At 47.4% G+C, this 57,671-nt stretch carries 56 protein-coding genes and 2 pseudogenes (2 of these 58 cut by a window edge); 40 read left to right on the top strand and 18 right to left on the bottom strand.

What is annotated here, in order from left to right:
- The 12 genes from rhaB to A4V09_RS15480 form a co-directional block, all read left to right on the top strand.
- On the top strand, positions 1–331 hold the end of the coding sequence (gene rhaB, locus A4V09_RS15535) for a rhamnulokinase (protein ID WP_065543154.1). The gene continues 1,070 nt to the left of window position 1, outside the view; only the last 331 of its 1,401 coding nucleotides appear in the window; its start codon lies off the left edge, out of view; it ends in the stop codon at positions 329–331.
- A 46-nt stretch (positions 332–377) separates the two neighbouring features.
- Positions 378–1,631, top strand: a complete 1,254-nt coding sequence (locus A4V09_RS15530; protein ID WP_065543153.1) for an L-rhamnose isomerase — start codon at positions 378–380, stop codon at positions 1,629–1,631.
- Between the two features lie 42 nt (positions 1,632–1,673).
- Positions 1,674–2,501: a rhamnulose-1-phosphate aldolase gene (gene rhaD, locus A4V09_RS15525; protein WP_065543152.1), complete on the top strand. Its 828-nt coding sequence runs from the start codon at positions 1,674–1,676 to the stop codon at positions 2,499–2,501.
- Positions 2,502–2,665: 164 nt separating this feature from the next.
- Entirely contained in the window at positions 2,666–3,577 is a 912-nt protein-coding gene (locus A4V09_RS15520; protein WP_242963853.1) for an AraC family transcriptional regulator, read from the top strand.
- A gap of 352 nt (positions 3,578–3,929) precedes the next feature.
- Entirely contained in the window at positions 3,930–4,856 is a 927-nt protein-coding gene (locus A4V09_RS15515; RefSeq protein WP_065544811.1) for a sugar phosphate isomerase/epimerase family protein, read from the top strand.
- A 92-nt stretch (positions 4,857–4,948) separates the two neighbouring features.
- Positions 4,949–6,112 (top strand): Gfo/Idh/MocA family protein, encoded by a 1,164-nt coding sequence (locus tag A4V09_RS15510; RefSeq protein WP_065543151.1) that lies wholly within the window; start codon positions 4,949–4,951, stop codon positions 6,110–6,112.
- Between the two features lie 17 nt (positions 6,113–6,129).
- Positions 6,130–7,050 (top strand): sugar phosphate isomerase/epimerase family protein, encoded by a 921-nt coding sequence (locus A4V09_RS15505; RefSeq protein WP_065543150.1) that lies wholly within the window; start codon positions 6,130–6,132, stop codon positions 7,048–7,050.
- 32 nt (positions 7,051–7,082) lie between these two features.
- On the top strand, positions 7,083–8,486 hold the full coding sequence (locus tag A4V09_RS15500; RefSeq protein WP_330396448.1) for an MFS transporter: 1,404 nt from the start codon (positions 7,083–7,085) through the stop codon (positions 8,484–8,486).
- A 150-nt stretch (positions 8,487–8,636) separates the two neighbouring features.
- A complete protein-coding gene (locus tag A4V09_RS15495) occupies positions 8,637–11,915 on the top strand; it encodes a hybrid sensor histidine kinase/response regulator (protein WP_065543149.1) in 3,279 nt (1,092 codons plus the stop codon).
- A gap of 37 nt (positions 11,916–11,952) precedes the next feature.
- Positions 11,953–12,987, top strand: coding sequence for a Gfo/Idh/MocA family protein (locus A4V09_RS15490; RefSeq protein ID WP_065543148.1), 1,035 nt, complete (start codon positions 11,953–11,955; stop codon positions 12,985–12,987).
- A 219-nt stretch (positions 12,988–13,206) separates the two neighbouring features.
- On the top strand, positions 13,207–14,136 hold the full coding sequence (locus A4V09_RS15485) for a DUF2156 domain-containing protein (protein WP_065543147.1): 930 nt from the start codon (positions 13,207–13,209) through the stop codon (positions 14,134–14,136).
- An 8-nt stretch (positions 14,137–14,144) separates the two neighbouring features.
- Positions 14,145–15,209, top strand: a complete 1,065-nt coding sequence (locus A4V09_RS15480; protein ID WP_065543146.1) for a GNAT family N-acetyltransferase — start codon at positions 14,145–14,147, stop codon at positions 15,207–15,209.
- Positions 15,210–15,299: 90 nt separating this feature from the next.
- Here A4V09_RS15480 and A4V09_RS15475 read toward each other — a convergent pair whose 3' ends face one another.
- On the bottom strand, positions 15,300–15,689 hold the full coding sequence (locus A4V09_RS15475) for a desulfoferrodoxin family protein (protein WP_084043624.1): 390 nt from the start codon (positions 15,687–15,689) through the stop codon (positions 15,300–15,302).
- Between the two features lie 136 nt (positions 15,690–15,825).
- Between A4V09_RS15475 and A4V09_RS15470 the strand changes: the two genes are divergently transcribed.
- The 5 genes from A4V09_RS15470 (at position 15,826) to A4V09_RS15450 (ending at position 23,023) form a co-directional block, all read left to right on the top strand.
- Positions 15,826–16,920, top strand: a complete 1,095-nt coding sequence (locus A4V09_RS15470; protein WP_065543144.1) for a 2-oxoacid:acceptor oxidoreductase family protein — start codon at positions 15,826–15,828, stop codon at positions 16,918–16,920.
- Positions 16,920–19,145, top strand: coding sequence for a thiamine pyrophosphate-dependent enzyme (locus A4V09_RS15465; protein WP_065543143.1), 2,226 nt, complete (start codon positions 16,920–16,922; stop codon positions 19,143–19,145). The genes A4V09_RS15470 and A4V09_RS15465 overlap by 1 nt, the downstream gene beginning before the upstream one ends.
- A 202-nt stretch (positions 19,146–19,347) precedes the next feature.
- On the top strand, positions 19,348–20,301 hold the full coding sequence (locus A4V09_RS15460) for a calcium/sodium antiporter (RefSeq protein ID WP_065543142.1): 954 nt from the start codon (positions 19,348–19,350) through the stop codon (positions 20,299–20,301).
- Between the two features lie 185 nt (positions 20,302–20,486).
- Entirely contained in the window at positions 20,487–22,319 is a 1,833-nt protein-coding gene (locus tag A4V09_RS15455) for a DUF975 family protein (RefSeq protein WP_065544809.1), read from the top strand.
- A gap of 179 nt (positions 22,320–22,498) precedes the next feature.
- A complete protein-coding gene (locus A4V09_RS15450; RefSeq protein ID WP_084043622.1) occupies positions 22,499–23,023 on the top strand; it encodes an MFS transporter in 525 nt (174 codons plus the stop codon).
- On the opposite strand, the gene A4V09_RS15445 is transcribed toward A4V09_RS15450, so the two are convergent.
- From A4V09_RS15445 to A4V09_RS15430, 4 genes are all read right to left on the bottom strand, one after another.
- On the bottom strand, positions 22,946–23,413 hold the full coding sequence (locus A4V09_RS15445; protein WP_065543140.1) for a helix-turn-helix domain-containing protein: 468 nt from the start codon (positions 23,411–23,413) through the stop codon (positions 22,946–22,948). The two genes, A4V09_RS15450 and A4V09_RS15445, sit on opposite strands and share 78 nt — an antisense overlap.
- Positions 23,414–23,707: 294 nt before the next feature.
- Positions 23,708–24,052 carry an MFS transporter gene (locus tag A4V09_RS15440; protein WP_157123510.1) on the bottom strand — a complete coding sequence of 115 codons (345 nt, stop codon included), beginning with the start codon at positions 24,050–24,052 and terminating at the stop codon, positions 23,708–23,710.
- A 458-nt stretch (positions 24,053–24,510) separates the two neighbouring features.
- Complete coding sequence (locus A4V09_RS15435; protein WP_065543138.1) at positions 24,511–24,822, bottom strand: helix-turn-helix domain-containing protein; 312 nt, start codon at positions 24,820–24,822, stop codon at positions 24,511–24,513.
- 100 nt (positions 24,823–24,922) lie between these two features.
- Entirely contained in the window at positions 24,923–25,243 is a 321-nt protein-coding gene (locus A4V09_RS15430; protein WP_065543137.1) for a helix-turn-helix domain-containing protein, read from the bottom strand.
- A gap of 219 nt (positions 25,244–25,462) precedes the next feature.
- On the opposite strand from A4V09_RS15430, the gene A4V09_RS15425 reads away from it, so the two are divergent.
- From A4V09_RS15425 to A4V09_RS15410, 4 genes are all read left to right on the top strand, one after another.
- Positions 25,463–25,675, top strand: a complete 213-nt coding sequence (locus tag A4V09_RS15425) for an RNA polymerase sigma factor (RefSeq protein ID WP_065543136.1) — start codon at positions 25,463–25,465, stop codon at positions 25,673–25,675.
- Between the two features lie 109 nt (positions 25,676–25,784).
- Positions 25,785–26,204, top strand: coding sequence for a hypothetical protein (locus A4V09_RS15420; RefSeq protein ID WP_065543135.1), 420 nt, complete (start codon positions 25,785–25,787; stop codon positions 26,202–26,204).
- Positions 26,205–26,217: 13 nt separating this feature from the next.
- Positions 26,218–26,859 (top strand): hypothetical protein, encoded by a 642-nt coding sequence (locus A4V09_RS15415; protein ID WP_065543134.1) that lies wholly within the window; start codon positions 26,218–26,220, stop codon positions 26,857–26,859.
- 372 nt (positions 26,860–27,231) lie between these two features.
- Entirely contained in the window at positions 27,232–27,399 is a 168-nt protein-coding gene (locus A4V09_RS15410; protein WP_157123509.1) for a hypothetical protein, read from the top strand.
- Between the two features lie 289 nt (positions 27,400–27,688).
- On the opposite strand, the gene A4V09_RS26135 is transcribed toward A4V09_RS15410, so the two are convergent.
- From A4V09_RS26135 to A4V09_RS25495, 9 genes are all read right to left on the bottom strand, one after another.
- Entirely contained in the window at positions 27,689–28,330 is a 642-nt protein-coding gene (locus tag A4V09_RS26135) for a hypothetical protein (protein ID WP_330396447.1), read from the bottom strand.
- Complete coding sequence (locus A4V09_RS26130) at positions 28,236–29,510, bottom strand: glycoside hydrolase family 2 protein (protein WP_330396446.1); 1,275 nt, start codon at positions 29,508–29,510, stop codon at positions 28,236–28,238. Before A4V09_RS26130 ends, A4V09_RS26135 begins: the two co-directional genes overlap by 95 nt.
- 68 nt (positions 29,511–29,578) lie before the next feature.
- Complete coding sequence (locus A4V09_RS26125) at positions 29,579–29,839, bottom strand: hypothetical protein (RefSeq protein ID WP_330396445.1); 261 nt, start codon at positions 29,837–29,839, stop codon at positions 29,579–29,581.
- 2 nt (positions 29,840–29,841) lie between these two features.
- On the bottom strand, positions 29,842–30,174 hold the full coding sequence (locus A4V09_RS26120; RefSeq protein WP_330396444.1) for a hypothetical protein: 333 nt from the start codon (positions 30,172–30,174) through the stop codon (positions 29,842–29,844).
- Positions 30,110–30,325 (bottom strand): hypothetical protein, encoded by a 216-nt coding sequence (locus A4V09_RS26115; RefSeq protein ID WP_330396443.1) that lies wholly within the window; start codon positions 30,323–30,325, stop codon positions 30,110–30,112. Before A4V09_RS26115 ends, A4V09_RS26120 begins: the two co-directional genes overlap by 65 nt.
- 2 nt (positions 30,326–30,327) lie before the next feature.
- Complete coding sequence (locus A4V09_RS26110; protein ID WP_330396442.1) at positions 30,328–30,840, bottom strand: hypothetical protein; 513 nt, start codon at positions 30,838–30,840, stop codon at positions 30,328–30,330.
- A 35-nt stretch (positions 30,841–30,875) separates the two neighbouring features.
- On the bottom strand, positions 30,876–31,214 hold the full coding sequence (locus A4V09_RS26105) for an MFS transporter (protein ID WP_330396441.1): 339 nt from the start codon (positions 31,212–31,214) through the stop codon (positions 30,876–30,878).
- Positions 31,215–31,524: 310 nt separating this feature from the next.
- Complete coding sequence (locus A4V09_RS26515; RefSeq protein ID WP_242963852.1) at positions 31,525–31,782, bottom strand: helix-turn-helix transcriptional regulator; 258 nt, start codon at positions 31,780–31,782, stop codon at positions 31,525–31,527.
- A 20-nt stretch (positions 31,783–31,802) separates the two neighbouring features.
- Positions 31,803–32,252: a hypothetical protein gene (locus A4V09_RS25495; RefSeq protein ID WP_065543131.1), complete on the bottom strand. Its 450-nt coding sequence runs from the start codon at positions 32,250–32,252 to the stop codon at positions 31,803–31,805.
- Positions 32,253–32,524: 272 nt separating this feature from the next.
- Between A4V09_RS25495 and A4V09_RS15385 the strand changes: the two genes are divergently transcribed.
- The 9 genes from A4V09_RS15385 to dnaJ all read left to right on the top strand — a co-directional run bounded on the left by A4V09_RS15385 (position 32,525) and on the right by dnaJ (position 42,736).
- Entirely contained in the window at positions 32,525–32,842 is a 318-nt protein-coding gene (locus A4V09_RS15385; protein ID WP_065543129.1) for a hypothetical protein, read from the top strand.
- Positions 32,826–32,981: a hypothetical protein gene (locus A4V09_RS24550; RefSeq protein ID WP_162291114.1), complete on the top strand. Its 156-nt coding sequence runs from the start codon at positions 32,826–32,828 to the stop codon at positions 32,979–32,981. Before A4V09_RS15385 ends, A4V09_RS24550 begins: the two co-directional genes overlap by 17 nt.
- Before the next feature lie 288 nt (positions 32,982–33,269).
- Complete coding sequence (gene uvrB / locus A4V09_RS15380; protein ID WP_065543128.1) at positions 33,270–35,258, top strand: excinuclease ABC subunit UvrB; 1,989 nt, start codon at positions 33,270–33,272, stop codon at positions 35,256–35,258.
- Between the two features lie 243 nt (positions 35,259–35,501).
- The gene (locus A4V09_RS15375; RefSeq protein WP_065543127.1) at positions 35,502–37,013 is read left to right on the top strand and encodes an SLC13 family permease; all 1,512 of its coding nucleotides are present in this window, start codon (positions 35,502–35,504) and stop codon (positions 37,011–37,013) included.
- Between the two features lie 207 nt (positions 37,014–37,220).
- Positions 37,221–37,457 carry a hypothetical protein gene (locus A4V09_RS25490; protein WP_242963851.1) on the top strand — a complete coding sequence of 79 codons (237 nt, stop codon included), beginning with the start codon at positions 37,221–37,223 and terminating at the stop codon, positions 37,455–37,457.
- A gap of 269 nt (positions 37,458–37,726) precedes the next feature.
- Positions 37,727–38,764, top strand: coding sequence for a heat-inducible transcriptional repressor HrcA (gene hrcA, locus A4V09_RS15365; RefSeq protein ID WP_171287120.1), 1,038 nt, complete (start codon positions 37,727–37,729; stop codon positions 38,762–38,764).
- A 17-nt stretch (positions 38,765–38,781) separates the two neighbouring features.
- Positions 38,782–39,456 carry a nucleotide exchange factor GrpE gene (gene grpE / locus A4V09_RS15360; protein WP_065543125.1) on the top strand — a complete coding sequence of 225 codons (675 nt, stop codon included), beginning with the start codon at positions 38,782–38,784 and terminating at the stop codon, positions 39,454–39,456.
- A 146-nt stretch (positions 39,457–39,602) separates the two neighbouring features.
- The gene (gene dnaK / locus A4V09_RS15355; protein WP_065543124.1) at positions 39,603–41,480 is read left to right on the top strand and encodes a molecular chaperone DnaK; all 1,878 of its coding nucleotides are present in this window, start codon (positions 39,603–39,605) and stop codon (positions 41,478–41,480) included.
- A gap of 86 nt (positions 41,481–41,566) precedes the next feature.
- Entirely contained in the window at positions 41,567–42,736 is a 1,170-nt protein-coding gene (dnaJ, locus tag A4V09_RS15350) for a molecular chaperone DnaJ (RefSeq protein WP_065543123.1), read from the top strand.
- 71 nt (positions 42,737–42,807) lie between these two features.
- Here dnaJ and A4V09_RS15345 read toward each other — a convergent pair whose 3' ends face one another.
- From A4V09_RS15345 to A4V09_RS15330, 3 genes and pseudogenes are all read right to left on the bottom strand, one after another.
- On the bottom strand, positions 42,808–43,236 hold the full coding sequence (locus tag A4V09_RS15345) for a MarR family winged helix-turn-helix transcriptional regulator (RefSeq protein ID WP_065543122.1): 429 nt from the start codon (positions 43,234–43,236) through the stop codon (positions 42,808–42,810).
- A gap of 5 nt (positions 43,237–43,241) precedes the next feature.
- Positions 43,242–43,949: pseudogene (locus A4V09_RS15340) on the bottom strand (ABC transporter ATP-binding protein); the annotation flags it as partial.
- 126 nt (positions 43,950–44,075) lie between these two features.
- Positions 44,076–44,471: pseudogene (locus A4V09_RS15330) on the bottom strand (ATP-binding cassette domain-containing protein); the annotation flags it as partial.
- 234 nt (positions 44,472–44,705) lie between these two features.
- Here A4V09_RS15330 and A4V09_RS15325 point away from each other — a divergent pair.
- The 9 genes from A4V09_RS15325 (at position 44,706) to thiI (ending at position 56,032) form a co-directional block, all read left to right on the top strand.
- Entirely contained in the window at positions 44,706–45,704 is a 999-nt protein-coding gene (locus tag A4V09_RS15325) for a GntR family transcriptional regulator (protein ID WP_065543119.1), read from the top strand.
- On the top strand, positions 45,701–46,729 hold the full coding sequence (locus A4V09_RS15320) for a GntR family transcriptional regulator (RefSeq protein WP_065543118.1): 1,029 nt from the start codon (positions 45,701–45,703) through the stop codon (positions 46,727–46,729). Before A4V09_RS15325 ends, A4V09_RS15320 begins: the two co-directional genes overlap by 4 nt.
- 433 nt (positions 46,730–47,162) lie before the next feature.
- Positions 47,163–49,124: an oxidoreductase gene (locus A4V09_RS15315; RefSeq protein WP_065543117.1), complete on the top strand. Its 1,962-nt coding sequence runs from the start codon at positions 47,163–47,165 to the stop codon at positions 49,122–49,124.
- 159 nt (positions 49,125–49,283) lie between these two features.
- On the top strand, positions 49,284–50,639 hold the full coding sequence (locus A4V09_RS15310) for an APC family permease (protein WP_065543116.1): 1,356 nt from the start codon (positions 49,284–49,286) through the stop codon (positions 50,637–50,639).
- 347 nt (positions 50,640–50,986) lie between these two features.
- The gene (locus A4V09_RS15305) at positions 50,987–51,904 is read left to right on the top strand and encodes an AEC family transporter (RefSeq protein WP_084043620.1); all 918 of its coding nucleotides are present in this window, start codon (positions 50,987–50,989) and stop codon (positions 51,902–51,904) included.
- A gap of 70 nt (positions 51,905–51,974) precedes the next feature.
- Positions 51,975–52,928: a 50S ribosomal protein L11 methyltransferase gene (gene prmA, locus A4V09_RS15300; protein ID WP_065543114.1), complete on the top strand. Its 954-nt coding sequence runs from the start codon at positions 51,975–51,977 to the stop codon at positions 52,926–52,928.
- Between the two features lie 12 nt (positions 52,929–52,940).
- Positions 52,941–53,678, top strand: a complete 738-nt coding sequence (locus A4V09_RS15295) for a 16S rRNA (uracil(1498)-N(3))-methyltransferase (protein WP_065543113.1) — start codon at positions 52,941–52,943, stop codon at positions 53,676–53,678.
- Position 53,679: 1 nt separating this feature from the next.
- Entirely contained in the window at positions 53,680–54,834 is a 1,155-nt protein-coding gene (locus A4V09_RS15290) for a cysteine desulfurase family protein (RefSeq protein WP_065543112.1), read from the top strand.
- 19 nt (positions 54,835–54,853) lie between these two features.
- Positions 54,854–56,032 carry a tRNA uracil 4-sulfurtransferase ThiI gene (thiI, locus tag A4V09_RS15285; RefSeq protein ID WP_065543111.1) on the top strand — a complete coding sequence of 393 codons (1,179 nt, stop codon included), beginning with the start codon at positions 54,854–54,856 and terminating at the stop codon, positions 56,030–56,032.
- 196 nt (positions 56,033–56,228) lie between these two features.
- Here the strand turns inward: thiI and A4V09_RS15280 are convergent, their stop codons facing one another.
- The gene (locus tag A4V09_RS15280) at positions 56,229–56,465 is read right to left on the bottom strand and encodes an HPr family phosphocarrier protein (protein ID WP_018596059.1); all 237 of its coding nucleotides are present in this window, start codon (positions 56,463–56,465) and stop codon (positions 56,229–56,231) included.
- Between the two features lie 163 nt (positions 56,466–56,628).
- Here A4V09_RS15280 and mtaB point away from each other — a divergent pair, with 163 nt between their 5' ends.
- Positions 56,629–57,671: the 5' portion of a tRNA (N(6)-L-threonylcarbamoyladenosine(37)-C(2))-methylthiotransferase MtaB gene (gene mtaB, locus A4V09_RS15275; protein WP_065543110.1), read on the top strand. It continues 262 nt past the right edge of the window; 1,043 of the gene's 1,305 nt are visible here — the first part of the coding sequence; it begins with the start codon at positions 56,629–56,631; its stop codon lies off the right edge, out of view.

The raw sequence follows: 57,671 nt of genomic DNA, 5'->3' as shown, positions 1-57,671 counted from the left end.
AGGGCAGCAGGTGCCCGCAGCCCCGGCACAGCTTGCAGGTGTTATATATAGAAGTTTTGCGGACTGCTACGGCAAAACGGTGCGGGAGATTGAGGCCATGACAGGGGTACAGTATAAAAATCTCCACGTGGTGGGAGGCGGCGCAAACGCAGCGTATCTGAATCAGCTCACAGCAGCCGGTACCGGAAAAACGGTCCTGGCGGGTCCCACAGAGGCCACTGCCATCGGCAACCTGATGGTGCAGTTCATAACAAAGGGTGTGCTGGCAGACTTAGAGGCAGCCAGGCAGTGCGTCTATGACTCATTTGAGATTAAAATATACGAACCGTAAATTAGAGATGCAAAAGGATTAATTGTAAAGTCAGGAGGAAAAGAATATGACTATAGCGCAGAGATATGAGTCCGCAAAGGAAATTTACAAAAGTATGGGAGTTGACACGGACAAAGCAGTGGAAACACTGAAGAACATCCACATTTCCATGCACTGCTGGCAGGGGGATGATGTACAGGGATTTGACCACAAGGGACCTTTATCCGGAGGGATCCAGACAACAGGCAACTATCCGGGAAAAGCCGGGACACCGGAGGAGCTTATGGATGACATTGACAAAGCCCTAAGCCTGATTCCGGGTAAGCATAAACTGAACCTCCATGCAAATTATGCCATTTTTGAGGAGGGACAGTTTGCGGACAGAGATGCCCTGGAGCCTGCGCATTTCAGGAAATGGGTAGAGTTTGCGAAAGAGAGGGGGATGGGAATTGATTTCAATCCTACATTCTTCTCCCATGAGAAGGCAGAGACTTTTACACTTTCAAGCCCGGATGAAGAGATCCGCCAGTTCTGGATTCGCCATGGACAGGCCTGCATCCGCATCTCCCAGTTTTTTGCAGAGGAGCTGGGACAGCCCTGTGTGATGAATATCTGGATTCCCGACGGCTATAAGGATGTGCCGGCTGACCGTCTTGCTCCAAGGGCCAGGTTCAAGGACTCCCTGGATCGGATATTATCCATTGACTATGACAAGTCAAAAGTATATGTCTGCCTGGAATCCAAGGTGTTTGGCATTGGCATGGAGTCCTACACGGTGGGGTCCAGCGAATTCTGTATTAATTATGCTGCCAATAACGGTATTTTGAGTCTGATGGACAATGGGCATTATCATCCCACAGAGGTGGTTTCCGATAAGATCCCGGCCATGCTCTTATTTAATGAGAAACTGGCTCTGCACGTGACAAGACCGGTGCGCTGGGATTCTGACCATGTAGTGCTGTTTGATGATGAGACAAAAGAGATCGCAAAGGAAATTGTGAGAAATGATGCCATTGACCGGGTATTCTTAGGACTGGATTTCTTTGATGCCAGCATTAACCGGATCAGTGCCTGGGTGGTGGGAATGCGCAATATGCAGAAAGCTTTTTTGTTTGCACTTCTCCAGCCAAATGATAAACTGAAAGAACTGCAGAATAACAGTGAATTTACAGAACTTATGATGCTTCAGGAGGAGCTGAAGCTGTATCCGTTTGGAGACGTGTGGAATTATTTCTGCGAACAGTGCGGAGTCCCCGGAAAAGAGGACTGGTTTGAAGAAGTACAGCAGTACGAAAAAGAGGTGCTGAGTAAACGCGCATAGCAAAAAGAGTGTGGTAAGGGATGATAGAAAGGAACAGAAAACATGAGAGTTTTGGAAGCAAAATTTGTACAGGGTTTTATGAGAATGGCAGATGACGGCTGGGAACAGGGATGGCACGAGAGAAACGGCGGAAACCTGACCTACCGTATAAAGAAAGAAGAGGTGGATTCTGTCAGAGAAGATTTGTCAGCAGACGGTGCGTGGAAGGAGATCGGCACAGCGGTACCGGCCCTTGCCGGGGAGTATTTTCTGGTGACAGGAAGCGGGAAATACTTCCGCAATGTCATGAGCGACCCGGAAGACTCTATTGCCATCATAGAACTGGATCACAAGGGGGAGAACTACCGCATCTGCTGGGGGCTGGTAAATGGCGGAAGACCTACCAGCGAGCTGCCCTCCCATCTGATGAACCATGAGGTGAAAATGCAGGCAACAGGCGGGAAGCACCGGGTGATATATCATGCACATACGACCAATATCATTGCACTCACCTTTGTTCTGCCCTTAAAGGATGAAGTGTTTACAAGGGAGCTGTGGGAAATGGCCACGGAGTGTCCCGTGGTATTCCCGGATGGTGTGGGCGTTGCAGGCTGGATGGTGCCGGGTGGAAGAGAGATCGCGGTTGCCACCAGTGAGCTGATGAAGAAATATGATGTGGCAATTTGGGCGCATCATGGCATGTTTTGTTCAGGGGAAGATTTCGATTTGACTTTTGGGCTGATGCATACTGTGGAAAAGTCAGCGGAGATTCTTGTGAAAATGTTATCCATGAGACCGGATAAGCTGCAGACCATCACAGCGCAGAATTTCAGGGATTTGGCGGTGGATTTTCATGTGAGTCTGCCGGAGAAGTTTTTATACGAGAAATAAGGGTGCGGGGGCAGAGGTCTGTGCACCAGGGAATCGGCGGAGGACAAAAGCGTCCGGCACACGGGAAATTGTGCCGGGCGCTTTTGGCTGTCTGGGATGTTGTCAAAATACACACTGGATGTGGTTTTGTTTTGGGATTGTCAGGGAGGCGGAGAGATTATATAATGAGGAAAACAGAGGATGAGGAGGGATGTATATTGATCTGGCCGGATATTCAGCGCAATCTGGGGGATGTGTTTGAAGGGGGCGTACTGCCCACAATGGTTTACATAAACAAGCAGAGGATTAATCGCAGCCGGGTGGACAGACCCCTGCACAGTCATGAATCTATCTGCGAAATGCTGCTTATTTACAGGGGAACAGGAGTCTACACCGTGAATGCGGTCACCTATCATCTGGAGGAGGGAGATGTGCTTTTTTATAACCAGGGTGATCTGCACGAGGTGTCTTCCGGGACAGAGGAGGAAATCGGGTCTTACTGCGTGGGGATCACGAATTTAAGGCTCAAGGGGCTTCCGAGAAATCATCTGGTGGGGGAGAGTGGGCCTTATGTGTGCAAGGCGGGACAGATGTATCCGCTTTTGCGGGAAATGTGCGCACAGATGTATCAGATGCAGGAGACAAATCAGGCCGGAAGGCTGGCAGCGCAGCTTCTGTGTGCGTCCCTGGTGGTCATGGCCAGCCAGTTGGAGGCGTTTCCCCAGGCGGTGGCAGACGGGACCAGGGAAGAACAGTTTGTGGCACGGATTTGGAATTATTTAAATAGGCACTATACAGAGGAGGTGAGTCTTGAGAAGATTGCCGGGGCTCTGGGGTGTTCGGCGCCTTATGTTTCCCATGCGTTTAAGAAGGCTACGGGTCGTACGCCTATTCAGTATGTGATACGGCGGCGGATCGGGCTGGCGCAGACGCTGCTGATATCTACGGATATGACGGCGACGCAGATCGCTGCTACGGTGGGGTATGATAATACGAATTATTTTTGTACGCTGTTTGCACGGGTGGTGGGGATGACGCCCATTCGGTATAGGGGGCTTTATTTGGAGGAGCTGAAGGGGGTTAGGAATCAGTCTTGAAGAGGGAGGATAGAAGCAGGCGAATGAGAACGGGATGATGAAAGTAAGAAGGATGGAGGGATTAGATAGAATTTTATAATGGGTTAGAAGGTCTGTGACTGTGGTTGTCGGTCATGGGCTTTTTTTATTGGGTGAGGGGAGAAAAGGGATATTTTTGGAAGGTTTGGTTTGAGGAGAGGGGGAGGTGAACAGGATAGTGGAGTGGGGAGGGAAAAGAGGGGAATATTTTTGGGGGATCCGGGGGTTTTTGGAGGGAGGCGGGACAGGATATTGGAGGCGTGCTTTTGGTGGGTGGGATATAATGGAAACATGGAAAGACACAAGGAAAGCACACGAAGAAGGAGGAAATGAGATGAGTATGAATATTTGCGGTGCGCCCTGCTGCTGGGGTGTGGATGATGTGAAGAATCCTTATCTGCCGGCTTGGGAGACAGTGTTGAAAGAGGCCGGATTGGCGGGGTACAGGGCTGTTGAGCTGGGGCCGTATGGGTATCTGCCAGTGGATGTGGAACGGGTGTCCGGAGAATTGGCCAAGAACGGACTGGCGGTTGTGGCCGGGACTATTTTTGATGATCTGCTCAGTGAGGAGAATTATGAGAATGTGCTTAGACAGACAGAGGAGATATGCGCGCTTGTGACAAAGCTGCCTCCGCTGCCGGTACATGAGGGGCAGCATTTTGCGGCACCTTATCTGACGGTTATGGATTGGGGGCATGAGGAGAGGGATTATGCGGCGGGACATCCGGACAGGGCACCCAGGCTTGATGAGAGACAGTGGGGGATCATGATGGAACATATCAGGGGAATCTGTGAGAGGGCTAAGGCGTTTGGGGTACGTCCGGTGATCCACCCCCATGCGGGCGGGTATATAGAGTTCGCAGATGAGATAGAGGCTTTGGTCAGGGATATTCCTTATGAGATGGCCGGGCTTTGCCTGGATACCGGGCATCTCTATTACTCGGGAATGGATCCGGTTAAGTGGCTTGGGAAATATGCAAAACGGCTGGATTATGTGCATTTTAAGGATGTGAATGAAAAGGTGTACAGGGACGTGCTGAAGAAAAGGATCCGGTTTTTTGAAGGGTGCCAAGAAGGGACTATGTGTCCTATAGGAAAGGGATGTCTGGATTATCCTGGGATCAAAGGTATTTTGGAGGAGATTGGGTATAGCGGGTATATTACCATTGAACAGGAGAGGGACCCCAGAAATTCGGATACCAGCCTGCGGGATGTGAAGGAGAGCGTTTCTTATCTGAAGAGTGTGGGGTACGAAATTTAGAAGGAGGCCGCATGGCCGGAAAAAAGGATGGCAGGCTGCGGGTATGCGCCTGGCCGGAAAACAAAAATAAAGGATAAAAGGAGATAGAAGTTATGTATTACGGAGAAAAGAGAGTTGAGGATCCCATTCGCTGGGCAATGGTAGGGGGAGGAAAAGGGAGTCAGATTGGCTATATCCACAGATCTTCCGCACTGAGGGATTTTAATTTTGAGCTGGTGGCAGGAGCTTTTGATATTGATCCTGAGAGGGGAAAGGCTTTTGGGAAAGAGCTGCATGTGAGTGAGGACAGGTGTTATCCGGATTATAAGACGATGTTTGCAGAAGAGGCCAAAAGGGAAGATGGTATCCAGGCTGTGTCTGTGGCTACACCTAACGGTACACATTATGAGATCACAAAGGCGGCTTTGGAGGCCGGGCTTCATGTGGTCTGTGAAAAGCCGCTGTGCTTTACTACAGAACAGGCAGAAGAGCTGGAAGCGCTGGCAGCCGGGAAGAATAAGGTGGTTGGTGTGACCTATGGATATGCAGGACACCAGATGATCGAGGAAGCACGTCAGATCATTGCAGAGGGTAAGCTGGGGGATATCCGTATTGTAAACATGCAGTTTTCCCACGGATTTCATAATGTGGCCGTGGAAACCACTACTGCGTCTACAAAGTGGAGGGTTGACCCCAAAGTGGCAGGACCGTCCTATGTGCTGGGGGATGTGGGAACCCATCCGCTGTATCTGTCAGAGGTTATGCTTCCGGAAATGAAGATTAAACGGCTTCTGTGCAGCAGGCAGTCCTTTGTAGGATCAAGAGCGCCTTTGGAAGACAATGCCATGACTATCATGGAATATGATAACGGCGCTGTGGGGTATCTCTGGTCCTCCTGTGTGAACTGCGGTTCCATGCATGGACAGAAGATACGGGTCATCGGTGAGAAGGCTTCCCTGGAATGGTGGGATGAAAGGCCGAATCAGCTTACTTTTGAGGTGCAGGGAGAGTCGGTAAAGGTTCTGGAGAGAGGGATGGATTATCTGGCACCTTCTGCTATGGTAGATGACAGGATCGGCGGAGGACATCCGGAGGGGCTGTTTGAGGCATGGAGCAATCTGTACAGTCGTTTTGCAAGGGCCATGGAGGCAGCAGAGAAAGGGAAAAGCGTGGATTTCTGGTATCCCAATGTGCATGCTGGGGTAGAAGGCGTGCGCTGGGTGGAAAATTGCGTGCGTTCCGCGGATAGCGGTGCTGTCTGGGTGGATTATGAGTAAAAGGGGGAAGGAAAGAGATGAAAATTGCATTTGATGTGGATGTGCTGGCAAAGCAGATGGATATTAACAGGATGGTGCATCAGGTAGCTGACTGGGGTTATAAGTACATAGAACAGTCTCCCCATCCCCGTATCAACCCCTTTTACAAACATCCTTTATTTTCACAAGAATGTGAAGCGGAGTACCGTAAGGCACTCCGTGAAACAGGAGTGGAGATTTCTTCTTTCATTGTGGTGTACCGATGGTCAGGTCCCACAGAGGAGGAGCGGCAGTTTGCAGTGGCAAATTGGAAAAGGATGATCCAGATCGCGGTGGATATGGGGGTTACGGTTATCAATACGGAACTTTCCGGAGACCCGAACCGGCAGGAGGTATGCAATGGCATGTGGTTTAAGTCCATGGAGGAACTGCTTCCAATCTTTGAACGGGAGGGGATCCGGGTGGAGATACAGTCCCATCCCTATGATTTCTGTGAACGGAATCATGAGACTTGTGATATGGTAAAGTCTTTCAGGTCCGGGAATCTTGGCTATGTGTATTCCTCCCCCCACGGCTTTTTCTATGACGAGGGCAGGGGGGATGTGCGTTCCATGCTGCGCTACGCGGGGGATGAGCTGACACATGTACTGTTTGCAGACACCTTTAATCAGACACTGGACTGCCGTTATATTGTGAACCCGCCATGGCTGAACCAAAGAGGGAAGGCAGATGTCACCATACACCAACATTTAGCCATGGGGGAGGGTGACGTGGACTTTGACGGCATTTTTGAGACACTCCGGGCGATGGACTTTGCCGGAAAGCAGCTTGGGGAGGAGGCTCCAAAGGCAGGCGGTGATACGATCGCATGTGTTTCCATGTTTGGATTTCCGGAGAAGATGGACAGACAGGCCCCTGAGGCCAGGGAGCGGATCGAAAGGGAGCTTCTGGTAAAATAAAAACAGATAAAAGAGATTGGGAGGATTTACTTGTGGAAAAAGAAATGGAGAACGTACCGCAGGCAGGGGCGGATAGGAAGAAACTATCTTTTGCCTTACGGGTTTCTTATGGGTGTGGGGATACGGCGTGTAATGTTGTATTTGGAATGATCAGTACGCTGCTGACTTTGTTTTATACGGATTATGTGGGGGTCGCGGCAGCGGCAGTGGGAATGGTCATGCTGATCTCCCGGGCGTTTGACGGATTTTCGGATGTGGTCATGGGCCTGATCGTGGAACGGACCAACTCAAAATGGGGAAAGTCCAGGCCGTGGATCCTGTGGATGGCAGTGCCCTATGCAGTGTCCGCGGTGCTGCTGTTCACGGTGCCTCACACTACGGGAATGGTGCAGTTTTTATACATATTTGTCACTTATAACTTCTGTACCACGATCTGCTATACAGCCGTCAATCTTCCTTACGGGAGCCTGTCAGCCATGATGACAAGGGAATCCAGGGAGAGGGATATGCTGAGTATTGTCCGTATGGGAATGTCCCCTTTTGGACGTATTCTGGCTGTCACCTGTACCATGCCTCTTGTTAAACTCTTTGGAAATGACCAGGCAGCGTGGGTAAAGACCATGGCGATCTGGGCAGTTCTGGCGTTGGCATTGCTGCTCGTCTGCTTTTTCAGGTGTGAGGAAACCGTAAAGCTGGAAGCACAGGCAAAGCAGGAAAAAATACCGGTGGGAAGATCGTTCCGGGCATTGGTATGCAATCAGTATTTTTGGGCGGTTCTGGTGCTTTGGATGATGCAGAATGTGATCTACGGGCTGACGGGAACCATTCTGCCTTATTACTGCAAATATATCTTCCACAATGATACATGGATGTACAGCGCCCTGTATCTTACGGAGACGCTGACCATTGTGGCTGCCACCTTTGTCTGCCCCTTTCTCCTGAAACGGTTCGGGAAAAGGAATATGTCCCTGGCCGGTGCGGTTTTTGCCTTAATGGGACAATGTATCTTTTTTGCGGATCCGGAGAGTTTTAAGTGGATGCTTTTCTGCTGTATCATTCGGGGGATTGGCCTGGCACCCCTTAACTCTGTTGTTTTCGGTATGCTGGGCGATGTGGTGGATTTTGGACAGTGGAAGACACACATGCGTCAGGAGAGCCTGATTTTTGCAGGAGGGTCAGTGGGGACCAAGATAGGCTCCGGGCTGGCATCTGCATCCATGACAGGTCTTTTGTCCCTTGCGGGATATGTGAGTTCCACCAGCGGCAGTGTAGTACAGCCCGACAGCGCTGTAGACATGATACAGAATATTTATATGTTCGGTCCGTTTCTTGTGTGGGGTGTTGTGATCCTTACGCTGCTTTTGTATAAGCTGGATAAACGGTATCCGGATATCATGAGGGAACTTTGTAAGAGGGAGGCGTCAGGCCTGTTATAATAAAAAAAAGTGGGTATCCGGCTTCGTTTTCCGTAAAATCGGCGAACGGGGCCGGATTTTCTATGGTATCCTGCAGAATTAAATGATACAATGGTTTCAATAGGGATCTTGGGACAGGTCAAAGTGCCGATTCTGTGAGGAGATTATAATATGTGTAAAGAGATGCTGCAGAGAGTGGAAGCGTTTGCTTCCCTGATACTGAGAAGATATTTTTGTGAATCAGACGTGGAATTTCTCATATCTACATTTGATGATGATATAGTCTGGCTGGGGGCAGGGCCTCAGCAGCAGGCAGAGGGTAAGGAGGCAGTGGCGGCTTGTTTTTTGGAGGGCAGGGAAGATTTGGCACCCTGCCATATGTATGGGGAGAAGTATGTGACCAGAGCGCTTTCAGGAGACTGTTTTTTGTGTGAGGGGGACAGCTGGATCCGGCCCAGGGAGGAAACCGGACTGTATTTTAAGACACACCAGAGGATCACTTTTATCTTCCGGCTGGCGGGGGATACGCTGAAGACGGTTCATATTCATAATTCCGTAGATTTTTCCGATATCCAGGAGGGGGAACTTTTTCCGGTGCAGGCCGGAAAAGACGCATACAAAAAACTGGAAGAAAGCCTGGCGAACAGAGACAGGCAGATAGAACTGATGCTGTCCCAGCTTCCGGGCGGAATGATGATCTGCCGCAGAGATGACCGTTATTCTACAAAATGGATCAGTGATACGCTCAGTCATCTGCTGGGCTATATAGGGCCGGAAGAATACGGTGAATTTACCGAAAACTGCTGCCGGGGATTTATAGTTCCGGAAGATTATGCAGCAATGCAGGTGCAGGCGGAAGAAAGTCTGAGGAAGGGGGATCTCTACTATGTGGAATACCGGGTTCTGAGAAAGGACGGCACCTGGTTCTGGGCATCGGATATGGGGAAAAAGGCTATTGATCAGGATGGGGAGGAAGTGATCTACTGTTTCATTGCAGATATATCTGAGAAAAAGGAACGGGAACGGCAGGCAGAACTGGCGGGAAGAGAAGCTGCCCGGCAGACACGTTTTCTGACCCAGCTCTACGATTCCATACCCTGCGGGATTCTTCAGTTTGAGCCGGAATTACCTTTCCGCATCGTGAATTTTAACCGGAGTGTCTGGGAATTCTATGGGTTTTCCTCAGAGAAAGCGTTTCGGGACGAAATACAGAATCCTCTCATAATGGTCCTGGAACATGAGCGGGATCAGATCAAGGCAAAAATCCGCGGCCTGCATGTGGGGGGCGGAACCATCACGTACACAAGGCAGAGCAGGAAAAAAGATGGTACCCCAATGTGGATCAGTGTGATCATGGAACGTCTGGTCAATGCGGACGGCGCTGATGTGGTGCAGGCTATCTTTACGGATGTTACACAGATGCATCTTCTGCAGGCCGCGCAGGAACAGGAGCAGAGGATAGAAAACCAGTCCCTGCGTGCAGCTACCTGTACGGCGTATCCCCTGATCATGAGCATCAATCTTACGAAAAACACATACAACTGCTTTATTGAAGAGCAGATCTCTCCTTACGAGAGGAGCGGCAATTACGATGAAATGCAGAATAGAGCGCTGCCGGACGTCTACCCTTCTTACAGGGAGGATTTTGAAAAATTTGTTTCCAGGGAACAGATGAAGAAAAGATTTGAGAACGGTGAGCGGGAACTTTACATGGAGCTGCAGGAAAAAGGCTATGACGGAAAATACCACTGGATCTCCATACAGCTTATCTATGTGGACAATCCTGTGGGAACAGACATGCTGGCCATTGAGCTGGTAAAAGTGCTGGACAGCCAGAGGGCGGAACTGGCCAGGCAGGAACAGCTTCTGCGGGATGCCCTGGCGGCAGCAAAAGCGGCCAATAGTGCCAAGTCTGATTTTCTCTCCAGGATGAGCCATGATATCAGGACCCCCATGAATGCCATTATCGGAATGAGTACCATCGGGCAGATGAAAATAGAGGACACGCCCAGGGTGCAGGACTGCTTCAGGAAAATAGACGCCTCATCCAGATATCTGCTTTCCCTGATCAACGATATTTTGGATATGTCCAGAATAGAGACCGGAAAAATGGAGATCAACAGCAGAAAGTTTGATTTTGCCGAGCTGTTTGAGGAGATATCTTCCATCATCTATCCCCAGGCTTTGGAGGCTATGATTGAATTTGAAGCCCGTCAGATGGAGCCTATTGAGCGCTATTATGTTGGCGATGCCCTGAGGATAAAACAGATCCTCATGAATTTACTGTCAAATGCCCTGAAATTCACACCTGCGGGGGGAAAGATCGCGGTAAATACCCGGGAGGAAAAACGCACCAATGGATATGCCTATGTGCGCCTTGCGGTTGAGGATAACGGGATTGGCATGTCCGAGGAATTTCAGGACCGTATTTTCCAGCCTTTTGAACAGGAAAGCGCGGAGAGTGCAAGGAACAATGTGGGAAGCGGTCTTGGGCTATCCATTGTCTATAACCTGGTCCAGCTTATGGGCGGGGAGATCCGGGTGGAGAGCAAAAAGGAAATGGGAAGCAGATTTACGGTTTCCGTTCCGCTGGGCCTGATGGAGGATGACGAGGAGGAAGAGTGCAGACGGAAAACAAGGGAACTTATGAAGGATGTGGAAGTCCTGGTGGTGGATGACGATGAACTTGTATGTGAACAGACATCAGCCATATTGGAGGAGATAGGCGCGCATTCCATATGGGTGACATCCGGCCATGAGGCGGTGGAGCAGGTGCGGACTGCTGTATCGGAGGGAAGGATCATAGATGTGGCTATGATAGACTGGCGAATGCCGGATATGGATGGGGTAGAGACAACCCGCCGCATCCGTGCGCTGACCGGGACGGAAACCATGATCATCATCATATCAGCGTATGACTGGAGCAGTATTGAGGAGAAGGCCAGACAGGCAGGGGCTGATTTCTTTATCTCTAAACCTCTTTTCCGCTCCACTATCTTTGATACGTTTTCAAAGCTGGGAACTGCCTGCGGGGCCGGCAGGGAAGCAGAGATGGAGAAGCAGGACTTTGTGGACCGCCGGGTGCTTCTGGTGGAGGACAATGACCTGAACCGGGAGATCGCCCAGTCCCTTCTGGAGATGCATGGGATTCGGACAGATACGGCAGAAAACGGAGCCGAAGCTGTGGATATGTATGCAAAAGCTTCAGAAGGGTATTACTCCGCAGTTCTGATGGATATCCGCATGCCTGTCATGGATGGACTGGAAGCCACAAGAAGGATCCGGAGGCTGGAAAGGAAGACAGGGGGAGGGATACCGATCCTGGCTATGACGGCAAATGCGTTTGACGAGGACAAGGCCCGGGCCTATGAAGCGGGAATGACCGGATATCTGGTGAAACCGCTGGAAGTAAAGGCGCTATTGGAGGAACTGCTGGCAATATGGCAGTAGAAGAATAAAAAATCATATTGATACAGGAGGTAAATTTATGGAGATGAAGCAGATCAGAATGGGTATTGCAGGTGCAGGCACCTGGGGACAGACACATGCATCCATTTACGCGGAGCATGTCTGCGCCTGCCCGGTGGCCATCTGCGACAGCAGGGAGAAACGTGCCAGGGAGATCGCAGACAAGTATGGGGTTGAGAAGGTCTACACAGATTATCACAGTCTGGCCTCGGACCCGGATGTGGATGCTGTGGCCATCGTGACGCCGGACTTTGCCCATGCGGATATTGCGGTGGCAATGGCAAATGCAGGCAAGGACATTCTGATAGAAAAGCCTCTGGCAACCACCAGGGAAGATATTGAGAGGATCTGCAAGGCTGTCCGGGAAAACAAAGTGCGCTGCATGGTGGACCTGCACAACCGCTGGAACCCGCCCTTCAACACTGCAAAGCAGGAGGTGGAGTCCGGAAAACTGGGCACCCCATATACCGGATATATCCGTCACAGTGATGTAAAATGGGTGGCAACAGATATGCTTTCCTGGGCTTCCAGGTCTTCCATTCTCTGGTTTTTGGGGAGCCACAGCCTTGATACCCTGCGGTGGATCTTCGGAGATGAGGTAAAACGTGTCTATGCGGTCAAGCGGAAAGGGATTCTGGAGGAAATGGGTGTGGATACGGACGATATTTACCTTACCACCATTGAGTTTGCACATGGGGGCATTGCTCACATGGAAAACGGATGGATCACGCCAAATGGAAATACCAATGTGAATGATTACAAATTCAGTGTTCTCTGCACAAGAGGCATGATCAATATGGATCTGTCCAGCCATAACCTGATCCAGGAGGTGACAGAGGAAAATACCAGCACCCCGGACATTCTGGTGTCCAACCGTGTATTTGACCGCTGTAAAGGACTGTCTTATGAGAGTATCCGGGATTTTATCGACCGGCTGGTGGATGGCAGGGAATTCCGTGTCTCCATGGAGGATGCCAGAAGAACGGCTATCGCTATCCTGGCGATCATGGAATCAGCGGAAAAGGGAATGCCTGTGGATGTAAATTATGATTAAAATGTAACGAAGTCCCTTTCCATATTTCTGAATATAGTATATAATCTGAAAAAAATGTTATACCATAAATAGTATGGCATAATAAAGAGATAACGATCCGGCGCTTTTAACGGTCCGCCCAGTAAATATGCGGACCTGCCCCATCGTTACGCAAAAGGCACTATATACGTGCCGGCTCATGTTTTGGCACATATACGGATTTCAGATATGGAGGACAGAATGAATTTAAAATTTAAACCAGTAGAAGCAGAAGATATAGACAGACTGACCCCTCTTTTTTGCAGGAGGCCAAATAAGACTTGTGACAGTGTGTTTTTGGACAGTTTTATATGGAGCAAGCTTTACGGCGTACAGTTTGCTGTCAGCGATGGCAAAGCGGTCCAGTGGCTCATGGACAATGAAGGTGTGGCCGGGACTGCCATGCCGATCTGCAGCCAGGAGGATTTGGAACATTATTTCAATGAGATCACAGAGTATTTTAATACCGTGCTGCAAAAGCCTTTATATATCCATCTCGCCGACGAGGAGGCAGTTTTGGCTCTGGGATTAATGGAGCAGAAGGAACGGTTTCTTGTGACAGAACAGGAAGATTTAAAGGATTATCTCTATGACGGGGATGCCATGAGAAGTCTGTCGGGGAAGAAACTGCATAAAAAGAAAAACCATCTCAATGGATTTAAGAGAGCCTATGAGGGCAGATATGAATACCGCCGCCTCTGCTGCTCCGACAGGGGTGATGTGTGGAAGTTCCTGGATCACTGGAGAGAACAAAAAGGGGAAGAGGTGGAGGAACATCTTGACTACGAGGTGGAAGGCATACACGAAATTTTGAAAAACTGCTCCAATCTTCAGGTCCGCATGGGCGGTGTCTATATTGACGGTAAGCTGGAGGCGTTTACCATCGGAAGCTTTAACCCGCTGGAAAATATGGCGGTGATCCATATAGAAAAGGCCAATCCCGAGATCCGGGGGCTGTATCAGTTCATCAACCAGCAGTTCCTTCTGGCTGAATTTCCGGAGGCGGCTCTTGTGAACCGGGAGGATGACCTGGGTATAGAGGGACTTAGAAAAGCAAAGATGTCTTACAATCCTGTGGGGTTTGCCAGAAAATACGAAGTCAGACAGATTGATTTCAGACCGGAAGTGTGAGGTGCACCATGGAAGTACGATATCTGAGCGGCTCTGAGAAAGAAAGGTGCAGAAGCCTTTGGGAGGAAGCCTTCCCCGAAGATTCGGCGGCTTTTGTAGACTACTATATGAAGGAGAAAACAAAGGACAACCAAATTCTGGTCCTGGAGGAAGACGGAAAAATCCTCTCCATGCTCCACAGAAACCCCTACGATGTCTGTGTGGGAGACCGTATGTGGAGATGCGACTATATTGTAGGCGTTGCCACAGCAAAAGAGGGACGTCGCAGAGGATACATGCGCAGACTTATGGAGAGAGCCGTGTCAGATATGAGGGCAGAGGGGATGCCTTTTTGTTTTCTCATGCCTGCGGCAGAAGCGATTTATCTTCCCTTTGGATTTACCTACATTTTTGATCAGCCAGAATGGGAGCTGCCCGGGATGCGGATGCAGGACAATACACTGGCACTCCGCCGGATCAGCAGTCCGGACCCAGGGACAGTTCTGGAGAGGGCAGCCGAATGGATGAATGCCTGGCTGAGGCAGAGATACGAAGTTTTTGCAAAGCGTGATGCAGGATATCTGAGGCGCCTTATAAAAGAGATGGAGAGTGAGAACGGAATCCTGGAGGAGATTCGGGAGAATGGAAAAACAGCCGGTTTTCTGGGAACCTGGGGGCTTGAGAGGCCCAAACAGCGGCTGTTGTTTTCAAAACCGTCCCTTGTCCGGGAAAGGGATGCGGGTAAGCCGGCTGTCATGGGGAGGATTGTGAGCCTTCCTGATTTTATGAAGGCTATCCGTCTGAAAGAGGAGGCGCCTGTAAAGCGTGTGACATTCTATATCAAAGTTGAGGACGAACTGCTGGAGGAGAATCAGGGGGCGTTTTTCTGGACCGTTGACAGGCATTCCTCTGCGCTTGAACAGGTGTCCGCGGGAGAACAGGCAGAAGGAAAAGGAGAAATTACAGGGGTGATAAATATTCACATCCGGAGACTGACTGCCTGGCTTTTCGGCTATGGTATGCCTGAAGATCTTCCGGCCGCAGCAGATTTCATCCGCCCCATTCAGGGTGTGTTTCTGGATGAAGTGGTATGACGGTGAGGGGATTTATCAAGAATAAAACCTCCGGTTCAAAAGGGTTGTCCTTTTTGAACCGGAGGTTTTTGCTTCGGCGGGAATGATTGTCTAGCGGATCTCTGTCTTCCAGAATCCATGCAGGTTGCAGTACGCATAGGCTGCAACAGGTCTGTCTCCTTCTGTGAGAGCAAAGCAGGCTTTGGGGTCTCCATCTGCTTTTAAGGGAACTCTCTGCAGGCCTTTTTCCGTCTCCAGGCAGATAAATCCAATACTGTGCTCCTCTGTCATAGGATGTGCAATACTGCCTACATTAACGGTGACCGTATTTCCGTTTTGTTCCACAACCGGGAGGTGTTTTTCAGAGGCACCTTCCGATGTGTTAGCTTTCAATTCCGTCAGATCTTTTCCGCAGCAGGAAAAACTTGCTCCCGGGTCTGCGCAGATGACTTCGATCAGTGTGCTGCATCCTTCTTTGCTGTAAAAACGCGGTTCATGCATAATCTATTACCTCCTTGTCTGCCTTATAGTCATTCCCACAGAATGTAAGGTTTATGTGCATATCGGTACATATGCTGTATAAGTTTTCTTATTTTATGGATAATAAATGGTAACTGAGATGAAGGAGAGAATGTAAATGGATGAGAAAATAAATCTGCCCATTGTGAATGAGGAAGGATGTTTTGAGATTCGTCTGGAGAGTATAGGCGGTCTGGGAGCAAACCTGTGCGGGAAGTTATTGGGAGAGCTGGGAGCATCCTATCTGGGGCTTAATGCGTCCAGTTTTTCCAGCTATGGTTCTGAGAAAAGAGGCTCACCGGTAAAAGCGTTTATCCGCTGGTGTGAGCCCGACAGGGAAATCCGCATCAGCAGTCCGGTGGAAAAGCCTCACATCCTGGGGCTTTTCCATGAGGCGCTGGCAGGCAAGCTGCCGGTTACCGCTGGTGTGTGGGAGGAGACCAAGATTGTGATCAACTCCCCTGATTCCCCCAATGACCTGAGAGAGAGGCTGAAGCTTTATGGGGGAAGCATCTATGCAGTGGACGCCCTGAAGATTGCCATGGAGAGCAAAAGCCGTGTGAATATGGTCATGCTGGGAGCGGTTGTAAAAGCTGTGGGGTTCATACCTCTTGAGCGGGCATACGACCTGGTAAGGGATACCGTAGGAAAGAAATATCCCGCGCTTTTGGAACGGAATCTGGAGGGCGTGAAACGGGGATATGAGGCAGCCCGGGAAGTATATTTTGCACCTGACGGCCAATATGAAAAGGTCCCCTACAAGGAAGCTGAAAATCAGTGGGGATATAAAAATGCTCCTTACGGCGGTGTCAATACCCGTTATGGAAGTACGGTATCCAACGACCTTTCCGCATCAAGAGAAGGCTATATCCCTCTGTTTATCCAGGACAGATGTATCAACTGCGGCCTGTGTGATTCCACATGCCCCGATATGGTCTTCCGGTTTGAAAAGGGTGAGTATAAGGGAAAAGAGGCAATGGTAAATAAGGGACTTGACTATCACCACTGCAAGGGATGCCTGCGGTGTGTGGATGTCTGCCCGGTGAATGCGCTTGTACAGGGCGTTGAGAGAGAGCATCCTGACAAAAAATGGTTTGTGAGAAATAAGGATTTGATCGTGGATCATCTGGAATTTGAAGATGCAGGGGCAAATTCCTGGATCACAAGTGATTCTTATCTGGAAGAGCGGAGAATAGACGGAGGGCTGGTTTGATGGAAAAGCAGAAAGTATTATTTGAGAGCGGAAATGAACTGGCTGCCTATGCGGCGAAACAGATCAATTATCATGTGATGGGGTATTATCCCATTACCCCGTCCACACAGATCGCGGAGTTCCTGGACCTGATGAAGGCGGAGGGGGAGCATGATATTTCCCTGATCGCAGCGGAGGGGGAGCACAGTGCGGCAGGTATCTGCTATGGCGCGTCAGCTGCTGGGGCAAGGGTTTTCAATGCCACAAGCGCCAATGGTCTTTTGTATGCGCTGGAACAGCTTCCGGTCCAGTCAGGGACCCGGTTTCCTATGGTGCTGAACGTAGCCTGCAGGACTGTGTCCGGCCCATTGTCCATCAAAGGGGACCACAGTGATATTATGTACACGCTGAATACGGGATGGATCATCCTTTTTGCGGATTCACCACAGGCTGTCTATGACATGAATCTGTGTGCCATCAGGATAGCGGAGACAGTCAGGCTGCCGGTGATCGTGGCATTTGACGGCTTTTTTACCAGCCACCAGAAGAAGAAATGCTATGTGTTTGAGGATGAAAAAACAGTGGCGGATTTTATTGGGACCTATCATGCCGAATATTCCGTTCTGGATTTGGAACATCCGGTTTCTATTGGCTCCTATATGAACGAACCGGATACCCTGAACAATAAATACCAGCTTCATCTGGCTATGGAACAGGCACGCACTGTGATTCCCCAGGTGATGAGGGAATATGAAGGACTGTCAGGAAGAAAATATCCGCTGGCAGAGGGGTATAAAAATGAGGATGCGGAAGTGATTTTATTTCTGCTGGGTTCTTCCTACCACACAGCCAAGACCGCGGCCGACCGGATGCGGGAGGAGGGTATCAAGGCAGGTGTAGTGACCCTGCACGCTCTGCGGCCGTTCCCGGCAGAGGAACTGTACGAGCTGTGCAAAAGTGCAGTGACCATACTGGCAGCGGACAGACAGGACAGCTACGGTGCCGGAGGGGGAAATATGACACTGGAGCTGAAGGCAGCCCTGAAGGACCGCAACAGCAGGGCAAGGGTCCTGAGCCGTATTTACGGATTGGGCGGAAGGGACTTTTATGTGCAGGATGCATTGGAACTTTTCCGGCAGTGTCTGGACGGCAAGGCATCTGCATTTGATTATCTGGGGGTATATCCCGGAGATGAAAGTCTGCAGGTGCAGCAGTATTTTGACCCGATCAGCAAAGAGGATGCCAGTCCGGGCTATATATCCGCAAAGGTAGATGAAAATGGTCAGGTGAAGGTGACGGGGGGAAGAGTAAACGAGAGCACAGCCATGCCCAAGCGTCTGGCTCCCGGACACGGCGCCTGCCCGGGCTGCGGAATCCCGGTAAATGTGAACCTGCTGTTAAGGGGGATTGAGGGGAATGTGGTCCTTCTGTTTCAGACTGGCTGCGGCATGGTGGTCACCACCTCATACCCAAAGACTGCTTTTCGGGTTCCTTATATCCATAATCTGTTCCAGAACGGCGCCGCAACGCTTGCAGGTGTTGTGGAGGCCTTTCAGCAGCGGCGCAGGCGGGGGGAACTGCCTGACGAAGCCATCACTTTTGTCATGGTCAGCGGTGACGGCGGTATGGATATTGGTATGGGTTCCGCGCTGGGGACCGCTCTTAGAAATGACCATCTGATCATATTTGAGTATGACAACGGGGGCTATATGAATACCGGGTACCAGTTATCCTATTCCACACCCAAAGGCGCCAAAAGCTCCACCTCCCATATCGGAAAAGAACAGTATGGAAAAACATTTTTCCACAAGGATATGCCTATGATCATGGCTGCCGCAAACCTGCCGTATGCGGCAACGGCAGCAGAGTCCAGCCCGGCGGATTTTATAAAAAAAGCGGCAAAGGCCAAAGAGTATGCAGCACGTTTCGGAACCGCATATATCAAGACACTTTCCGCCTGCCCCTTAAACTGGGGAGATAAACCCAATACGGAGAGGAGAGTCATAGAAGCAGCCGTGAACTCCTGCTATTTTCCGCTCTATGAGATAGAAAACGGAATTACCACATTGAACTATGATCCGGAAAAAAGTAAGAAAAGGATTCCGGTTACAGACTGGCTTAAACTTATGGGAAGAACGCGCCATCTGGCGGAAGCGTCCTACAGCCGTGTGGCAGAGGAGATCCAGGCAGAGGTGGACCGGCGCTGGGAACGCCTGAAAGCCAGAGCGGAACATCCCCTTCTTTAGTCCTTGACGGGGAAGGCGATTCATCATATTATAGGTAATGATGGAATTTTGTGACAAAATTTGTAAGGGTTCAGTATCTTCACAGCTGCAGGCAAAAATCCATGCAGGATCGCCTTGGCGATGTGCGGTCAGCGCAGTAGATGCACGGACCGATCGAATGGTCATCCCAATTTTACAATTTCAGAAAAGAGGAAAAAATAATATGATGTATCTATGGCTGCTGCTGGGCTTTGTCTCCCTGGTGAAGGGAGCTGATCTGTTTGTGGACGGTTGTTCTTCCATTGCGAAGACACTGCGGGTTCCGTCCATTATCATCGGTCTGACGATCGTGGCGTTCGGGACCAGTGCACCGGAGGCTTCCGTCAGTATCATGGCCTCCCTGTCAGGTAATAATGATATTGCCATCAGTAATGTCATTGGCTCCAATTTGTTTAACAGTCTGGCTGTTATCGGCGTGTGCGGTGTCGTCCTTCCTATGAAAATACAGGGCGGGCTGCTGAAAAAAGAAATGCCCTTCTCTATCCTTGTCACAGGACTTTTGCTTTTGTTCTGTATGTTTTCCGTCGGAGGGGCAGAGGGAGTTCGGCAGATTGGACGTCTGGAGGGGCTGATACTGCTTCTGCTGTTTGCCGGATTTTTGTATGTGCAGATAAAGTCAGCGCTGAAGACACGTACCGTTAGGCCTGAGGAGGAAAATATCGGCAAAAAGCTGACCCCTGTCAGGAGCATTGTATATGCTGTTCTGGGTATTGCCATGATTATTATAGGCGGGGAATTAGTCGTTGACAGCGCCAGTGAAATTGCTGCCGCTTTTGGCATGAGCCAGACACTGATCGGACTGACCATTGTGGCGATCGGCACCTCCCTGCCGGAGCTTGTAACCTCTGTGGTGGCATCCACAAAAGGCGAGAATGATTTGGCTATGGGTAATGTTATTGGGTCCAATATATTCAATATTCTGCTGATCATCGGTGCGTCAGCAGCAATATCCCCTATGGCTATCCGTATGGAGTCCATCTATGACGGAGCTGTGCTGCTGATCATGAGTATCATACTTTTCGTCCTGGCGAAAAAGGGAGAAAAAATCAGCAGAGGAGAAGCCATTGCGCTTCTGGTGCTCTATGGAGGATATACGGCTTATATCATTATGCGGTGAGAATAGTAAATTTAATCTGGGGTTTTCTTACGGCAGCAGGGTCATAAAAAGGCCAGGCTGCTGTTTTTTTACGCTTTCGAGGTTGTGATCACATCTGGCGGATGCTATAATGAAAAACAGATTGTTCCGCAGAAAAAGGAGTATTTATGCGGGCAGTACAGTGGCAAAGGGTGAGGGAAGAAAGTATGCTGACAAGAAAAGAGATGAAGCAAAAGGCCAGGCAGTCTCTGCGGAAACATTATCTGATGTTTGTGACTGTCTGTGTAGCTGCGGCTATATTGGGAACTGAGTTTTCCGGTTCCCTGGACGGGATAAAGATCGAATCCAGGGAGGAGAGAAGCACAAAGACAACAGTTACTGGTATTGTGGGCAGACAGCCTAATCTGTCAGATGTGGTGCTGGAGGCGCTGCAGGGGAGAGAAGAGGAGAGCCGGGAGTTATCCCAAGAATTAAAAGACCAGGCAGTGCAGAACACAAAGGAAGGCAGAGGCAATGCCGCTTTGGGAAGAAGCAGGGGTGTCCTGGCAGGATTTGTGAATTCCATTACATCGGGTTCCATTCTGGTTACGCTCATAGCTGCCGTGAATTCCATGGTGGGGTCAGCGGGGGTCACGGTCTTCCTCTTTATCGTGCTCAGTTTGCTGCTGTCCCTGGGGGCCTGGGTCTTTCTGTTCAATATGTATACCGTTGTATCCAGAAGGATTTTTCTGGAGGGCCGTGTTTATGAGAAACTGACCATTCAGCGTTTTGCCTTTCTGCTCAGGGTGAAGAGATGGACAAAAGTATCTCTTACCATGGCTTTGGCGTCCCTGTACCAGATGTTGTGGGCATTGACGATTGTTGGTGGTATCATTAAACGGTATTCTTATTTTCTGGTACCTTATATTGCAGCCGAAAATCCGGATATTTCCCCTAAAAAAGCCATCCATCTTTCCAGAAAGATGATGCATGGGCATAAGTGGGAATGTTTCGTATTTGAACTTACTTATTGGGGATGGGATATGCTGGGAAGTCTGACATTGGGCCTGACTGCTATTTTCTACTCCAACCCTTACAAGACAGCAGCTTTCAGCGAATTTTACGCAGAACTGAGAGATTTGGCAAAAGAAAAGAGAATTGAGGGCTGTGAGCTCCTGAATGACAAATACTTATTTGAAAAGGCTGATGAAGATGTGATCTTCGAGGCATATGGGGATACTCTCGCCTCCTTTCTGGAGAATGAGGGGGAAGAACCTGAGAAACTGGGAGGAGCTGCAGGATTTCTTGCAAATGTTCTTGGGATCACAGTCATTAACAGGCAGGATGAGCGTGCTTATGAAGAATACAGGAACGGACAGTCAAAATATCAGATGATAAAAGCAGCGGTGGAGGGAAAGGTCTATCCCGAAAGATTATTTCCCATCCCGGAGACAGGGAAGCGGCAGAGGCTGGAGACGCTTCGCTATATGCGCCGCTATTCCGTGTGGTCTGTGATCCTGTTGTTTTTTGCGTTTTCCTTTATTGGATGGGTGTGGGAAGTGAGCCTTCATCTCATAACAGACGGTGTATTTGTAAACCGGGGGGTTCTGCATGGACCCTGGCTGCCTATCTATGGGACCGGAGGTGTAATGATACTGGCGGTTTTAAACAAATTCCGGGAAAAACCCCTGGTGGAATTTCTCTTAACCATTGTATTGTGCGGCTGTGTGGAATATTTTACTTCCTGGTTCCTGGAGATCACCCATAATGGACAGAAGTGGTGGGATTACAGCGGATATTTTCTCAACTTAAACGGAAGGATCTGTGCAGAAGGTCTTCTGGTGTTCGGACTGGGGGGCATGGCCATTGTCTATGTGGCAGCGCCTCTTCTGGATGATCTGATCAGGAAAATACCGCATAGGATACTGATACCCGTGTGTATTACTCTGCTGGCCGTATTTGGGGCCGATGAGGTGTATTCCAACCAGCACCCGAATACAGGAAAGGGGATCACGGACTATACAGGGGCGTGGATAGAAGAAGAAAAAGTCCGGACATGAGAAATAGGTTTGGGCTTTTTTGGTGGAAAGGATGTAGCTGGGGGCTGTGGTTTAGGGTTGTGGGATTTGACTGAAAATTGTAGAATGGTAATAAGTATTAACAGATATTATGATGTGATTTATAAGGAGGAAATGGTAAAAGCAGCCAATGGAAACAGAGTTCGGCAGCGAGGGTGGTCATGATAAGTGGTTTGGCGGCAGCGTTCTTGGCGGTATTTATGGTAAGTCTGCTTATAGACAGAACCCGTAAAAAAACAGGGCGCAGCAAACCATGGATATACGGTGGGATTGTCTTGGTGGCTGTAAGCACACTGATGAGTCTGCATGTGCCCAAAACGCCTGCGGGGGTCGTAACGGTATATGTGGGAATTGTATTTTTTGTATGGTGTTTTGGTATGAAACTGCTGCTCTGCCCTGTGGATGCACTGCTTGCGGGAATGACCGGAAACGCAAGAGAGCGGTCATATCTGGCGTCTGTGAAAGGATTTAGCAGAGGGCTGTCAGCGATCTGCGCGGCTTTTATTGCAGGCAGTCTCACAGCACCGGGGCTTCATGGGACTGACGGAGGCAGAAAGTATGTGATGGTATTTGCAGGGGCAGCAAGGCCCCTGCGGTATTGTAAAAGTCTATTTTTGTCTGGAAAATCCAATGGCTGTCACAAAAGCCCCAACCAGCATTTCGCCGATAGACAGTCCAAACAATAATCCGGAAAAGAAATCCCTCACATCACTTCCTCCGATAGAGAAATGGACCGCAAAAAGAGCAATCCCCATGGTCATTAAAATAATACCGTACAGTGATACTTTCTGATTTTCCAGATTCTGGATTCTTTTAATCAAATCTAAAACCTGGTTATCGTCATAAATGCGTATACTGTCAGGTTCTGTTTCCTCACCGTCAATTAATTCCGGCAATGTGATTTCCAGTTCCTTACACAAAGACTGAATAATACCATAGTCAGGCATACATTTCCCTGTTTCCCATTTGGAAATGGTCTTGTTGGAAACACTCAGTTTTTCTGCAAGCTGTGCCTGGGTGAAATTCTTTTCCTTTCTTTTCTTTGCAATAAATATCCCAATCTCTAACTGATCCATTATGTGAGCCTCCTCTGTACTTTATAAACACAGAATACCGTTTCTAAAGTAAATTATACATCCCCCGTTGGTAGAATTTGAGGGGAATCCCTGTTCCTGCACAGTTTTTGGGGCCTGCAAAAGAAAAAGGGGAGTCATATTCTCTTCGGCCTATAATCCTCAATAATTGTAGATCTGCCGGCGTGTATCCGGACCGCCAAAGGTAAATAAACACAACTTTATTTTCTCCATTGTAATATCAGCATGTGGAAATGTCAAATGACCCGTTTCGTGCCAATGTGAACATGGTGTATTTTAGTTCAAAGGATGATCCTTTTCAGCGCGAAGTCTCGTATTTGCCTTTTCTACATCGAGTTTGAAGTAAATAAAAACGATGAGTGCTGTAAAGAGCACCGGTATCCCTGCGAACAGAAAGGTCAGCATATTCGAGCATCCGGCGCTTTGTGTCAGCGCAGAAGCATGGAATTTGGCAGCAGCCAGTAACCAGCCGCTGAGTGCGGAGCCAATACCGCCACCCACCTTCATGCCAAAGGAGGTACAGGAGTACATAGAACCGTTGAAAGTCCCGCCAAGTGTACAGCATGTCAGAGAGACCAGACCATACATCCCCACAAGAAGGCGCATTATTTGAAATGGCAAATACCATGTATATGATACGCATATCGAGATTTACAAGGAAAAATCCAAGGTTTATAATGCGCCGTTCCCATGGATACGCCCATCATAAGATAAAACATACTGAGCATTGGTACCAATGCCTGCAGGGATTACAAAAAGGGCCATCTGAATTCCGGCGGCAGTACCGCAGCAAAAGAGGCAATTAGAGGAAGCTGCTCGAATGCCTGATTTCATGTGATCAAATAAAATGGGTAAAAATAGGTCCAATACTTCAGAAGAGAGAAGTATTGGACCTGTAATGCAATGAGTAAATTTTTGAAAAAATATACCAACAAAAGGGTAATTCCCGGACCTTTTGATGATCTGATTTCTTAGTGTGTTTTATGTCTATAAATATACTCTCTATAATAAATATAATGTTTTGATGTATATTTGAGCAATTTTTTCGTTTATATACATTGTAGTTCAGTAAAAGTGATTTATTTATCATCCATTTTAATATATGAATGGAGAAGATTCAGAACCACTTGTTTTTCTTTTGGGCTCAATTGGTTTAGTGCCTGCAGTATTTCCTTATCCTCACCGTCCTCTACGAAATCAAAGAGATAGTTGGGTGAGAGGCTGAGAACTTCGCATAACTTGATGATCACCTGTCCGCTTGGCACCTGCCCTGCTAAGATCTGTCTCATATAGCCAGGTTCTATGCCGCATTTCACTGCCAATTCATCAGTTTTCAGATTTAGTGATTTTCTCTTTTCATTTACTTTTTTACCAAAACGTTTATCTATCATTTTATGACCTCTTTTATGCTATATATAACTTGTTAGTTATAGTATAAAACACAAGCGAAAAGCAATATATATAACAAAATCTGCATTGTTTGATATAAACTCATATATCCCCTTGATCAAACTCGTTGAAAGAGTCCAGCAGGTGGAGCAGCAGATCTTTTTGTTTGGGCGTCAATTTATTGATCCTTGATATGATCTGTTCATCTTTTCCGCCTTCATCGGTTATTTCAAATATGTAATCCGTTGTAATATTTAAGACTCTGCATATATTGACTAATACTGATAAACTGGGGACATTTCCTGATAAGATCTGACGCATATATCCTGGTCTTATATGGCACAGATCAGCAAGCTCTTCCACTTTTAACCCCTTTTCCTTACGCCGCTGGTTTATCTTTTCACCACATCTTTTATCTTTCATGGATATTTCTCCCTACAATAATATGTGAGTAATAAGCTCATATTGCTGATTATATATGCTTTTCTTCACGTGTGAACAGCACCATAAACTCGAACAATGTCATAAATAGACGAACAAATGATGTGGACATGGTTTAAAATGGATGCTACTATATATATTATATTGTTAGTTATATCATTACATCGTATGCGTATGAAGGGATCGAAAAGGGACAAAAGGATGCTGCTTTTTATACAAATTATTGAAGAGGAGGGAAAACGGCTTAAATTCTTAAAAATATATGAAAATTATAGATATAGGATGTTATACATTTCCAAGCAGATCCTTAATGACCAGGGAATTGCGGAAGATGCAGTGCAGGAGTCTTTTCTTTATCTGGCTATCAATATCCATACCATAGACACGGATATCCTTTCGCCCAGGACCAGATGAGAGTCTTTTTCTGAATATGGGTATGTATTCTACATAGATACAAATTCAGAAGACATAACAAAAGAACAATTAATACATATGGCAGAATCTATTGAGAAGGAGTCAGGATATGAATAAAAAAATGAATGGCAATCTAATAGTAGTTTGTCTGCTGTTTTCCCTATTGACTGGCACAAATCGCGAGGTACAGGCATCTGCAGATATAGATGCTGAGAATGTTAAAACAGTAATCGTGCCAAGAAACACAAACATGAAATACAGCACTATTTCATTGTCAGGTACTGCGAAATGCAGTGCTTCAGTTACCGGGTATTCTTCAAATACAAGCCATGTTTCCATTTATCTGTATCTGCAAAAGTATACCGGCAGTGGCTGGTCTAATGCGGAAAGCTGGTCTGATCCAGCAAATGACTATACGCTCAGTATGTATGAGACAACATTGACATCAAGTGGGAGGTATAGGCTAAAAGCAAGTGATTACGCGGAAAATGAGAACATTATAAAATACAGCAGTGAGAAAGTATATTAAGGTGAAATGCGATATGGATAAAGATAATATAAACAAGCTGAATCCTGATAAGAACATTGTGGTAAGGATGGGTAATAAGGCATACATATATGAGAAGGGCTCACCGGAATGGAAGGATTGGGAGAGTATACCATCTTATGATGAGGCAGAAATGGTATATAGCCTGATGATAGGTGATTATGTGGATGAGTTTAAAGCAATGATCCCTGAATATATTACGAATATTATCGTTGAAGAAACCCATCCGGCTTCTGAATCATCTAAGCTGACGAACGAAGCATATGAGATATATAATAACCTTCTTAGCGCTTCAAGGGACGGCCATGCCGATGATGTATCAGGTATGGGCACATTATTTGAAAACTTCTATGATCTGGTTCATAATATTGCCTGTACTTTTTATAAAGTGTCTTTTTATAGCCAATCGAAGGAAGCATATTGCCTGGATGAAATACAGTGCCGAAAAAATTATGAATGTATGATCGGGAAATTGCTTTGCTATAAGGATAAGGTGAATTCTGATGCAGATAGGCGGAATATAGACAGATTGATATTTATTTTTAATGAGCAGATCAAGATGTTTTATGTCCGGGCAATAGAGTACGGAATCTATTTTCGGAATTATGACAAAAGGAAAATGTTAATTGATATTTGACGCGGCTTGCCGATCTGATATCTCTGAATAAAGTTTGAATATCCTATGTCGGCAAAGCGATGAGTTCCTGCCAGGGAATCCGGGCCATGGAAATCTGTACCGGAAAGAAACCTTCTGATGAGGATGCCAGAAAACTGGCTGCTTCTGTTGAGGGTGATGACTGATTAAGAAAATAAACATTTCTTCATAAAAGTATGGAAGAGCTGCGTAAAGATTGCTGCGCAGCTCTTCGTTTGCTTTAAGAGAATGTATATTTCTCCTCGGCTAAAACTGAATGTGTATAATATTCCCCGATGCAGTAAATTATTAATATGAAACAAAACTCCGGTCATGCGTTATATCCTTACAGATGCTGTTGCGGGGAGCGGGAATGTGTCTTTCATTAAGACTGATGTGGAAAAAATCAATGGGTTCATGAAAATCCAGGCGGATGTATCGGCAGATCTAAGGCCTGCAGACGGAAATGGGACCTTTGAGAATCACAAGACACACTTTGATAAGATGTCCCATAACAGTACGGTGATCAATGTGATCAAATAAAAGGAGTTATTTGTATTCATGAGTTATGCATGAGATGATAGACGTCCACATAGTGCTTATAAAAGGTACTGCGGTTGATTTCTGCTTTATCACAGATTTCTTTTACCGTGATTCTTCCAAGAGTTTTTGTTTTAATAAATCGATAAATACATGCTGAATGATTTGCCTTGTATATCGGACACGAGCATCGGTATTCATTTATTTCCTCCTTCAAAAATTCCCATCCGGCCGGGCATCAAGCATCTGCTCCTGTATTTATCTGCCGGGACGGGAGGTTTTTAAATATCGGTTATTTTTTTATACCTTGTAAAACGCGGTTGAGTTGTTTGATGCTTTCATCATCGGCACCGCTTTGTATCAGAAGGCTGACCAGAGTCATACGGCCCATCATGCGCTGAAGCGCCGGATTATCCTTAACAGCATCGGCAACGTCACCCCGTGCAGAAGCACCCTGTGACATCATCTGGTCAATGATTGCACCGGCCCTGGGATTTTCACGGATATCTGCCAGGCGGTCGTTTATGAAAAAACAGTCGGGATTCAGGTCATCTGTGTCAAACCAGTTCGTGACAGGAGCCCGTTTGACAAATATATAATCCGGATTTTCTTCTGCAACACGCCTTATCGTTATGCTGTCTTCGCAGGAGTCTGCTTTGGCAGTAATGGTATGAGTACCTGTGATCGGCAACTGGAATTTAAAAATGGTTTTGCCGGAGACAGTGGCAAATTCGTTTTCATCTACAAAGAGTGTGACCTCCGGTTGATTTGAGTATACTTTAATTTCGGTAGTTTCTTCCACACGGTCAGCATAGCGGCGGCCGCACAGGTGTACAAACCTATCTGTCTGGTTCCATGCAGCTTTGTAAAGATAGAAGGCGTCTTTTTTCAGTTTTCTGTCCATGGTAACAAGGCCTTTTTTGTTTTTCCCCATGTTTACCGCCTTCGTCACGGCCGTCAGCAGCAAAATCAAACAGATTCCATACATGTGTGGCCCACAGATAGGGTCTGGCTTCTATCATTTGCAGCATATGTACGTGGTAAAGGGCCTGATAGCTTTCTGTGTAATCGCCTTTCTCCGGTGCAGCGGACTGGTACTGTGGATTGGCGTCTGCACCATATTCTGAAAAACCGATCACCCTGTCAGGATATTTCTCATGGTATTCATCAAAGAATTCATCCGTTTGTTCCAGTTCACCCAGATACCAGCCGAAATACAGGTTATAACTGTTAATGTCCTGGATTTCCAGAATAGGACTGTCTGTCTCCAGCATAAATACATTGGCCATGGTCGTAGGTCTCGTGGAATCAAGTTTGTGGCACAGGTCATTGAGTTGTGTATGGTTTTCCAGTAAATCCTCATCTACAGCGCTGGCGGCTGTGATTTCGTTGGATAATCCCCAGGTTATAATGGAAGGGTGGTTGTAGTTTTGTACCACTAATTCTTCCATCTGTGACATTGTATTGGCACGGGCATTTTTCATATGCATGGTAACGTATGGAATTTCCGCACAGAGAATCAGCCCGTATTCATCGCAGAGGTCATAAAATTCCTGTGCGTGCTGGTAATGCGCCAGCCGGAGAGTGGTTGCGCCTAATTCCAGGATGATTTCCATGTCTTTTTTGTGGTGCTCCATGGTCAGGGCATTTCCTACGTCTTTAAAATCCTGATGACGGGAAACTCCGCGCAGGGGATAGGATTTTCCATTTAAAAAGAAACCATTCCGGGGGTCTATATGGAACTCCCGGCATTCAAAACGTGTACTTACTTCATCACCGTTTGTTAAAGAGGCACGGGCTGTATAGAGATATGGATCGTTTAATCCATCCCATAAGTGTACATTTTCAATTACAAATGTGGCCTGTGCATGTTTTTCAACGGAGAGTACCGTCTGAGACTGGCCATCTACAGTGAATGTTACCTGGTGATCTGCCGAAACCCATGCTTCTACGGTAACAGAAGCTCTGTGATTTTCCAAATCCACCTGAGGTGTTACCTTAATTCCAGGTGTACCGCAGTAGTCCAGTTCAAAATGTGTTTCCGGAACGACAATCAGGTTCACCATCCGGTAAAGTCCGCCGTAAAATGTAAAATCAATGGTATTTTTTTCCAATAAAACATCCGTGATGTTTACACGGAAGGTGGAATATCCGCCCTGGTGGTGGGCAAGCAGCCGGTCATTTACATAGATGTGGGCAGAATAGCAGCGCCCTGGAATTCCAGATAAGCCTGTTCGCCCGGGGTTAATTCCGGTCTGGGTAAGATTTTTATGTAATAGCAGGTACCCCTGTGGTAGTCATTTCCACCGTCCTGGCCATCAATGGTGTTCCAGGTGTGGGGAAGTGTCACTGTCTCTCCGGGAAGCGCTGCAGCGGTAAGTGCATCCTCTGCTGATTTTACAAAATTCCAGTTGTCTTTTAGCTGTGTTATATATCTGGTCATGCTTATTTTTCCTCACTTTCTGTGGGTACTGCATTTTTCTTCTTTTCGATGCGTTTTTGAACTTCTACCATATCATCTTTACTTAAATGACAGTAGTGCATGGCTACCAGAGTACAGATCCAGCCAAGAATCGGAAGTCCGAACATGATGATCGTTGTGGTCCAGAAAATAGCCGGGGTGGCAGCATCTGTTGGCTGGGGCATAGTAGAAGTATAACCGATCAATTCAACAGTACCTGTGGCGATCAAAGCGGAGAAAGAAGATACAATTTTATCGATAACTGTAAATGCCCGTAACGACTGCCGGAACATAACGGCCGCTGCGGTCCTGTTCATAGTCAATGATATCTGCCATAAAAGCAGTACCTGCAGTAGTTACACACATATTGGCACCGTTTTTCGCCAAAGTAAGAATTACATAGAGAATCATGCAGATACCTGCGCTTGCAATCTTTTTTGGGTCGATCACAATTAAAAATCCCCACATGATCACGCTGACTGCGATACAGATGCGAGTCCAACTGATGATTGTTTTCTGGCTTCCGAACTTTCCGGCATATTTCGCACCGCGACTGCAAAGAGAATAGAAGGCAGCATACCGATAACGCTGAGGATGGTTGCAAGTCCCATATTGCCGATCAGAATACCATTCATCATTGTTACGATGACAGCCTGAGAGGTTGTCTGCTGTGCAATCTTGTCAGAGACAGAAGAGATGATGTAGCACTGAAGAGGACGGTTATGCTTTAAAATCTCAGCCATATCTTTGAGTTTTAAGTGTTCCTTCTTATCTGCTAATCCGCGGAAGTTTTCCGGTTTATCATATTCTGATACACCAATGCATACAAGAAGAGTACCAACTGCGGCAAGACCAAGGCATACCCTGCAGGCAGCACCCAGGAATTCAAGATTGTAATCTCCGCCGAATTTGGGGAGAAGAATAGTATTTAATACAATACTGAGGGCCATGGGGATGACATAATTTAGTGCGGTTGACCACACGCTGATCGTCGGGCGTTGTTTGGGGTCATTACTGATCAGCGGATTGATGGTAAGGGTGTCATATTAGTGATGGTATAACCAATGACATAGATTATGTAAAATAAAGTGAATCCGATAATACCAAGACCTTTTCCCGGTCCCCAGACAAACATTGCCATGAGAGCCAGGGCTTCGATGATATAACCTGTGATGAGCAGGATACGGATTTTACCAAACCGTGTGTTTACTCTGTCATAGACAAATGCGAGAAGCGGGTCAGTGATACCATCTATAATCCGTGTCCAAGTGAGGATAACACCAACGACTGCTGTGGCAATACCAAATCCAAGACTGGCTGTGTAACTTGCCAGTCCGATGAGGGAGTAGACGCTCATGCCGACAAAGGCGTTACATGCAATCAGGATAATTTGCCAGAGTTTTGCGCGGCGGTATTGTATACCGTCAATTTCGCTAGCGAGAGCTTTTGATTTTTGCCATGATAAATAAATCCTCCGTTTTCTTTGTGTATATTTGCAATATGCAGATGATAAGACGTTACGGTTCACTCCGTGCTCAGTAACAATAAGACAACTATAAGGGAAGTTTTATTTTCATGCAGTATAGAAATTCGCTCATATGTACAAAAAATGGTGGAAAGAAAATTGAATATGGAAAAACTAAACATAATACATAAAATCTGAACTATTATATTCTGTGATTCTGTGCGCGGTATTCGCTTGGCGACATACCGACAAGTTTTTGGAAACAGGTATAAAAATAACTCCGGTTGCTGAAGGAAAGGTTATCGCTGATCGTCTGAATATTTTCCGTGGTTCCGGACAGAAGCAACTTGGCCTGATCGATTTTCTCCTTCAAGATGTAATCATGGATGCTTGTGCCCATCTCCTCCTTGAATTTGTGGGAAAAGTAATACTCTGAATACCCGCTGCGTTTGGCGAGCATATGAATTGACAGAGGCTCTGTTATATGGGATTGAGCATAACAGCATACTGATTGATAATATTGGTGGGGATTGTGGGAATACGCTCAAACAATTTAAAAACCATAGAACGAAGCTTCACAGTCAAATCATAGTCATCCAGATGTTTTCTCATAAGCATCTGGGAATCGCGGCCGCTGTAAATGGGGCCTATTAAAGAACATTGTTCCAGAAGTGAACCATGGTAAACAAATCCCACAATCCATAAGAGGTTTCCGGCGGCTTCCGCAATGAGAGGAGTCTTCCGGCCGGAAGCGATATATTCTTCCACCAGTTTGGAAAGTCCGGTGTAGGAGAGAAAATTGCCGGAAAAAATACTTTCGGTCCAGTTTGTATGTGTCATATTCAGATTCTTATCATAGGCCCATATATACAGGTCATAGTTACAGTTGATCAGGTCCATAAAAAAAGATATTTTATCGGGTGTGTTCATAAAATCCTCCGTTTATCCGCAAAGTGTCAGGTGGCGCATGTTAAAATTCGTTAAAATGTAAATTTAATAATAACTACTCGGAATTAACTGTAATAAATGTGGCAGATATATGGAGAGAAAGTGACGTGTGGTACCCAGGGAGGTCTCGTCAGCGAGTGGAAACAGAGTAAGAAACTGGTGAGTAACAACGAATGGCGGGAAGTCAGCAGAGGCCATAGTAAACCGATGGCTGCAAACATCGGCGAAGGGCTGAACTTTAGGAGATACAAGCAATGAAAGTAACTGAAAGTAGATTTAAGGACAGACAACTTCATATTGAGGACTATCTGCAAATGGTATCTGCGGAACAGAAAGAGTATGCAGAAGTGTTCGACTACGGGAAGATTACTGAAAAGAGCGGTATCATCACAGACGATTGGACGAACAATCTTTTGGATTTGATCTTGCGAAAAGACAATCTAAACAGGGCTTACAAGAGAGTGAAATCAAATAAGGGAGCAGGTGCGGATGGAATGCAGGTGGATGCCCAAAGCGGTATCAAAGCTGACGGGCCATGCAAAAGAATTTATCACAATGGATGTGTATGGTGATAAAAAAGGTATCATTGCTGACCGTTTAGACGAACAGCAGCCTTTTATGGATGATGTAATGCCAAAGGAAGAAGACGAGATTATATTGAATTCCGAAGTGTTGGATACGGTTATCCCTGTAGAAAATTACTTTTTATAAGTAGAGACAGAGGAAATGACAATTGAGAAAAAACGAAAAAGAACAAATGTTCCGCTTTTGCCTATACATTTTTATATGTCTATGTTATAATTTTTAGTGACTTTAAAGAATACCATTTCCACCAGGTTTTATCTGGTGTTACGACGTATCCAAAAACAGGTTTTGGTGACCTTCATTCGTACATGGAAAAAGTTCGCCTATAGACCACAGTACTGAATACTCTGTTTTACGAACTTTTGGTCTATAGGCGAACTTTTTGTTGGGTCACCACGGAGGTAAACATATATTATGGAGTTCAAATTACACTCAGAATACCAGCCCACCGGCGACCAGCCGCAGGCGGTCGAAGCCCTCGTCAAAGGCTTCAAAGAAGGCAACCAATGCCAGACTTTACTAGGGGTTACGGGGTCTGGAAAGACTTTTACCATGGCCAATGTCATCCAGCAGATCCAGAAGCCGACCCTCATCATCGCCCACAACAAAACCCTGGCCGCCCAGCTCTACGGCGAGTTTAAGGAGTTCTTCCCCGAGAACGCAGTGGAATACTTTGTCAGCTACTACGACTATTACCAACCCGAAGCCTACGTCCCCTCATCCGATACCTATATAGCAAAAGACTCCTCAGTCAACGATGAGATCGACAAGCTCCGTCTCTCCGCCACTTCCTCCCTGAGTGAGCGGAAGGATGTTATCATTATTTCCAGTGTTTCCTGTATCTACGGCATTGGAAGCCCAAAGGATTACCAGAACATGATCATCTCCCTTCGTCCGGGGATGGAAAAGGACAGGGATGTGGTGGTGCGGGAGCTGATCGACATTCAGTATGACAGAAATGACATGGATTTTCACCGAGGTACTTTCCGTGTGCGCGGGGATGTGCTGGAAATCTTTCCGGCGGATTATACAGACATGGCAGTGCGGGTGGAATTTTTCGGGGATGAGATCGACAGGATCACACAGATTGACACGCTGACCGGTGAGATCAAGTCCCAGCTCAATCACATTGCCATTTTCCCTGCCTCCCATTATGTAGTTCCCATTGAGCAGATACGGAAGGCGGCTGTGAATATTGAGGAGGAGTTAAAAGAGCGGGTGGACTATTTCCGCAGTGAGGACAAACTGCTGGAAGCACAGAGAATTTCCGAGAGGACCAACTTTGATATAGAAATGCTGAAAGAGACGGGATTCTGCTCGGGGATTGAGAACTATTCCCGCCATTTATCCGGTCTGGAACCGGGGGAGGCGCCCTATACCCTCATGGACTATTTTGGGGATGACTATCTGATCATTGTGGATGAATCCCACAAGACTATTCCCCAGATACGGGGTATGTACGCAGGTGACCGCTCCAGGAAGAGTACACTGGTTGACTATGGTTTCCGCCTGCCGTCAGCTCTTGATAACCGACCTCTGAATTTTGAGGAGTTTGAGAACAAAATAGACCAGATCATGTTTGTGTCTGCCACGCCAGGGGACTATGAGGCAAATCATGAACTGCTGCGCGCAGAGCAGATCATCCGGCCCACAGGACTTCTGGACCCCATGGTGGAGGTGCGCCCTGTTGCGGGACAGATTGACGACCTTGTGGGGGAAGTCAACAAAGAGGTGGAAAAAGGCAATAAGGTTCTCATAACCACCCTGACCAAGCGGATGGCAGAGGACCTGACAGATTATATGAAAGAACTGGGCATCCGTATTAAATACCTGCATTCAGATATCGACACCCTGGAACGTACAGAAATAATCCGTGATATGCGGTTAAATGTGTTTGATGTTCTGGTAGGCATTAACCTCCTCCGTGAAGGTCTGGATATCCCGGAAATCACCCTTGTGGCGATCCTTGATGCGGATAAAGAAGGTTTCCTGCGTTCTGAGACATCCCTGATCCAGACCATTGGACGTGCGGCCCGTAACTCCGATGGGCGTGTTATCATGTATGGCGATAAAATAACGGACTCCATGCGTCTTGCCATTGACGAAACCATGCGCCGCCGTAAGCTGCAGCAGGAGTACAACGAAGCCCACGGCATCACACCCCAGACGATCAGGAAGGCGGTCCGCGATCTGATCAACATCTCCAAGAGTGTGGCAGAGACGGAGCATAAGCTGATGAAAGATCCGGAGTCCATGAACAAAAAAGAACTGAAGAAGCTGATTCAGGATGTAGAAAAACAGATGCGGGCAGCAGCAGCAGATTTGAATTTCGAGATGGCAGCAGAGCTGCGTGATAAGATGATAGAGCTTAGAAAAAATCTGGAGGAGATTTCAGAGAATTGATCGGTCTAAGCCAGCATGTGTCTGAAAAATATTCCGGCAAATGGTGACGCACCGTTTGCCGGAAGCAATTTTCAGACATTGCGGAGCAGAGATAAAATAAATTTCTTGTAAATTTATTCAGAATAATGTAATATTACTCATGGACTGTCCCTGGGCGGGACAGGAATACAGGACCGCGGCTGTTTTAAAATATCCAGCCAAGGCCTTTTCTTATGTGAAAATATTAATATTGGGAGGAAACCTATGAATTACGGTATTTTAAGTTTACTGCCGCCTGTCATAGCCGTTATCCTGGCGATCAAGAGCCGAAATGTGATCCTTTCCCTTTTCTGCGGAGGGCTTACCGGTGTATTGATCTTCAGCCATGGTAATCCGTTTTTGGCTGTGAAATCCATGATTGGTGATTATTTATTCGTGCAGCTTACGGACAGTTATAATGCAGGTGTGATCGTTTTGGTAGTGTTCATCGGAGGATTTATCAAGCTCATGGAAAAGTCAGGAGGGGCACAGGCTTTTGGGCAGAGTGCATACCGCTATGTGAACACAAAGCTGAAAGCACAGCTCTGCGCCTGGGCCGGGGGCATCATTATCTTCTTTTCGGATTTGGGTACCCCGCTTCTGGTAGGGCCTGTGTTTAGGCCTCTGTTTGACAAACTGAAGATTTCCAGGGAAAAATTGGCCTGGATCCTGGACTCCACGTCCTCACCGGTGGCTATTTTGATTCCCTTTATCGGCTGGGGCGTATACATTATGGGGCTCATCCAGTCAGAGTTTGACAACCTGGGGGTAAAAGCATCGGATTATACTACATTTGTCCGGGCGATTCCCTTCCAGATCTATGCGATCCTGGCGATCATCATGATTCCGCTCATAGCCTTTACAAAAATAGACTTTTTCCAGATGAAAAAAGCAGAACAAAAGGCTGAAAAAGAAAAGGCGGATTACAGCTTTGACGAACATGTGGAGAAAGAGGAGAATACCGGAGCATATTCCAAAAAGAACGCAAAACCCATTATGGTGATTCTTCCTATTGTAGTTGTATTCGTCACATTGTTTGCTACTCTGGCGCCATTGGGATTTCCCTTTAAAAAAGTGGATGGCAATGAATTCAGGGTTGCGCTTACCATGGGATACTTTTTCGGGGCATTGGTACTGATCCTTATGATATGCCTTTTTAAAGTTATGAACTTCAGTGAAACGTTCAAAGTATATGTGGGCGGTATGAAAGGCATGACGGACGTGGCCATCACCCTGATCCTTGCCTGGTCTCTGGGAAGCATGATCAGTGAGCTGGGTACAGCACAGTTCATTGTGGATGTGCTGAAATCCATGAGCTTTTCCGCAGCGCTGGTTCCTGCAGCCATCTTCCTGTTTGGGGCATTTGTGTCTTTTTCCACAGGCAGCTCATGGGGAACCTTCGCAATTATGATGCCTCTTGCCATACCAATGGCCCAGGCATTCTCCATACCGTTTGCCATAGCGGTAGGGGCGGTTCTCTCCGGCGGCCTGTTTGGAGACCATTGCTCCCCGATCTCTGATACCACCATTCTGTCCTCCACAGGTGCAGAATGTGATCTGGTTGAACATGTAAGGACCCAGCTTCCCTACGCGCTGGTGAACGGTGTGATCGCTCTCATTGCCTTTATTATCGCAGGGGCAACGAAAAGCGCCGCTTCCCTTGGATTTGCCGTTGCGGCGCTGGTCATCGTGGTATTTGTTATCAATAAAGTATTTAATAAAAAGGCAGCAGTATAATATACGGCCGGCGCATCGTTTCAAAGGGTACGCCGGCTGTTTTGTTATATAGAAAAGTCCGTCGGGCGGAATGGGCGCACATCATGAAAATCCTCCTGTTTTACAAAATATCTAAATAGTTTGAAACATTTCCGGCAAACTTCCTGACTAATAAGCAGAAACATGAAAAACATGTGGAAACGTACGTGCGGAAGAAAGGAACTTCATATGAATGATCTTATAAAAAAAGCGCAGGAGCGGGAGACATCTCTGAAACCATTCTACCTGCTGGGAAAAAATAGACCGGCTCAGGGAAGAAAGGTATTTCCGTACCTGGATGACCAGAATCCTGATCAACAAATGCAAGGATATACGGAACAAAAAAGTCTGCTGTTTGTAAAATCTTATCCGGAAGGTGATCAGCTTCTCACAGAGGATGATGGCTACATTGTACCTATTAAATAAATGACCACCGTCAAAAATTTCTGATATATTATGACAAAACAGAGGGAATGCTGTTAAGTATATACAGTCTCTCTGTTTTTTGTCTGCTGTTTGTACTTTATTTATTATGCAGATTCTGAAACTTTCTAAAAAAAACATAAAGCCCTTGACAAATAAACACGCTGGTGCTATCTTTAGAACATAGATGTTAGCACTCCATGCAAACGAGTGCTAACAATACCGGAAAAGAGATCCGGCCCTATCAATGCAGAAGCAGAAAGGAGATAATAATGGACAGTGAACTGGATGAGCGGAAACGAAAGATATTAAAAGCCATTATCCGTACGTATCTGGAGACCGGCGAACCGGTTGGTTCGAGAACGATTTCAAAATACACTGACCTGAATCTCAGCTCTGCGACCATCCGGAACGAGATGTCAGACCTGGAGGAACTGGGGTATATTGTACAGCCCCACACTTCAGCAGGACGGATTCCCTCAGACACAGGCTATCGTCTCTATGTGGATGAGCTGATGCGTGAGAAGGAAGAGGAAGTTTCGGAGATCAAGGAAATGATGATCGAGCGGACCGATAAAATGGAAAAGGTGCTCAAACAGGTGGTGAAGGTTCTGGCATCCAACACCAACTACGCAACCATGATCACAGGCCCGACCTATCATACAAACAAATTAAAATTCATTCAGCTTTCCAGGGTTGCTGAGATGCAGCTGCTGGCAGTTTTGGTGATTGAAGGAAATATTGTTAAGAATCATATGATAACCCTTCAGGAGCCTATGGATGATGACACAATATTGAAGCTGAACCTGCTTCTCAATACCCAGTTAAATGGTCTCACCATTGAGGAGATCAACCTGGGCATGATCACCAAGATGAAAGAACAGGCAGGTATCCACAGCGCTGTTGTGGGAAGTGTCATTGACGCGGTGGCCAATGCCATTGCGGTGGATGATGATGAGGTGGAGATTTATACCAGCGGCACCACGAATATTTTCAAGTATCCGGAGCTGGCGGACACCTCAAAGGCCAGTGAACTGATTTCCGCCTTTGAGGAAAAGCAGGAGCTGGTAGATTTGGTAAAAGATACTATGAATTCCGAAGAAAATACCGGCATTCAGGTATACATTGGAAATGAAACCCCTGTAAAGACTATGAAAGACTGCAGCGTTGTGACAGCCACATACGATTTAGGAGGCGGGATGCAGGGCACCATCGGTATTATCGGCCCCAAGCGTATGGATTACGAGAACGTAGTGGATAATTTAAAAACGCTGAAGACGCAGTTGGACAATATATTTAAGAAAACCTAGAAAGGCGGTACGGATTCGTGTCAGAAGAAAAGGAATTATATGAAGAGATGCAGCCGGATGCGGCTTCTGAAGAGAAAGCAGAAGAAATATTAGAGGAAGACGACAAGGCTCTGGCAGAGGAGGCCACCTGTGAAGAGGCCGGTGAGGCTGCTGACCAGTCTGCGGAGGAAACAGAAGAGCAGACAGACGGGCAGGCTGACCAGGGAAAAGGAAAGTCAACAGAGAAAAAAGGCCTGTTTGGTAAAAAGAAAAAAGATAAAAAAGATGAAAAGATAGAAGAACTCACCGATATGGTGAAACGCCAGATGGCAGAGTTCGACAACTTCAGAAAGCGCACGGAGAAGGAAAAAGCATCCATGTATGAGATTGGTGCGCGTGAAGTGATTGAAAAGATCCTTCCGGTGGTTGACAACTTTGAAAGAGGTCTGGCAGCAGTTCCGGAGAATGAAAAAGAAAGTCCCTTTGCTGACGGCATGACAAAGATTTACAAGCAGATGATGACCGTCTTTGAAGAAATCGGCGTAAAGCCCATTGAAGCAGTAGGACAGGAATTCAATCCGGATTACCACAATGCAGTCATGCATGTGGAGGATGAAGAAGCCGGGGAGAATGAGGTAGTTGAAGAATTCCAGAAAGGCTATCTTTACAAAGACCACGTAGTGAGACACAGCATGGTAAAGGTTGCCAATTAGTTTTAGAAGATGCGCCTATGGCGCAACTCAAATTCTCCGGCGGAACAGTCCGTTGGATTTTATCTTATAGATGAGACGCTTTGGCGGAGCGCAAAACCGCTGTGAACAGAAAAAGTAATTGATTTTAAATTCAGGAGGAATTTATCATGGGTAAAATTATAGGTATTGACTTAGGTACAACAAACAGCTGTGTAGGTGTTATGGAAGGCGGACAGCCGGTAGTGATCGCCAATGCAGAAGGCGCAAGAACCACACCGTCTGTTGTGGCTTTTACAAAATCAGGAGAAAGACTGGTAGGTGAGCCGGCAAAACGTCAGGCTGTTACCAATGCAGATAAAACCATCTCTTCCATCAAGAGACATATGGGAACAGATTACAGAGTGACCATTGACGATAAAAAATATTCTCCGCAGGAAATTTCCGCAATGATCCTTCAAAAACTGAAAAGCGATGCAGAAAACTACCTGGGTGAGAAAGTGACAGAGGCAGTTATCACAGTTCCGGCCTACTTCAACGATGCTCAGCGTCAGGCAACAAAAGATGCCGGTAAAATCGCAGGCCTGGAAGTAAAACGTATCATCAACGAGCCTACAGCAGCAGCCCTTGCTTACGGTCTGGACAATGAGAAAGAGCAGAAGATCATGGTATACGACCTGGGCGGCGGTACTTTCGATGTTTCCATCATTGAGATTGGAGACGGCGTTATCGAAGTATTATCCACAGCAGGTGACAACCGTCTGGGCGGTGATGACTTTGACCAGAAAGTTGCAGATTACATGATCGCTGAGTTTAAGAAATCCGAAGGTGTAGACCTTTCCGCAGATAAAATGGCAATGCAGAGAATCAAAGAAGCTGCAGAGAAAGCGAAAAAAGAACTTTCCTCCGCAACCACAACCAACATCAACCTGCCGTTCATCAGCATGAACAGCAACGGACCGCTGCACTTTGACATGAATCTGACAAGAGCAAAATTCGATGAGCTGACACATGACCTGGTAGAGAGAACCGCAGAGCCGGTTCGCCGTGCGCTGTCTGATGCAGGCCTGAATTCTTCCGAACTGGGCCAGGTACTGTTAGTAGGCGGTTCCACACGTATCCCGGCTGTACAGGATAAAGTAAAACAGCTCACAGGCAAAGAGCCGAGCAAGACCCTGAATCCGGATGAGTGTGTAGCTCTGGGTGCTTCCGTACAGGGTGGTAAGCTGGCAGGCGATGCAGGCGCAGGTGATATCCTTCTTCTGGATGTTACTCCGCTGTCCCTGTCCATTGAGACCATGGGCGGTATCGCTACAAAACTGATCGAAAGAAATACAACCATTCCTACCAAGAAGAGCCAGATCTTCTCCACAGCGGCTGATAACCAGACAGCAGTGGATATCAACGTGGTACAGGGTGAGAGACAGTTTGCAAGAGACAACAAATCCCTCGGACAGTTCCGTCTGGATGGAATTCCGCCTGCAAGAAGAGGTGTTCCGCAGATCGAGGTTACCTTTGATATTGATGCCAATGGTATTGTAAACGTATCTGCAAAAGACCTGGGAACAGGAAAAGAACAGCACATTACCATCACTGCAGGCTCCAATATGTCCGATGAAGATATTGATAAAGCAGTAAGAGAAGCTTCTGAGTATGAAGCTCAGGATAAGAAGAGAAAAGAGGCTGTAGACACCAAGAACGACGCTGACGCTATGGTATTCCAGACAGAAAAAGCTCTGGAAGAAGCAGGCGACAAGCTGGATGCCAATGACAAGACTGCAGTGGAAGCAGATCTGAACGCATTAAAAGAACTGTTAAACAGCTGTGCAAACACAGACGAGATCACAGATGCTCAGGTTGCTGACATCAAAGCCGGCAAAGACAAATTGATGGAGAGCGCACAGAAACTCTTCGCTAAAATGTATGAGCAGGCACAGGCTTCCCAGGGAGCACAGGCAGGTCCGGGTCCGGACGCAGGCGCTGGTACTCAGGGAGGAAATGAAGCATACGGTGATGATGTGGTTGACGGAGACTACAGAGAAGTATAAAATAGCTTTGTCAGTAAATGACTTGGATGGCATGGGGTGTTACAGCACTCCATGCCTGACTGTATGTTTAGAAAGGGATAAGACCAATGGCAGATAAAAGAGATTACTATGAAGTCTTAGGCGTGGACAAAGGCGCTGACGACGCCACGATCAAAAGCGCATACCGTAAGCTGGCAAAGAAGTACCATCCTGATGTAAACCCCGGAGACAAAGAAGCGGAGAAAAAATTCAAGGAGGCTACAGAAGCCTACGGCGTTTTGAGTGACCCGGATAAGAGAAGACAGTATGACCAGTTCGGCCATGCGGCCTTTGAAAACGGCGGTGCCGGCGGAGCAGGAGGCTTTGGAGGCTTCGGCGGATTTGACGGTGCCGATATGGGTGATATTTTCGGCGATATTTTCGGCGATTTATTCGGCGGCGGCGGAAGAAGAAGGGCCAACAACGGTCCTATGAAAGGTGCCAATGTGAGGGCATCTGTGCGCATTACTTTTGAGGAAGCAGTGTTCGGCTGTGAAAAAGAGCTGGATCTGAACCTGAAGGAAAACTGTAATACATGTCACGGAACAGGCGCAAAGCCGGGAACTTCCCCGGAAACCTGTCCGAAATGTCATGGGGAAGGCCAGGTGGTATACACCCAGCAGTCCATGTTTGGTATGGTGAGAAATGTACAGACCTGTCCGGAGTGCCACGGAACCGGTAAGGTGATCAAGGACAAATGCCCGGACTGCCGCGGAACCGGATATGTGAACCAGAGAAAGAAGATCCAGGTATCAGTACCCGCAGGCATTGACAACGGACAGAGTATCCGTATCAGGGATAAAGGCGAACCGGGTACCAATGGCGGACCAAGAGGAGATCTGCTGGTGGAAGTTGTGGTAGCCCGCCATCCGATTTTCCAGAGACAGGATATGAACATATTTTCTACAGCTCCCATTACATTTGCCCAGGCAGCTCTGGGAGGCGAGGTGCGCATCAGCACAGTGGACGGGGACGTGATGTATGACGTGAAGCCCGGAACCCAGACGGACACTAAGGTGCGTCTGAAAGGCAAAGGTGTGCCTTCTCTGAGAAATAAGAGCGTGCGCGGCGACCACTATGTGACACTGGTGGTTCAGGTACCGACCAAGCTGAATGAGGATGCCAAGGAAGCGCTCAGAAAATTCGATGAGGCCTGCGGCAACCGTCCGTCCGGCAGCACAGAGAAAAAGAAAAAAGGATTTATGGACAAACTGAAAGAGACGTTTGAGGATTCATAAAAACAAGGCGCTGTGGAGAACTTCCACGGCGCCTTGTTTTTGTGGTAAATATGCTATGACTTTTGAACGCTTCAATCATTTTTTAAATTTTTCGTGATTTTCTGCAGAGTATGATACAGCACTTCCATTTCATCTTCTGATATGCCCTGCCATATCTGTTCATCCAGATCCGAAAATATTTTTTGCACACTGGCAGCCTTTTCTTTTCCTTTTTCCGTAATACAGATCAGGAAGGATCTTCTGCAGGAGGGGTTGACTGTTCTTAACAGATATCCAGCCCCCTGTAATTTGTCCAGGGTTCTGGACATGGTTGTCACATCCAGCAGACACCTGTCCGCGAGCTCGCGCTGTGTCATGCTTCCCTGCTCCAGGAGGCATTTCAGGATCTTGGCCTGCCCTTCGCCCACAGTGAGGCCCAGCTCCTGGAATTTTGGCCTTACTATTTTTCTGCGTTCTATGTCCATACTGTGCAGTATTTCCCTGATTTTACTTTTTTCCATTTCCATCACTCCAATTCAAATTGTCCTGTATACAGTTGATAATAGCGCCCCTTTTGCTCAAGCAGTTCATCGTGGCTGCCCCTCTCAATGATTTCACCTTTTTCCAGTACCAGGATGGCCTTGGCATTGCGCACGGTGGACAACCTGTGCGCGATGACAAATACGGTCCTGCCCTCCATGATCGCGTCCATTCCTCTTTCTATAAGCCGTTCTGTCCGGGTATCAATGGAACTGGTAGCCTCATCCAGGATTAATACCGGAGGCTTAGCGATGGCGGCCCTTGCAATAGCCAGAAGCTGCCGCTGTCCCTGGGATAAGTTGCTCCCGTCACCGTAAAGCATAGTGTCATATCCCTCAGGGAGCCGCCTGATGAAAGAATCTGCGTTGGCGATCACAGCCGCTTCCCGGATTTCCCTGTTGTCTGCGTCCAGTTTCCCGTACCGGATGTTCTCCGCAATGGTTCCTGTGAATAAATGGGTATCCTGGATGACCATTGAAAGGGAACGTCTTAAGTCATCCTTTCTGATTCTCTTGATATCAATGCCGTCGTAGGTGACCACTCCTGACCGGATCTCATAGAAACGGTTGATAAGGTTGATGATAGTTGTTTTACCTGCGCCGATGGAGCCCACAAAGGCAATTTTCTGTCCCGGTTTTGCGTACAGGGAGATATTGTTTAAAATTATTTTTTCCTGGCCATATCCGAATATAACAGGTGCTTATAAGTACCAGGAGGGCCACCAGGACAAACAGCCATTTATGCATCCCCAGATAATGAAAGAGGTTCAGCAATGTCTTCCTGGTGTTTTTTGGTCTTTTATATCCTACAAATTTTGCCATTACAGATCAGCTCCTTCCTTTTGGGATTCGTATATCTGTCTGTAAATCTCACTGCGCTGCAGAAGGTCACGGTGAGTTCCTATATCACGGATACGGCCGTCATCCAGAATGATGATCTGGTCTGCATGTTTTACGGAAGATATTCTCTGGGCAATGATGATCCTGGTCATATCAGGAAGGAATTCCTGCATCCGCTGCCGGATGATCCCTTCCGTGGCAGTGTCCACTGCGCTGGTTGAATCATCCAGGATCAGTACCCTGGGCTTTTTCAGCAATGCCCGGGCTATGCAGATCCGCTGTTTCTGCCCTCCGGAAACATTCACGCCTCCCTGCCCCATCTCTGTTTCAAATCCGTCCGAAAGGCGTTCCACAAATTCGTCCACGCAGAGGGAACGATCAATTCAAAAACAGATTCCGCGGCAACACAGAAAACAGCAAGGACTGCGAACTTCTTGTACTGATGCATATAGGAAAACAAGCGTCTCAGCATTATTTATTGCACCTCCAATTATTGTATATACAACAATTGTATGCTCCGCACTATGATAATGTCAAGAACTCTTTTTTTACTTGGCAGGATATGATACAATAAATTTATTACAGATAAAAGGAAGTTTAAGGTTGTTGAAATGGAGAAGATAGAGATAGATAAAAATAGTGCCGTACCGCTGTATCTTCAGCTTGCCAGGCAGGTAGAACAGCAGGTGGAAGAGGGGATCCTGGCTGCGGGTGAACGGCTTCTCTCGGAAGTCAGAATGGCAGAGGAGACCGGATTATCGGTGGGCACGGTGAAAAAGGCGTACACCTGGCTGCAGGACAGGGGGGTTGTGCAGAAGGTTCGGGGCGGAGGCGCTTATGTACAGGAAAGGCTGCAGAAGCATGGGCAGGGACAGGCGGAAAATCCTGCCGCTATTGTGGAGGAGATGTTTTCAAAAGTGATGGAGAGCGGTATTCCCATGAATAAACTGTTTCTTCTGGCACAGCAGAAACTGGTCAGCCGTTTTCAGGAAAAACAGAAGATCTGCGCGGCATTGGTGGAATGTAATATCGAAACCCTGCACTCCATCGCCCCGGTGGTGGAGTCCATTCCCAATCTGTCGGTGGAGACGTATGTGCTGGAGGACCTGCTTTCCGGAAACAGAGTGATCAGTTCCAGATGTAACCTGGCTTTTATCTCCCAGAGCCACTACCAGGAATTTATAGGGTATGCGGATGCCATCAGGATTCCCACGGAAACCTTCGCGCTGGTGGAGAGCAGGGAAACCATAGCACGTCTGGCTACCATACCGGAGGGAGAACCCATATGTATCTTGTACAGAAGTGCTGCATTTTTAAAGAACGTTCAGAGAACCCTGCATTTTCTGGGAAAAACCAACCAGCAGATTTGTTCCGGCGAGGAAGAGATGAATGAAGCTATTGACAAATACTGCCGTCAGGGCTTGCCCCTGATCATTCCGCCCGACTACATAGAATATGCAAGCGCGTGGACGCTGCAGGTTGTAGCCAGGGCCAGAAAGAGTAAGTGCAGGATCATTCCCATGGAATATGAGATTGACCAGGGGTCCTGGATGCACATGGTGGAAGTGGCAGAGAAGATGGACAGACAGAAGGAGAATGGGGAAATATGAACCGGACACCGGAGGATAATGGGAAAGTGCCCGTGTATCTGCAGATCGCACAAAAATTAATGGCAGAGATTGAGGACGGGACCCTGAAAGAAGGGGAGCGTCTTATGCCGGAGCGGAAGCTCAGTGAGAATCTGCATGTAGCCCGAAACACAGTGAAACAGGCCTATGAAGAGCTGTGCAGGGAAGGCTATGCTGCCACGAAAAAAGGGAGCGGAACCTATGTGGATACCAGCCGCAGGGCAGATATAGACAAAAAAATATGCGGCATTATTGATGAAGCCATAGATAAACTGGCCTCTATGGGCAAAGGACGAAGAGAGATCGAGCGCATGTTCATGGAAAGTGCCTGGCAGCGCGTCCCTGACAGGGAACGCCTGAAACTTGCATGGATAGATTGCAGCGAGGAGTTTTTGCAGGATACGGCTGAGGAAATCGCAAAGTTCTGTAATGTACGCGCGGATGCGTATCTCATAGATGAGATCAGGGAAAATCCCAAGATATTAAACAGGGAAAAATATGATCTGTTCGCAACCACCATCAATCATCACGATGAGGTCTGGGCAACTGTGAAGCATGTGGTGGAAGGCGGAGACGAGATACCTGTGGAGAAGGTGGTCCTCTCAGTATCCAATGAGACCATCAGCAACATTGCCAAATTACGGGGGGAGAAGCCCATTGCCGTCATTTACGGCAGCGAATGGTACCGCTTCAGCGTGGAATGCTTTTTAAAGGAATTCGGAGTGGTCAGCCCTTACGCGTATATTCCCATTAAAAGCAGCATATACGAGCTGGAACGCAATACCAACAGATATCAGGCTGTTATCCTGCCACAGAATCCTTCCTACAGGGACGGACTGATAGGAGAGATACAGCTTCTGTGTGAGAAGAAGGAAATCTGTAGTTTTCCTTTTCATCAATATGCGGACCAGGGGTCTTTGTTCCATCTGCGGGGGCTGGTTTTTAAAAGGTGGCTGGAGGAAGGGACAGGAGAATCCCGCATGGATGAGGGGAGGAAAACGGTATAACATGATAAAGGACGGGGCAGTGACTAAGAACATGCTGCCTCCGGGCTGTGCCAATTTAAGAGCTGCTGCACCCAATATTGGTGCACAGCTCTTCTTTTCTTTCACGGGCAAGTCTTCTTTTTTATAAATTGCAGAATATATATGTTGTAAGACGAAATACTTCTGGAAAAAGAATCTGGTATAGTTTAATAGCGTGACGTGTATTTGGTATATATTGAAAAATAAATTGGAGTATATTAATTTAAGAACGGAGATATAAGATGTTGTGGAATATATACAAAAATATAGCTGAAAAATTAACTTTAATGCTGAAAAAATAAAAATATATTGATTAACCACCGGGTTTATGCTAGTATCAGTATAAGCCAATCGGAAAGGTTGACACGTATGAAAATATTTAATGTATACCAATTAAGAGAAATGAGGTGCTATTATGTCAACTAACTATCCACATTTATTCAGCCCGTTACGCATCGGAAACGTAACCCTGAAAAACCGTATCGCAACTGCTCCTATGGGATCGGAACCTAACACATCAGGATTCTTATCCGAGCAGAACCTGGCAGCTTTTGAGAACCGCGCAAAAGGCGGTGCTGCCATTGTCACAAGAGGTGAGACCCTGGTCCATGCCCACACAGGAAGTGCTCACGGCAATCTCTGTAACTTGGACAATGAGGGATTTATGCCCTCACACCTGCAGCTCACAGACAGGATCCATCAGCACAACGCACTGGCCAATATCGAGATCTTACATAGCGGTGCCCGTGCCCATCCTCAGTATACCAACGGGATCATCTATGGGCCAAGTGCACAGCCCGGTGTATACGGCGTGGATGTAACACCTATGGATGAAGACATCATGAACGAGATCGCAGATGCCTTTGCACACGGTGCTTATGTAGCTAAATTCGGCGGATTTGATATGGTTATGGTTCACGGCGGCCACGGATGGCTGCTCAGCGAATTCTTATCTCCGCTGTACAATACAAGAACAGACAAATACGGCGGTTCCATTGAAAACCGTGCCAGATTCCCGCTTATGGTCATTGACCGTATCCGAAAAGCAGTAGGACCCAACTTCCCCATTGAGATCCGCATCTCAGGTGATGAATTCATGGAAGGCGGTTACGGCATTGATGATGCTATTGAATTCGCCAAGATGCTGGACGGAAAAGTGGATTTGATCCATGTATCCGCTACTTCCTTCCGCGATGTGAACTCCGGATGCCGTATGTTCCCGTCAGCATTCCTGCCTCACGGTGTCAATGTATACCTGGCGGAGGCCATCAAGAAACATGTGAAGACACCGATCGCAACCGTAGGTTCCCTGTCCGATCCGGCAGAGATGGAAGATATTATCGCATCGGGCAAGGCAGATGTGATCTATGTGGGCCGCCAGATACTGGCAGACCCGGAATTCCCCAACAAGGCAAAAGCGGGACGCTTCGACGAAGTACGCCCCTGTGTGAGATGTAATCACTGTCTGTCCCTGGACTTTGTTCCTTATGTAGATATGTGCTCCGGTATTTCCCAGTGTGTGGTGAATCCGGAAGTGGGACGCGACTTAAAAGAAGGCATGTATCAGCCAAAACCGCTGCCTAAGAAAGTATTGGTGATCGGCGGAGGCCCTGGTGGAATGCAGGCAGCTCTGAAGGCTGAGGAGCAGGGACACGAGGTCATTTTGATCGAAAAAGCGGACCGTCTGGGCGGTATGCTCAATGTGGCTGTTCATGATGTTTCTTTCAAAGAAGACCTTGGTAAATATATGCAGTATTTGATCCGCATGGTGGAGAGAAAAGCCATCCAGGTACGTTTAAATACAACTGCCACACCGGAACTGATTCAGGAAATCGCACCGGATACCGTGGTGTGCGCAGTGGGTGCAGAACCTATTATCCCCAGAATTCCGGGAGTTGACAGAGAAAATGTGGTAAAAGTTACCCAGCTTCGCGATCCGGGTCTGGAATTCGGAGAAAAGGTAGTAGTGATCGGCGGCGGCCTTGTGGGATGTGAGGAAGGCCTGGCTCTTGCTATGGAAGGAAAAGATGTTACGGTTCTGGAAATGCAGGAAAAACTGGCGCCTGATGCACCGATCCTGCATCTGAAAGCCATGATGCTGGAATACGAGAAACGCACAGAGAATTTACATCCATATACAGAAGTTACCGTTACCTCCATTGAGGATGACGGAGTACATGCAAAAGACAAAGACGGCAAAGAAGTTATCTATCCGGCAGACACGGTATTGTTGTCTGTGGGTATGAGATCTAAAATCGACGAGGTGGAGAAACTCCGCACCAACGATGCTGAATTCATTACCGTAGGTGACTGTATCAAACCGGGCAAGATTCTGCAGGCAGTAAGCGGCGGATATTTTGCAGGGAAAAACGCGTAACGGCAGGACATAGACATAACCTCTTTTCTAATGCACGGCCCCCGGGGAGCGTAAAGCTTCCCGGAAGGGCGGTACATAAGGGAGTTTTGCATCTGTCTGATTTAGTAAGATGCAGTTGTGTCTATATATAATATTAATGTGTAAAAGAGGAGGGAATATATGTCTGAAGTTGCTTCAACCAAAGAACTAAAGAGAGTTTTAGGCAGAAAAGAACTGTTGTCCATTGGTATTGGCCAGACGATCGGTTCCGGTATCTTCGCCATGGTAGGGATTGGTATTGCCATGACAGGAAGATCAGCCAGCGTTTCCATGCTGATTGCCGCCATTTTCACAATTTTCACCAATATTCCATTGATATTTGTAGCCGGTACCGTTCGTCTGAGAGGTGGTTTTTATACACAGCTTGCACTTCTCGGCAATGATGTCAGTGCGGGATTTTTCGTTATTGTCCATATCCTGTCCTGGACAGCGCTGGCAATGTACGCTTTGAGTTTTGCGGATTACATGCTGGGCCTGATTCCGGCCCTGGCCGCTAATGGTTTTGTGCGCCAGCTTATCGCGCTTATTGTGTTGACCGTCTTCTATGTGACAAACCTGATGGGGATTGAGGGGGCAGCCAAACTACAGAATGCTATGATGCTGATCATGATCCTGGCACTTACAGCATTTATCGTATTTGGATTACCCCATGTAACCGCAGATTACTTTAAACAGCCCGAATTTATGACTCACGGTGTGAAGTCCATGCTGTCGGCAGGCGCGCTCTTTACCTGGGCAGTGGGCGGTGCAAACGTTGTGATCCATCTGGGTGCGGAGTGTAAGAACCCCACCAAGGATGTACCGTTTGTTATTATTGTGGCTACCTGTATCATCGCTGTTTTCTATGCGGGCCTGGTAGTGGTCGCGTCCGGTGTTCTTCCGGTTGCGGAAGTTGCCAATCAGCCGCTGACACTGGTATCCGCGGAAGTTCTGCCGTATCCGCTGCATGTGTTTTTTATTGTCGGCGGTGCTATGTTCGCCCTGTCCACAACACTGAACTCTGCTCTCGGCTGGGTTACAAAGCCAATCCTGCAGGCAGCAGTTGACGGATGGTTCCCGCCTAAGGTTGCCACCATCCACAAGAAATACAAAACCCCTACCGTCATCCTGACCATGTTCTATGTGGAATGCGTGATCGTTATCCTGTTCAATGTTCCAATCTCCACCATCGGCAACATGGCAGTTATTTTGAATAATGTATTCTTCGCCATACTGGCATTTACTTCTTACAACATGATCAAGAAGATTCCGGATGTGTGGAAAAAATCCAGGTTCCATGTAAGCAACGGCATGCTGCTGTTCTGGGCAGTTGTGGGAGGCATTTCCCTGATCTTACAGACACTGCTTCTGTTCAGTGATCTGAAACCATGGGAATTCGTAGCCAATGTAGTGGTACTGATCTTCGGTCTTGCCTATGCGTATTTCCGTAAAAGATCAGGCAAGGTCCATATGGAAGTCAGCTACGAAGAGGCATAGGAACCTCCGCTTGGGACGGAGATCAAGTTCCTTTCTGTGATCGAAACAGAGATATAATCTTTTATGGGATTATGTCTCTGTTTTTTGTGCGCCTGGCGGCGCCCGTTGCTAGTGCATGGGATGGCAGTTGATTTTCGGGAACCCTCTGGTGACCGTCTTATCCGCAGTTATTGGTCAGTTCACAGGTTTTGGAACGTCGAGCGGCTGCAAAGATACATCCCCGGCCCCTTCCTGCCCTGTTTCCGTCCCCCCTTGATTCTAAAACCCAACTCTATTTATCATTGCAATCCACAAATTTTTTATATATAATAGGAATATTGAATACAAAAGCGGAGAGTGTATAAAAAATGAGCGGTCTTGTAGTTATGAAGCAGATGATAATAATATTCGCATTGATCATGGCAGGCTTTCTCCTGCACAAAAGGCGCATCCTGTCTTCCGCTGCATCCAAAGACATGTCAGCACTGGTATTAAACCTCTGCTCCCCTGCTCTGATCATTTCCAGCATGTTCAGCGACCTGACCTCCATCTCCAGAAAAAATGTGGGCCTGGTTGCCCTGATCGGCATTCTTTGCTTTGCCTTTCTCATAATACTGGGATATGCTCTGACAAAAATCCTGCGGGTGCCTGTTTCCCGCAGAGAGGCATACATTCTGATGACCGTATTCGGCAATCTGGGTTTTATCGGACTGCCGGTGGCGTCTGCGGTGCTTGGGCCGAAATCCATGGTGTATGTGATCGTCTTTAACTTTCTGTTCAATGTGGTGATCTTCACCTTCGGGATCATGCTTGTGAAAAAAGGTGTGGAAGGGGTGGAGCAGTCCTGGACCGATATCTTCAGCCCCGGATTTATTGCCTGCATCCTTGCATTTATTATTTATTGGTTCAATATAAAAATCCCGGCGGATCTGCAGTCACTGGTAAATTACTGCGGCAATGCCTGCACCCTTTTGTCCCTGCTTGTGATCGGTATGTCTCTGGTGGGAATGAATCTGGGCAGTGTGTTTAAAAACAAAAGGCTTCTGCTTTTTACTGCCATCCGTTTTATTGCAGTGCCTATAGCCCTGGCCCTGCTGTTAAAACCGTTTCTGCCGGATTATATTATGAGGGCTTCCATTGTACTTATGATGTCTCTGCCGGTGGCGAACATGCCCATGATGATGGCAGAGCAGTATGGGAAAGAGACAACAACTATTTCCGAGGGGATCATTTTGTCTACCGTACTTTCGGCAGCCACGATCTCCCTGGTGTTTTTATTTGTATAGACAGGTGGAACTGTTTACAGAAGTTTGATTTCACGGACTGCAGAGGCAGCCGGAAAGGAGAATGTGATATATGAAATGGAATAAATTCACACTGAAAACAAGAACCGACGCGGAGGACATTATTATATCCACACTGGCGGATATGGGTATTCAGGGTGCGGAGATAGAGGATAAACAGCCTTTGACTGAGGAGGATAAAAAACAGATGTTTGTGGACATCCTGCCGGATATGCCGGAGGATGACGGGGTGGCCTATCTGAACTTCTATCTGGATGAGGATGAAAACGTGGAGGAAATGCTGCAAAAAGTGGAAGCCGAGCTTTTGGATCTTCGCAATTTTGTGGATATCGGTGAGGGAACCATAACCACCTCCCAGACAGAGGACAAAGACTGGATCAACAACTGGAAACAGTATTTCAAACAGTTCTATGTGGATGATATCCTGATCATTCCTTCCTGGGAAGAGGTGAAGGATGAGGACAAAGACCGCATGATCATCCATATTGATCCGGGCACTGCATTTGGCACAGGGATGCATGAGACCACACAGCTCTGCATCCGTCAGCTCAAGAAATATGTGACCCCCGAGACAGAACTTCTGGATGTGGGCACCGGAAGCGGCATCCTTTCCATCGTAGCCCTGAAACTGGGAGCGAAGCACGCTGTGGGGACAGATTTGGATCCCTGTGCAGTTCCCGCGGTGGAGGAAAATAAGGAAGTAAATGATATTCCGCCTGAGAGCTTTGACATGATGATCGGAAACATCATTGATGACAAAACCGTCCAGGACAAGGTGGGGTATGAAAAATACGATATTGTGGCTGCCAATATTCTGGCTGATGTGCTGGTACCCCTCACTCCGGTCATTCTGAACCAGATGAAAAAGGGCGGCATTTATATCACATCTGGAATCATTGATAATAAGGAAGAAACTGTGGTGAAGGCAGTGAAGGATGCCGGCCTTGAGGTCCTGGAGGTGACCTATCAGGGCGAATGGGTGTCTGTGACCGCCAGAAAGAATTAAGGAGCGTGATCCATGTACCGTTTTTTCGTAGAGCCTTCCCAGGTGGAGGAGCATACCATCCATATTCTGGGCAGTGATGTGAACCATATAAAAAATGTGCTCCGCATGAAAACAGGTGAGGAAATCCTCATAAGCTCCGGTGATGATCTGGAGTATGCCTGTTACATTGAGGAGATGGGGGCAGAGGAAGTCCTGGCACACGTGATGTATGTGCAGGAGGCAGGGTATGAGCTGCCTTCCCAAATTTATCTGTTTCAGGGACTTCCAAAAGGTGATAAGATGGAACTGATCATCCAGAAAGCTGTGGAACTCGGCGTGCATGAAGTCATTCCCGTGGCGACCAGGCGTGCTGTGGTAAAGCTGGAAGGCAAAAAAGAAGAGAACAAGATCCGCCGCTGGCAGGCCATTGCAGGCAGCGCGGCGAAGCAGTCAAAACGCATGTATGTGCCCGAGGTAAAACCTGTCATGCGTTTTAGCCAGGCGATAGAACAGGCAAAGGAGCTGGACATAGTGCTTCTTCCCTATGAGCTGGCAGAAGGCATGAGAAAGACTAAGGAGATCATTGCTCAGATAGAACCGGGCGGGTCTATCGGTATTTTCATTGGACCGGAGGGCGGGTTTGACGAGGAAGAGGTGCGTATGGCAGTGGAAATGGGAGCAAAGGCCATCACACTGGGAAAAAGAATTCTGCGGACAGAGACAGCAGGACTTACAGTTCTCTCTGTCCTGATGTTTGCATTGGAGGAATAACATGGAAGCGTATCTGGACAACTCAGCCACCACAAAATGTTTTGATGAAGTAAAGGACATTGTGGTGAAGACTATGACAGAGGATTACGGCAACCCGTCAGCTATGCATTTAAAGGGCGTGGAGGCGGAAAAGTATGTGAAGGAAGCAGCAGCGGCCATAGCCAAAACCTTGAAAGTACAGGAAAAGGAGATTTTCTTCACTTCCGGAGGAACAGAATCAGACAACTGGGCTTTGGTGGGCACAGCACTTGCCAACTGCCGTCAGGGTAAGCATATCATTACCACATCATTTGAGCACGCAGCGGTTTCGGCACCTCTTGACTGGCTGAAAGAACAGGGGTACGATCTGACCGTGATCCCTGTGGATGAGAAAGGGAATCTCTCCATGGAAGAGCTGGAGGCAGCCATCCGCCCGGATACCATCCTGGTATCCACCATGTATGTGAATAACGAAGTGGGAGCCGTAGTGCCTGTGGAGGCCGTGGCAAAGCTGGTGCATGAGAAGAATCCTAAGACGGTATACCATGTGGATGCCATACAGGGCTATGGAAAATACAGAATTTATCCCAAACGCGCCGGGATCGACCTGCTCTCTGTGAGCAGCCATAAAATCCACGGGCCAAAGGGCGTAGGGTTTTTATATGTCAGTGAAAAGGTGAAGATCCGGCCCCTTATTCTGGGCGGCGGCCAGCAAAAGGGTATGCGTTCCGGTACAGATAATGTGCCGGGGATCGCGGGACTTGGAACTGCGGCACGCATGGTATATGAAAATCATGAGGAAAAAATAGAAAAGCTGAGAGCACTCAAATCATATCTGGCAGAAAACCTGTCTGCCATGGAGCGGGTGGTCATCAACGGGCCTGCGCCCAAGGACGGGGCGCCACATATAGTGAACGCCAGCTTCCTGGGGGTGCGGAGTGAAGTGCTTCTGCATACTCTGGAGGAAAAAGGTATCTATGTGTCCGCGGGAAGCGCCTGTTCCAGCCACAAGCGGGCTGCAAGCGCCACTTTGACTGCTATATCCGCGGACAAGGAACGCAGAGAGTCCGCCATACGTTTCAGCCTCAGTGAGTTTACCACAAAAGAGGAACTGGATCATACACTGGAGGAGATCAGAACCGTACTGCCTGTGCTTAGGAAGTATGCAAGGCATTGATAAGGGAAAGGAATAAGTTATGTATAAAGCATTTTTAATAAAATATGCAGAGATAGCCATCAAAGGAAAAAACCGGTACATCTTTGAGGACGCCCTGGTGGACCAGATCCGCCGTGTGCTGAAAAGTGTGGACGGATCCTTTGATGTGGTGAAGGAAAGAGGCAGGATCTATGTATTTGCCCGCAGTGAATTTGATTATGAGGAGACTGTGGAAGCGCTGAAGCGTGTGTTTGGTATTTACGGCATCTGTCCTGCCGTTGTATTGCAGGATGAGGGGTATGATGAGCTTGCAAAGGCTGTGGTTTCCTATACGAAAGAAGTATACGGCAGCAAAGACATGACTTTCAAAATGAATGTGAGAAGAACCAAGAAAAGTTATCCCATGAATTCCATGGAGCTGAACGCGGAGCTTGGCGGAGCCATCCTGGATGCGTGCCCTAACATGAAAGTGGATGTGCACAAGCCGGATGTGTTTATCCATGTGGAAATCAGGGATAAGATATATCTGTACTCCCAGGTGATCCCGGGACCGGGGGGAATGCCTGTGGGAACCGGTGGAAAGGCAATGCTCCTTCTGTCAGGCGGCATTGACAGCCCGGTTGCCGGATACATGATCGCAAAGCGCGGGGTTAGTATTGACGCTGTGTATTTCCACGCACCGCCGTACACCAGTGAGCGTGCAAAACAGAAGGTAGTGGATCTGGCCAAACTGGTGGCACGCTACAGCGGTCCCATCCGTCTGCATGTGGTCAATTTCACGGATATTCAGTTATATATTTATGAAAAATGCCCTCATGAGGAGCTGACCATCATTATGCGCCGTTATATGATGAAAATCGCGGAGGCATTTGCTAAGAAGGACGGCTGTCTGGGATTGATCACAGGGGAGAGTATCGGCCAGGTGGCAAGCCAGACCATGCAGAGTCTTGCCGCTACAAATGAGGTATGTACCATGCCTGTATTCCGTCCGGTCATCGGCTTTGACAAGCAGGAGATCGTGGATGTGGCGCTGAAGATCAACACTTACGAGACATCTATCCTGCCTTTTGAGGACTGCTGTACCATATTTGTTGCCAAACATCCTGTTACAAAGCCAAGCCTGAAAGTGATCAAACGCTCTGAGGAAAAGCTTCGGGAGAAGATAGAAGAGATGATGGAGGAAGCTGTGGGTACAGCGGAGACGATCATCTGTGAATAAAGTTACTATTCAGCCTTTCGGCTTCATAGCAACAAAAGCATGCACACAGACTGCATAAACCGCAGTCTGGCGCGTGGCTGCCTGGGGATTGCCTATATGGGATTCCGGCATCTGTCCCAAAGGGTTTTCCCTAGAAATGAAAAAAAGGACTGCCCTCAGGCAGTCCCGGTTGTTGCTTTGTCGGAATGAATCTCGATCAGTCTACTAAATATGGTTTTAACACAGTTAAGATGTCATCTAAAGCGCCATCAGCTGCATGGATGTTCAAGTCAATAGCTTTTGATAAATCTAAGCTGAAGATACCCATGATGGACTTAGCGTCGATAACGTATCTTCCGGATACTAAATCAAAATCATAATCAAATTTTGTAATCTCATTCACGAATGATTTTACTTTGTCGATAGAATTCAGTGATATTTTTACTGTTTTCATTGGAAAAATCCTCCCTTACCTATTCCGTTTTTTGCTTCTTACAAGACTTATGTTACCGTTTATGGCAAAAAAAGTCAATATAAAAAAGGGAGAAATAAAATACAAAGAATGTGACGACTATTCGTCAAAACGCTTAACGAATTTTATGATAAAGAGGATTAGGATGAAAAAGAAAGTAGCATTGCACAATCTGGGCTGTAAAGTCAACGCATACGAGTTAGAGGCCATGCAGCAGATGCTGGAACAGGCAGGGTATGAGACCGTGCCTTTTGCGCCCGGAGCGGACATATATATTATCAATACCTGTACAGTCACAAACATTGCTGACCGCAAATCAAGACAGATGCTCCACAAGGCAAAGAAGATGAACCCGGATGCCATAGTGGTGGCAGCGGGCTGTTATGTACAGGCAAAAAAAGATGAGATACAGATTGATGAGGCCATAGACATTGTGCTGGGCAACAACAAAAAGCAGGATTTACTCACAGTGCTCAGGCAGTACGACAGGGAAAAGGGCCAGGACAAAGAACTGATCGACCTGAAAAATCCGGTGGAATATGAGAATCTGCAGCTATCCTCCACAGGGGAGCACACCAGAGCCTATCTGAAGGTACAGGACGGATGTAACCAGTTCTGCAGCTATTGCATTATCCCTTATGTGAGAGGGCGGGTGAGAAGCCGCAGAAGGCCGGAGATCGTGGACGAGGTGAAGCGGCTGGTGGAGAACGGATACCAGGAGTTTGTCCTTACGGGCATCCATTTAAGTTCCTACGGCGTGGACTGTGAGGATTCCCTTCTGCAGCTCATTCTGTCTGTCCATGAGATCGAAGGCGTGAAAAGAATTCGCCTGGGATCTTTGGAACCCCGTATTATTACGGAAGAATTTGTCAAAACTATAAGCAGCTTATCTAAAATATGTCCTCATTTCCACCTGTCCCTGCAGAGCGGCTGTGATGCCACCTTAAAACGCATGAACAGAAGGTATACAGCACAAGAATATCTGGACGGCTGTGCACTACTGCGGAAATATTTTGAACATCCGGCTCTCACCACGGATGTGATCGTAGGATTTCCACAGGAGTCAGAGGAGGATTTCGAAGCATCCAGAGCCATGATAGAGAGCGCGGACTTTTATGAGACCCATATCTTCAAATATTCCAGAAGGGAAGGCACCCGGGCCGACAAGATGGAAGGACAGATACCGGA

Source organism: Blautia pseudococcoides (assembly GCF_001689125.2).
In the GTDB taxonomy this organism is placed as follows: domain Bacteria; phylum Bacillota; class Clostridia; order Lachnospirales; family Lachnospiraceae; genus Blautia; species Blautia pseudococcoides.
The sequence above is the reverse complement of the archived record's forward strand: the minus strand, read 5'-3'. Positions and strand labels throughout refer to the sequence as shown.

Bases quoted from the DNA above. Each gene is read 5' to 3' on its own strand.
- A4V09_RS15480 (WP_065543146.1), top strand. From the start codon at position 14,145: ATGGAAGTACGATATCTGAGCGGCTCTGAGAAAGAAAGGTGCAGAAGC.
- A4V09_RS15470 (WP_065543144.1), top strand. From the start codon at position 15,826: ATGGATGAGAAAATAAATCTGCCCATTGTGAATGAGGAAGGATGTTTT.
- A4V09_RS15460 (WP_065543142.1), top strand. From the start codon at position 19,348: ATGATGTATCTATGGCTGCTGCTGGGCTTTGTCTCCCTGGTGAAGGGA.
- thiI (WP_065543111.1), top strand. From the start codon at position 54,854: ATGTATAAAGCATTTTTAATAAAATATGCAGAGATAGCCATCAAAGGA.
- A4V09_RS15415 (WP_065543134.1), top strand. From the start codon at position 26,218: ATGGATAAAGATAATATAAACAAGCTGAATCCTGATAAGAACATTGTG.
- A4V09_RS15310 (WP_065543116.1), top strand. From the start codon at position 49,284: ATGTCTGAAGTTGCTTCAACCAAAGAACTAAAGAGAGTTTTAGGCAGA.
- A4V09_RS15430 (WP_065543137.1), bottom strand. From the start codon at position 25,243: ATGAAAGATAAAAGATGTGGTGAAAAGATAAACCAGCGGCGTAAGGAA.
- A4V09_RS15520 (WP_242963853.1), top strand. From the start codon at position 2,666: ATGAGGAAAACAGAGGATGAGGAGGGATGTATATTGATCTGGCCGGAT.
- A4V09_RS15465 (WP_065543143.1), top strand. From the start codon at position 16,920: ATGGAAAAGCAGAAAGTATTATTTGAGAGCGGAAATGAACTGGCTGCC.
- A4V09_RS15325 (WP_065543119.1), top strand. From the start codon at position 44,706: ATGGAGAAGATAGAGATAGATAAAAATAGTGCCGTACCGCTGTATCTT.
- A4V09_RS15530 (WP_065543153.1), top strand. From the start codon at position 378: ATGACTATAGCGCAGAGATATGAGTCCGCAAAGGAAATTTACAAAAGT.
- A4V09_RS15345 (WP_065543122.1), bottom strand. From the start codon at position 43,236: ATGGAAAAAAGTAAAATCAGGGAAATACTGCACAGTATGGACATAGAA.
- A4V09_RS26120 (WP_330396444.1), bottom strand. From the start codon at position 30,174: ATGAACAGGACCGCAGCGGCCGTTATGTTCCGGCAGTCGTTACGGGCA.
- A4V09_RS15445 (WP_065543140.1), bottom strand. From the start codon at position 23,413: ATGGATCAGTTAGAGATTGGGATATTTATTGCAAAGAAAAGAAAGGAA.
- A4V09_RS26115 (WP_330396443.1), bottom strand. From the start codon at position 30,325: ATGTGGGGATTTTTAATTGTGATCGACCCAAAAAAGATTGCAAGCGCA.
- rhaD (WP_065543152.1), top strand. From the start codon at position 1,674: ATGAGAGTTTTGGAAGCAAAATTTGTACAGGGTTTTATGAGAATGGCA.
- A4V09_RS15305 (WP_084043620.1), top strand. From the start codon at position 50,987: ATGAGCGGTCTTGTAGTTATGAAGCAGATGATAATAATATTCGCATTG.
- A4V09_RS15385 (WP_065543129.1), top strand. From the start codon at position 32,525: ATGAAAGTAACTGAAAGTAGATTTAAGGACAGACAACTTCATATTGAG.
- dnaK (WP_065543124.1), top strand. From the start codon at position 39,603: ATGGGTAAAATTATAGGTATTGACTTAGGTACAACAAACAGCTGTGTA.
- hrcA (WP_171287120.1), top strand. From the start codon at position 37,727: ATGGACAGTGAACTGGATGAGCGGAAACGAAAGATATTAAAAGCCATT.
- A4V09_RS15475 (WP_084043624.1), bottom strand. From the start codon at position 15,689: ATGCATGAACCGCGTTTTTACAGCAAAGAAGGATGCAGCACACTGATC.
- A4V09_RS15490 (WP_065543148.1), top strand. From the start codon at position 11,953: ATGGAGATGAAGCAGATCAGAATGGGTATTGCAGGTGCAGGCACCTGG.
- A4V09_RS15510 (WP_065543151.1), top strand. From the start codon at position 4,949: ATGTATTACGGAGAAAAGAGAGTTGAGGATCCCATTCGCTGGGCAATG.
- A4V09_RS15435 (WP_065543138.1), bottom strand. From the start codon at position 24,822: ATGATAGATAAACGTTTTGGTAAAAAAGTAAATGAAAAGAGAAAATCA.
- A4V09_RS24550 (WP_162291114.1), top strand. From the start codon at position 32,826: ATGGATGTGTATGGTGATAAAAAAGGTATCATTGCTGACCGTTTAGAC.
- A4V09_RS26125 (WP_330396445.1), bottom strand. From the start codon at position 29,839: ATGACCAGATATATAACACAGCTAAAAGACAACTGGAATTTTGTAAAA.
- A4V09_RS15450 (WP_084043622.1), top strand. From the start codon at position 22,499: ATGATAAGTGGTTTGGCGGCAGCGTTCTTGGCGGTATTTATGGTAAGT.
- dnaJ (WP_065543123.1), top strand. From the start codon at position 41,567: ATGGCAGATAAAAGAGATTACTATGAAGTCTTAGGCGTGGACAAAGGC.
- A4V09_RS15295 (WP_065543113.1), top strand. From the start codon at position 52,941: ATGTACCGTTTTTTCGTAGAGCCTTCCCAGGTGGAGGAGCATACCATC.
- A4V09_RS26105 (WP_330396441.1), bottom strand. From the start codon at position 31,214: ATGAGCGTCTACTCCCTCATCGGACTGGCAAGTTACACAGCCAGTCTT.
- prmA (WP_065543114.1), top strand. From the start codon at position 51,975: ATGAAATGGAATAAATTCACACTGAAAACAAGAACCGACGCGGAGGAC.
- A4V09_RS15290 (WP_065543112.1), top strand. From the start codon at position 53,680: ATGGAAGCGTATCTGGACAACTCAGCCACCACAAAATGTTTTGATGAA.
- A4V09_RS15315 (WP_065543117.1), top strand. From the start codon at position 47,163: ATGTCAACTAACTATCCACATTTATTCAGCCCGTTACGCATCGGAAAC.
- uvrB (WP_065543128.1), top strand. From the start codon at position 33,270: ATGGAGTTCAAATTACACTCAGAATACCAGCCCACCGGCGACCAGCCG.
- A4V09_RS15320 (WP_065543118.1), top strand. From the start codon at position 45,701: ATGAACCGGACACCGGAGGATAATGGGAAAGTGCCCGTGTATCTGCAG.
- A4V09_RS26135 (WP_330396447.1), bottom strand. From the start codon at position 28,330: ATGGGGAAAAACAAAAAAGGCCTTGTTACCATGGACAGAAAACTGAAA.
- A4V09_RS15515 (WP_065544811.1), top strand. From the start codon at position 3,930: ATGAGTATGAATATTTGCGGTGCGCCCTGCTGCTGGGGTGTGGATGAT.
- A4V09_RS15280 (WP_018596059.1), bottom strand. From the start codon at position 56,465: ATGAAAACAGTAAAAATATCACTGAATTCTATCGACAAAGTAAAATCA.
- A4V09_RS26515 (WP_242963852.1), bottom strand. From the start codon at position 31,782: ATGCTCGCCAAACGCAGCGGGTATTCAGAGTATTACTTTTCCCACAAA.
- A4V09_RS15420 (WP_065543135.1), top strand. From the start codon at position 25,785: ATGAATAAAAAAATGAATGGCAATCTAATAGTAGTTTGTCTGCTGTTT.
- A4V09_RS15495 (WP_065543149.1), top strand. From the start codon at position 8,637: ATGTGTAAAGAGATGCTGCAGAGAGTGGAAGCGTTTGCTTCCCTGATA.
- A4V09_RS15485 (WP_065543147.1), top strand. From the start codon at position 13,207: ATGAATTTAAAATTTAAACCAGTAGAAGCAGAAGATATAGACAGACTG.
- A4V09_RS15505 (WP_065543150.1), top strand. From the start codon at position 6,130: ATGAAAATTGCATTTGATGTGGATGTGCTGGCAAAGCAGATGGATATT.
- A4V09_RS25490 (WP_242963851.1), top strand. From the start codon at position 37,221: ATGAATGATCTTATAAAAAAAGCGCAGGAGCGGGAGACATCTCTGAAA.
- A4V09_RS15425 (WP_065543136.1), top strand. From the start codon at position 25,463: ATGCTGCTTTTTATACAAATTATTGAAGAGGAGGGAAAACGGCTTAAA.
- A4V09_RS15375 (WP_065543127.1), top strand. From the start codon at position 35,502: ATGAATTACGGTATTTTAAGTTTACTGCCGCCTGTCATAGCCGTTATC.
- A4V09_RS25495 (WP_065543131.1), bottom strand. From the start codon at position 32,252: ATGAACACACCCGATAAAATATCTTTTTTTATGGACCTGATCAACTGT.
- A4V09_RS15455 (WP_065544809.1), top strand. From the start codon at position 20,487: ATGCTGACAAGAAAAGAGATGAAGCAAAAGGCCAGGCAGTCTCTGCGG.